The organism is Bordetella holmesii, assembly GCF_020735985.1.
Taxonomy (GTDB): Bacteria; Pseudomonadota; Gammaproteobacteria; order Burkholderiales; family Burkholderiaceae_B; genus Bordetella; species Bordetella holmesii.
The window spans coordinates 2,333,228-2,390,233 of the sequence record NZ_CP085973.1; the positions used below are offsets into that span (position 1 = coordinate 2,333,228).

Below are 57,006 nucleotides of genomic sequence, written 5' to 3' on the forward strand. Positions count from 1 at the left end.
CATGCTGCAACTGCTGCTGCCCTTCGTGCTGGGCCAGGTGTTGCGCCCCTGGATCGGCGCGTGGGTGCACCGCCGCAAGGCCATGCTCAAATGGGTGGATCAGAGCTCCATCTTGCTGGTGGTCTACACGGCGTTCTCGGAAGCCGTCAACGAAGGTCTGTGGCACAACACGCCGGTGCCGGCGCTCATCGGCCTGGTGGCTGCGTGCTGCCTTATTCTCGCCGTCGCGCTGGGCGTGTCGCAGCTGCTGGGCCGAGTCTTCAAATTCGACCTTGAAGACCGTATCACCCTCCTGTTCTGCGGCTCGAAGAAAAGCCTGGCTAGCTGTGAACTGTCAATAGGTTGTATTCGTCCAGGTTGAGTCTGGAGATGGGTACAGCGCGCCCGATGCCGTGGTGGGGTCGATGCCAGTTGTAGTGGTGTAGCCAGGATTTCATGGCATCGGCTCGGTGTTGGGAGTTCTGGTAGGTGTGAGCGTAAGCCCACTCACGCAAGGCCGACTGGATGAAGCGTTCGGCCTTGCCATTGGTCTGTGGGCGGTAAGGTCGGGTAAAGCGGTGCTTGATGCCCAGCTCATGGCACAGCGCGGCGAAGGCGCGGCTGCGAAAGGCCGAGCCATTGTCGGTGAGCAAGCGCTGGATGGTCACGCCCAGGCGCTGGTAGTAGGCCACTGCGTCCTTGAGGAACTGGACGGCGCTGGGGAAGCGCTCGTCGGGGTGGATGTCGGTGAAGGCCACGCGGGCGTGGTCATCGATGGCCACGAAGACGAAGTCCCAGCCGGCCCCCTCAACGGTATCGCGTCGGTTGCCCGTGACCCGGTGGCCAGGGCGCTGGATACGTCCCAGCTTCTTGATGTCGATGTGCAGCAGATCGCCGGGGGCCTGATGCTCGTAGCGCACCACCGGCTCGGCCGGCTCCAGGTCGGCCAGGTGCGACAGACCGGCGCGGGCCAGGACGCGGCTGACGGTGCTGGCTGACACGCCCAGCGCCTGGGCGATGCGCGCTTGGGTCAGCCGCTTGCGGCGCAGCTCCACGATAGCCAGCGCCTTGGCCGGCGCAATCGCTCGGGGCGAGACCGTCGGGCGCGAGGACGCATCGGCCAAGCCCGCCTGGCCCTGAGCCAGGAAGCGGCCCAGCCATTTGCGCACAGTCGGCGCGGTGACCCCATAGGCGCGGGCCGCTTCAGGCACACAAACTTGATGGGCGATCAATTGCTGGACCATTTCGAGTCGACGTAGGAAGGTCAATCGGGCATGCTTATGGGTGTTCATCCGGCCGGGCTCCTTGAGTGAACTGGGGGGTTGGCGATTTCCAGTTTCTCAAATCCGGTTCGGATGAACCATGCATACAACCTATTGAATCTTCACAGCTAGCGGCATTCCCATGGCACAGGTGATTTTTGCTGGTCAGGCAGTCGGTGCCATCGTGCTGCCTTTGATGTTGTTTCACCAGATTCAGCTGATGGTCTGCGCCGTGCTCGCCGCCCGCTACGCCCGGCGCCCGGAGTAAGCGCATCAAGGCAGCAATGTCAAAAAACCCCAGCCCTGGCATGCTGCCAGGGCTGGGGTTTTTTGAGCCTTGACGCTCAGTACTGAGGTGCCGAGGTAAAGTTGAGAAAACGCGTGCTCATACCCTGGAACGTCAGGCGCACGGTGCCGATAGGCCCGTTACGCTGCTTGCCAATGATGATTTCAGCCGTACCTTTGTCCGGCGAGTCAGGGTTGTATACCTCATCGCGGTAGATGAACAGAATCACATCAGCGTCCTGTTCGATAGCGCCAGATTCTCGCAAGTCACTCATCACGGGCCGCTTGTTGGGGCGTTGCTCGAGGCTGCGGTTGAGCTGGGACAGCGCGATCAAAGGGCAGTTCAGCTCCTTGGCCAAACCCTTGAGCGAACGGCTGATCTCCGAGACCTCGGTAGCGCGGTTCTCCCCGGCCGAGCTGGCCGACATCAGCTGAATATAGTCGATGATGATCAGGCCAAGCTGGCCGCACTGCCGGGCAAGCCGCCGGGCGCGTGCGCGGACTTCCATGGCCGACAAAGCAGGCGTCTCATCGATGTAGACCTGGGCCTCCTGCATGAGCTGCACAGCATGGGTGACACGCGGCCAGTCTTCCGCGACGAGTTTGCCGGTACGCATGCGATGCTGGTCAAGCATGCCCACGGAACCGAGCATACGCATGGCCAGCTGCACCGCGCCCATTTCCATGGAAAACACCGCAACCGGCAGACCTTGCTCGATGGCCACGTGCTCACCGATATTCATCGAGAACGAGGTTTTACCCATGGAAGGACGGCCAGCGACAATGACCAGATCTCCTGGCTGCAGCCCCGAAGTCATCTTGTCCAAATCGGTAAAGCCCGTGGGAACACCCGTCACATCCGATTCGCTGTCACGGTGATAAAGCTCGTCGATGCGCTCGACCACTTGAGTCAGCAGCGGCTGGATTTCCTGAAAACCGCCAGAGCCCCGCGCGCCTTCCTGGGCGATCTTGAAAACCTTGGACTCGGCCTCGTCCAACAATTGCCGGGCTTCCTTGCCCTGCGGGCTCATGGCCGCCGCCGAGATTTCGTCGGCGATGCTCACCAACTTGCGCAAGGTCGCGCGCTCGGCCACGATCTCGGCGTAGCGCCGGATGTTGGCTGCTGACGGCGTGTTGTGAGCCAAAGCGTTGAGGTAGGCCAGGCCGCCCACATCTTCGGATTTACCCGCGCTGACCAACGACTCATTGACGGTGATCACGTCCGCCGGACGGGCCAGTGCAATCAGGCGCGCAATATGCTGCCAGATGAGGCGGTGGTCATGCCGGTAAAAGTCATCTTCGGCCAGTACGTCGGCGATACGATCCCAGGCCCCGTTATCCAGCAGCAGGCCGCCCAGCACCGATTGCTCGGCCTCGACGGAGTGCGGCGGTACTCGCAGGTACTCAAGTTGGGAATCGGCAGGAGTGTTCATTGCAATACTGACCTCAGGGTGTCGCTGACCTGGAAAAAGGTGCGCACATCGCGCCACGGCAGTTTGCCGGCCAGGGGTTTGAGGATACCGGCCAGGCCGCAGACCACGCGAGCCAGGCGCTTGAGCGCCGCACGTACGGCGGGATCCGGATTGGCCTCGAAATATGTCTCTAGGATCAGTTTACCTATGATGGGAACTTGCTCGCGCGGTATTTTGCTCAAGGAAACGACCGAGCTCAATGTCTGGAACAGGTCGTAGGCTTGTGCCATGGGCAGCGACAGCGCCGCACCGATGTTCTCTTCGAAATCGATGCGCCAGAGTTGCCCGTCCTCGCGCAGGGTAACGTTGCGCACCTGTGCGCCACCATGCCAGAAGCCGCGCATATGAAAAGCCGCAAGATCGGCGGCTAGCATGCGAACGAGGCCCAGTCGCTCGTCATACTCGGCGCGACGCAAGAAAAATGGCAGATCGTCACCTACGTGCTCGAGCACGACCAAGCCGGGTTGCTGCCACCAGACCGCGGGCACACGGCAGCCGGCCAGCAACAGATGGCGCAGGCGCTCCGCCTCGTAGGCCAGGCCGTTGCGCAACAGCACGCTGGGGCGAGGGAACTCGCCCAATGCGAGTTTGCAGCCTACCGCCAGCAGCAATGCGCGCAGATAGCGCAACACATAGCTGAGACCACGGCCCAGTCCGGCTTCGCGGCGCTTGATGACGCAACGCTCGCCATCAATGACGACCTCTTTCACCGACTTCACTGCGGCCGCCTCCGGCCCGTCGAGCCAGGCCTGCAATCCCGCAGGGGCCTGGTGATGCAACGGCGTCTGTGTCACGCGATTCCTCTGCACGGTTTCATGCACTGACGGCAGCGCGCCATCAGCATATAGCTAAGCGTATCAAGAAAAAAAGCCGGCACCAGGCCGGCTTTTCTTCTTACCGATCGGCGTAAACCGATCAGTTCATCTCGCCTTCGACGAGGATGGTCACGTCGACCAGCACGTCAGCGTGCAGCGCGACTTGAACCGGGTACTCACCGACGGACTTGAGTTGGCCGTTGGGCAGGCGGACCTGCGACTTCTCAACACCTTCGAAACCGCCGGCACGCAGGCCTTCGGCGATATCGGCGTTGGTGACCGAACCGAACAAGCGGCCGTCAACACCGGCCTTCTGCACGATCTTGAGTTGATGACCGCTGAGGCGCTCACCCAGAGCCTGGGCGATGGCCAGCTTCTCGGCCTGGACCTTTTCCAGTTCGGCGCGACGGGCTTCGAACTCTTTCAGGGCGGCTTCGGTGGCGCGGCGGGCCTTCTTCTGGGGAATCAGGAAGTTGCGGGCGTAACCATCACGCACACGCACGACTTCACCAAGGTTGCCCAGATTGACGACTTTTTCGAGCAGGATAACTTGCATGACGTTGCCCCGGATTAGTTGTGGTTGTCGGTGTAGGGCAACAGGGCCAGGAAGCGCGCACGCTTGATGGCGGAGTCCAGCTGACGCTGGTAGATTGCCCGGGTGCCGGTCAAACGAGCCGGAATGATCTTGCCGTTTTCTTGCACGAAGTCGCGCAGGGTGTCGAGATCCTTGTAATCGATCTCTTCAACGCCGGCAGCGGTGAAGCGGCAGAACTTGCGGCGCTTGAACAGCGGGTTCTGCTGAGTGAACTTGCGTTTTTCTTTGCGTTTTCCGAAGAAAGCCATGATATGTGCCTCTTAGTTTGTATGGGACCGATCCATCAATGGATCCTGTCGCCGTAATCTGTACCGGGTCAGCGTCAGGCAACTCAAGCAAGCATGGGATCGACACCGGCGCTGCCACCCGTTTTTCGGGCCCGCTGCAAATGCAGCTTCAGCTTGACCGAATCTTTGCGGGCCGGGGCCAGAAAGCCCTCCACCTGCATTTCGGTCCCCAGTGCAATGCCGGCCAACATTTGCGCCAGATCTCCCAGAGCCACTGCGTGTATCGTCAGTTCAACCCGGCGGGGATGTCCCGCTTCGATGACTTCGGACTCATGCCCCAGAAGCACTTCCAGGGCCGCCACTCCGGCCGGCGTGTGGCGCAGCGGTTCGCATTCGAGAACACGGACGCTGAGTTGCAGTTGATTCATGGGGCTGGGCAATGTTGCCTGCTTGTATCGCGCTGCCGGTTACTGCCTAACCGACCCTGCGATGCTGTACCGACGCTTACTCGGCCTGGACAGCGGCGGCTTCAGCCGACGCCTTGCGGGCTTCTTCACGCTCGACCGACTTCATCATGATCGAGGCGCCAGCAGGGGCCTTCTTGGTCTTGATGACCAGGTGGCGCAGCACGGCGTCGTTGTAGCGGAAAGAATGCTCGAGCTCGTCCAGGGTAGCCTGGTTGCACTCGATGTTCATGCAAACATAGTGTGCCTTGACCAGCTTCTGGATCGGGTAAGCCAATTGGCGACGACCCCAGTCTTCCAGGCGATGCACCGAGCCGCTTTGGCCGGTGACAAGTGCTTGGTAGCGCTCGACCATGGCGGGCACTTGCTCGCTTTGATCGGGGTGAACAATAAACACTACTTCGTAGTGACGCATGTATTACTCCTTGTGGATGTCTTCGCGGGAAACATGTAAACCCGCAGAAGGGTCAGCCCGCCATCGAAATGGTGCGAGCAAGAAAGCCCTCGATTATCACTCATGGGCCGTGCATATGCAAGCAATATGCTCCCGCCACTATGCCAAGCATAGGGGGACGGTTCAAGGTGGCGCTTCAAGCAAACGGCCGCGCCGGGCGTGGCCGTTTCGCTAAACAGACGTGCCGAGTAATCAGCCCTCAACCACGGCGTAGGCCGAATGGTTGTGAATGGACTCGAAATTCTCGGCCTCGACACAGAAACGCGTAACCGCCGGATGGGCCTTGAGACGGGCAGCCACGTCGCGCACGAGGTCTTCGACAAACTTGGGGTTATCGTAGGCGCGCTCGGTCACGTACTTCTCGTCGGGGCGCTTGAGCAAACCCCACAACTCGCAAGAGCCCTCATCTTCGACCAGGCGGATGATGGCATCCATGGCGACCTCGCTGCCCAGGATGGCCGAGACCGTGACGTGCGAGCGCTGATTGTGCGCGCCGTACTCCGAAATGGCCTTCGAACACGGGCATAGGCTGGTGACAGGCACCAGCACGCGCAGCTCGAACTCGACCTGATCACCGGCGGCGCGCGCCGTCCAGGTGACCTCGTAATCCAACAGGCTGCGCACCCCGGAGACTGGCGCGGACTTGTTGATGAAATACGGAAACGACGCCGTCAGGTCACCACGATCGGCGTGCAGCAGCGGCAGCATGTCGCGCGCCATCTGCGAAAACAACGCCGGCGTCATGGGCGTGGCACGGTATTGCTCCAGCAGCGCCACAAAACGGGACATGTGCGTCCCTTTCTCTTCGGCGGGCAACGCAACCGTCAGCGTCCAATTGGCCACCGTGGGCTGGGCGTCGCCGTCGCCGGCCACGACCAACATGGGATGACGCACGCCGCGGATACCCACGCGTTGAATCGGGATATGGCGCGTGTCAGCCGAACTCTGGACGTCGGGCATCACGATGGCGGGATCGATGGGGGAATTCATGTCGCTTACCTATCAGGGCGTGGGATACAGCCAACCCTGGAATTAAGAACCGGAGGGGCATTATCGCCCAAACTCCGGCTGCGGGCCGGGAAAACCCTTTTTGTCGTATGTAAACCGGGCGGAACACTGTGTTCCACCCAGGCGGAAAACAAGGCTTGATTCAGTGCTTGTCGAGCAACGCGCTGAAGCGCTCGCGCACCGACCTCTCTATGCCCGCGGCATCCAGCCCGAGCCCCGCCAACAGCCCCAGCTGGTCACCGTGGTCGATGAATTCATCGGGCAGGCCGAGATGCAGCACCGGCAAGACCAAACCCATGTCGTTTAGCGCTTCGGTGACGGCACTACCCGCCCCACCCATGATTGCCGCGTCTTCGAGCGTGACCAGCGCATCATGACTGGCGGCCAACTCGCGCAGCAGTTCGCGATCCAGCGGTTTGACAAAACGCATGTCCGCCACGGTGGCATCCAGGCCTTCTGCGGCGGCCAGCGCCGCCTGCACCAGTGTGCCGAAACCCAATATGGCGATCTTGCGGCCGCGCCTGCGCACCCTGCCCTTGCCCAGAGCGACGATCTCCAGCCCCGAGGTCACTTCGGCGCCGCAGCCTGCCCCCCGTGGATAGCGAACGGAAGCCGGCCCCGGGTAGGCGTAACAGGTCGACAGCAACAACCGGGTTTCGTTTTCGTCCGATGGGGTGGCGATCACCATGTTGGGCACGCAGCGCAAAAAGGCAATGTCGTAATTGCCTGCATGGGTCGCGCCGTCAGCACCGACCAAACCGGCGCGATCCAGCGCGAACGTGACGTCCAGATTCTGCAGGGCCACGTCGTGAATGAGCTGGTCGTAGCCGCGCTGCAGAAACGTCGAGTAGATGGCCACAACGGGCTTCTGCCCTTCGCAGGCCAGGCCGGCGGCAAAGGTCACCGCATGCTGCTCGGCGATGCCGACGTCGAAATAGCGCATGGGAAAGCGCTTTTCGAACTCCACCAGGCCGCTGCCTTCCCGCATGGCCGGCGTGATGCCGACCAGCCGGACATCGGCTTGCGCCTGATCGCACAACCATTGGCTAAACACCTGCGTGAACGTCTGCTTGCTCGGGGTCTTGGCCTTCTGGATCCCTACAGCCGGATCGAACTTTCCCGGCCCGTGATACAGAACAGGATCCGCCTCGGCCAGTTTGTAGCCCTGGCCCTTGCGCGTGACGACGTGCAAGAACTGCAGGCCCTGCAAGGTCTTGAGATTCTGCAAAGTAGGAATCAGCGCTTCCAGATCATGCCCGTCGATCGGACCGACATAGTTGAAGCCGAATTCTTCGAACAGGGTCGCCGGCGTGATCATGCCCTTGGCATGCTCTTCGAGGCGCCGCGCCAGTTCGAGCACGGGCGGCACGTGCTGCAGCACCGCACGGCCGACGTTTTTCGCCGTGGCGTAAAAACGTCCCGACATCAAGCGCGCCAGATAACGATTCAAGGCCCCGACCGGCGGGGAGATCGACATGTCATTGTCGTTCAGAATCACCAGCAGATTGATGTTCGGTGTGACACCGGCGTTGTTCATGGCCTCGAACGCCATGCCAGCCGACATCGCGCCGTCGCCAATCACGGCAATGTGTTGGCGCGCCACGCCTGCATTGCGCGAAGCCACCGCCATGCCCAGCGCTGCGGAGATCGACGTCGACGAATGCGCAGTACCAAAGGCGTCGTATTCGGATTCGCTGCGCTTGGGAAACCCGGATATGCCTCCCTGCTGACGCAACTGCGCCATGCCATCGCGGCGGCCCGTCAGAATTTTGTGCGGATAGGATTGGTGGCCGACATCCCATACGATCCGGTCGTGAGGGGTGTCAAAGACATAGTGCAAGGCCAGCGTCAGCTCGACCGTGCCCAGATTTGACGACAGGTGCCCGCCGGTTCTTGAGACCGATTCCAGCACGAAAGCCCGCAACTCATCGGCGATGGGTTTGAGATCGCGCCTGTCCAGCTTGCGCAGGTCGGCCGGCGAATGAATGCGGTCCAGGTGTTCTGTCGTCGTCATTTGAAGCTTAAGTAGTTATCCACGCCGCCTGGCGTCGCGGTATTCAACGGTCGCGCAGCACGATGAAGTCTGCGATCTGGGCCAATCTTGCACCCGACTCGCCCAGCGGGCCAAGCGCCAGCAGCGCGGCCTGACGCAATTCCTCGGCCAGCTCGCGCGCCTGATCCAGCCCGAGCAACGAAACATAAGTGGGCTTGTTCTCGACCGCATCCTTGCCTGCCGTCTTGCCTAAGCTGGCGCTGTCGGCCGTCACATCAAGAATATCGTCCACCACCTGGAACGCCAGACCCATGGCCTGTGCATAGTTGTCCAGCGCCTGGCGCGCCGCCGAACTCGCGCCCGCCACGATTCCGCCCAGCGCGACGCTGGCTGCCAGCAGCGCACCCGTTTTCATGCTGTGCATGGTCTGCAACTCATCGCGACTGAGCGTCTTGCCCACGCTGTGCAAGTCTATGGCCTGGCCACCAGCCATGCCCAGACTGCCTGCCGCGCGGCCCAACACCTGAGTGGCCTGCACCACCAGCGCCGGCGCGATAGGCATACCTGCCAGGAGCTCGAAGGCCAGGGGTTGCAGCGCATCGCCGGCCAGCATGGCCGTGGCTTCGTCAAACTGCACATGCGTGGTGGGACGCCCCCGCCGCAAGGTGTCGTCATCCATGCAGGGTAGATCGTCATGCACCAGCGAATACGCATGGATCAGCTCGACAGCGGCCGCAGCGCGGTCCATGGAGGCCTCGATGGCCAGCATGTTGCCGCTGACCGGGCAGGCCTGCCCGGCCGCGTATACCAACGCAGCGCGCACGCGTTTGCCACCGCCCAGCACCGCATAACGCATGGCGTCATGCAAGCGCGCGGGCGCGACATCGGCCGCGGGAATCAATTCTTCGAGAACCTGCTCGATATGGTCGGCGCGGTCGCGCAGCCAATCGGCGCAAGCGAGGTGGGGTTGCTTCATCCGAGGCTCTATTCGTCATCCAGGGCGCCCGGCTGCAAGGGGCGCAACAATTCACCTTCGAGCACCTTGACCTGCTGTTCGGCCTGCGAGAGGCGGTCCTGACAGATACGGGTGAGTTCAACGCCACGGCGATAAGCGGCCAGCGACTGCTCCAGCGGCAGGGAACCGTTCTCCATGGCCTGCACGAGCGCCTCGAGCTCGGCCAGAGCGGTTTCGAAATCTTGCGGCAGAGAAGTTGAAGCCAAACGGGTCTCCGGGGCTCGGGAAGGATTTATCGGGCAATCCTGAATTGTACGAGATAGCGTAAGCGACCGCGTCAGCCGCCCTCAAGGCGTCGAGCAATCTGGTTGAGCACCGGGGCCACACGGTCGCGCAGGGTGGCTTCGGGCAATAGCTGCGCCGGACCGCCGCAACTGATCACGAACACGCCCTCTCCGGTCAGGGCACTGAAGGCAACGGCGGCGGCATTGATGCCGGACTGCCATTGCCCTATGGCAAAACAGCACCCCGAGGCCTGCCGGTCGCGCAAGGCTTCGTCCATGGCGTGCGACGTTATTCCTGCTTGCGATACGAGCTCCTGGCGCGCCGGCTCGGGCAGCGCGGCGAGATAGGCCCGGCCCATGGCGGTATCGAGACTGGCACGATAGCCGACGGGCAGGCGCAGATACAGGGCGGACGATCCATGCATGGCTTCGACATAGACCATGGCGTCGCCATCGAACGCGCCAAGCGCCACAGCCGCGCCGGTCTGCGCAGCCAGGGCGGTCATATCGGCCTTGGCCAGATCGCGGATCGCAAGCCCGGCCAACAGGCCAAAGCCCATGGCCAACGCGGCATGCCCGGGCGAATACTTGCCCGTGTCGGCGTGATAGCGCAGATAGCCCAGTTCGGTAAGAGTAAAGGTGATGCGGCTGATCGTAGGTTTGGGCAGCCCGGTCAAGTGCGCCAGCTCCTGATTGCCCAGGGGCTGCGGCCCCGACCGGAAACAGCGCAACACGTGCAGACCGCGTGCCAGCGCGGTAATGAAATCAGGAGAATCTGCGCCGGCGCTGCCTGCCTGTCGCTTGCGCCGCGCCGGCCCGGAGGGTGTCGAAAGGGGTTGCATTTCGCGCCGTGGATTTCTATATTTGAATTTCGAATTACAAAATTTAATTCCGTATAACGGAATTATCAAGGGAAAACTATGTTCCGCAGCACATTGACTTTCTGCCTCGCCGCCCTGCTGGCCGCGGGCGCCGGCTCCCCAGCGGTGGCCGACACTTATCCGACACGACCGATCAAAGTCATCTCGCCCTTCCCCGCAGGCGGCGCGACCGATGTGCTTACCCGTATCCTGGCCGAGCGCATGGGCAAGGATCTCAAGCAGACCTTGATCGTCGAAAATAAGGCGGGAGCAGGCACGTCGATTGGCGCCTCCTATGTGTCGCGCGAACAACCTGACGGCTACACCATATTGATGGCGACCAACTCCACGCTGGTCACCAACCGCTTTCTCTATAAAGACCTGCCTTATGATCCGGACGGTTTCGCTCCCATCGGCCTGGTCGGCATCGGCCCGCTGGTGCTGCTGTCCAGCCCTAAGCAGCCTTTCAAGAGCACCCGGGAGTTGGTCGCTTATGCCAAAAACCACCCGGGCAAGCTGACCTTCGCCAGCTTCGGGCCTGGCACCTCCTCGCATCTGGCCGGCGAACTGTTCAAAGATCAAGCAGGCATTGACATCCTGCATGTACCCTTCAAGGGTGCCACACAAGCCTTGCCCGCCTTGATCAGCGGCGACGTGGATGTTTTCTTCGACATGGTGGCCACCGGCATGCCGCAGGCCAAGGCCGGCAAGATAAATGTGTTTGGCATTACCAGCAAAGCCCGCCTGCCCTCCGAGCCGGCATTGGCCACGTTGGCCGAACAGGGCTGGCCCACGTTCGATATGAGCGCCTGGTTCAGCTTCGTTGCCCCCAAAGGCACTCCGCCGGACGTCCTGGCGCGCTTGCAGCAGGCATTGCAGACCACGCTCAGTGATGAAACGGTACGCGCCAAAATGCTGGACATGGGCATAGATCCGCGCTCGGGCAGTGCGGCCGACCTGCAGGCACAGATCCGCAACGAACAACCTCTGGTACAGCAACTGATCAAACAGGCGAATATTGCACTGCAATGATCAGAGGCTTTTGCAACAAACTCTTCCGTTTCTGCCGGCGTCCACCCCGGGACAAACTCACGCCGGCATACACTGACTAACGGCTGGATACAGACCAAGCCAGCGGCGCTGATAAGGTCGGGCAAAGGGCTTTGACGCCCGACCCAGCGGAGCGCCATGACGTCAGACCGATATGAACGACTGGATGCGGCGAGCTGGCTGGCCGCGCTTGCCGTGGTCATGCTCCACAGCGCCGCGCAGACGGTATCCGACCCGGCCATCTATGCCAGCGGGGGCTGGCTGGCCGCCAACCTGTACGACTCGGCGGTGCGATGGTGCGTACCCGTCTTCGTCATGATCAGCGGCGCGCTTCTGCTCGATCCGCAGCGCCCCCTCTCACCGCGGGTCTTCTATCGGCGCCGCCTGGCGCGCATTCAGATCCCGTTGGTTTTTTGGACAGTGTTCTATCTGCTGTGGAGCACGACGCTCGCCGGATTCGACCAAGGCCGGCTGGATGTTTCGTTCTGGCCGCGCAAAGTGGCCGAGGGGCGCCCCTACTATCACCTCTGGTACCTCTACATGATTGTGGGCCTGTACCTGTTCGCCCCTGCCGTGCGCCTGCTATATGCACGCAGCACACCGGCAGCCCGGAAACTCTGGGTGATCGGGATATTAGGCGTGGCAATCCTTGACAGCCTGTACCGACAGGCGCTGGGCGCCGACCCCGGCTTCTTCCTGACCTGGTTTCTGCCCTATCTGGGCTATTTCGTTGCCGGGCGGATGATTTTTGAAGGGCAATGGCGCATGCCGCGCCCCGGGTTGGTTCTGCTGACTGGCATCGCATTGACCGCAGCGGGCGTACTGTGGCTGTCGAGCGCCCAAAGTCTGAACCTCTATTTTTATGATTACTTCAGCCTGACGGTGCCGCTGATGTCGCTGGCTGCCTTTCAATGGTTCGTAGACACGCCTGCCCTGCCCCGTCTACCCGCACTGGCACCGCTGACCTTTGGCGTCTACTTGGTTCACCCCGCGTTACTGGATCTGACCCAGCGCGCCGGCCTGGTGCCGCACGATGCGGCAGCCATCTGGCGCCTGCCATTGGTCACCATCCTGGTCTTTGGCCTGTCCGCCGCCGTGGTCTGGGCCTTGCGGCAACACAGGCTGACACGTCCTCTCGTTTGAGCCCCCTTTAACGTAGGCGATCGGGTACAATCGACGGTTTGGATCGGCCAGTCCGATTTTTCTTCGCGCCAGCGGACTGAGGGCTCTACAAGGAATGCCTTCCCCCGTCCTGGCTTTTTCATCCGAGCGGAGGGAATCATGACCGACATAGGTCGGATGGCACATGTGGTGCCAGCTCGCACCCAGCTTCCGGTAAGCGCCTATTTCGACGAAGCCCGCTTTGCGCGCGAGCAAGAACTCATTTTCAAGCAATCCTCCTTGTATGTCGGTCACGAAAAGCTCGTGCCCGAGATTGGAGATTGGCGTAGCCTGGTTCAGGAGAATGGAGGCCGCGTTCTGGTTCGCAACCAGAACGGCGTGGAGCTCATCTCGAATGTATGCCGCCACCGTCAGGCGCTGATGCTCGGCGGCGAGGCTGGCAACGTCACCGGCAATGTCAACACCAGTGGCTCACTGCAGCACACGGGGGGCAACATCGTTTGCCCGCTGCATCGCTGGACCTACAACAACCAGGGTGAGTTGCTGGGTGCGCCTCAATTCGAAGCCACCCCCTGCATGAATCTGCAGCGCTTCCGGCTGCGTGATTGCCACGGGCTGCTGTTCGAAGGCCCACGCGATCCTGCCGCCGACATGGCCCCGCTGTTTGCGCGTCCCGAGTTCGACTTTGGCGACTATGTACTCGACCACGTCGAAGTACATCAGTGCAATTACAACTGGAAGACCTTCATCGAGGTCTATCTGGAGGACTACCACGTCGGGCCTTTCCATCCCGGCCTGGGACGCTTTGTCACCTGCGACGATCTGAGCTGGGAATTCAATGACTGGTATAGCCTGCAGAAAGTCGGCGTGCACCAGGCCCTCGCACAGCCCGGCTCGGATGTCTATCGCAAATGGCATGACCGGCTCTTGGACTTCCGTGCCGGGCAGACCCCTGACTTTGGTGCGGTGTGGGCGACGTACTTCCCCACTCACATGATCGAGCTCTACCCCCACGTCGTCGTCCTGTCGACCCTCTATCCCAAGAGCCCTCAGGAAACCGTCAATGTGGTCGAGTTCTACTATCCCGAGGAGATCGTCGCCTTCGAACGCGAATTCGTAGAAGCGCAACGCGCCGCCTACATGGAAACGGCCGTCGAGGACGATGAAATCGCTGAACGCATGGACGCCGGACGTCGTGCACTGATGCTGCGCGGGGTCAGCGAAGCCGGTCCTTACCAATCCCCCATGGAAGACGGGATGCAGCACTTCCACGAATGGTACCGGCGCATCATGGATGAAAAGGGCGATTGACCCGGCCCCTACCCCGTGACGGAAACCCGGCTGCCTGAGCTGCCCCTGAATACAGGACATGGATCCTGGCTTTGAGGGGCGGTTCAGCCGCCGGCTTCCCCCCGCGCACAGCGTGCCTTATATCTGTCATCAAACGGTCAAGACGCTCTGGTCTACTGAGTCTCCTTTCTGGCGCACGGATCACTCAGGAGACTTCCATGCCCTTGAGTCTGTACGACATCGAACAGATCTTTCTTGAACGGGGCCACCGCAGCTATGACTGCGAGCCGGTCAGCCATCTCAAACATGCGCTGCAAACCGCGACGCTGGCCGAGCAAGCTGGAGCCTCGGCGCACCTGGTGACCGCCTGCCTGTTGCACGACCTGGGCCACCTCATTGCTGACCACCCCGGCACCCCGACGTTACGCGGCGTGGATGACAAGCATCAGTATTTCGTACTGCCTTTTCTGCGTGGTCTGTTCGATACACGCGTGCTCGACCCGATATGCCTGCACGTCGAGGCCAAACGGTATCTCTGCTACGTGGAGGCCGACTATGCCTGCACCCTGTCGGAAGACTCGCGGCGCAGCCTGAATCTGCAAGGCGGCAGCTTCGATGCCGCGCAGGCCATGGATTTTGCCAGCCTTCCGGGGGCTGCGGACGCAATACGTCTGCGCCGCTGGGATGACCAAGCCAAATCGCCTACCATGATCACCGGCTCGCTGGCGCACTTCCTGCAACTGGCCGCCGGCATCTCCGAACGGCACAAACTTCTCGCCGCGTAGGCATCCCTAAAAAAAGGTTCATCGAGGAATACCGGGGAATGCAGACCGGATCTTGAGGAAGAAGTACTCCTGATCGCGGTAGCCGTAGGCGCGGCGCTTGATGACTTTGATGGTGTTGTTGATGCCCTCGACGATGCTGGTGTTGAGCCGGTGGCGACAGCGAGACAGAATCCCGTGCAGATAGGCTTTTAGCTTGAGCGCGAAGTGAGCCAAGGCGGCGATGCCGCTGCCCTGAGCCTGTTGCAGCCAGTGATCCCATGCCTGGCGGGCGTAGCCGGGGTGTTGGTAGAACCACAGCTGTTTGAGCTCATCGCGCATCAGATAAGCGGTGAGCAAGGGCTGGTTGGCCTGGAGCAACTCGTCCAACTTTACCGATTGGCACGGATCGAGGTTTTTGCGATTGCGCAGCAGTAGCCAGCGACTGGACTTGATCACCCGGCGGGCCGGCTTGTCGTGCCGCAACTGGTTCGCTTGGTCTACACGCACCCGGTCTATCACTTCACGGCCGTACTTGGCCACGACGTGGAACAGGTCGTAGACGATCTCGGCGTTGGGGCAGTTGGCCTGGATCTCCAGCTCATAGGCCGTCGTCATGTCGATCGCTACGGCCCGGATCTGCTGGGCAACCTCAGTTGGCAGTTGTTCGAAGAAGGCTCTGGCCGTCTCGCGCGAGCGGCCATCACCGATCCATAGCACCTGACGGCGGATCGGATCGACAACGACCGTGGCATAACGATGGCCCTTGTGTAGAGCGAACTCGTCCATCGCTAGGTAGTGGATCTGGCTCCAGTCCGGCTCTTGGATCGTCCGTCGCAGCAGGGCCTTGTCCAGCGCCTTGACCGTGTGCCAACCCAGTTGGAAGAAGCGCGCCACGGCCAGAATGTTGCTGGACTCAAGCAACTGGCTGACCGCCTCGGCCAGCCGGTCGGTCACTCGCTGGTAACGGCCCAGCCAGCTCAGCCTCTCCAGATGCGGTCCACCGCACTGCTCGCACCAGACCCGCCGACGCGGCACTACCAGCGTCACTCGCAGCGCCATTAGCGGCAGATCCCGCACCCGGCGCGTGGTCGTCTCATGCACCTGCCGACATCGGTTGCCGCAGTGCTCGCAGTGCATCGTTCGCGCTGAAGGCTTCAGGTAAATCGTGACCGTCCGACTCTCACCTTCAGGCCACACGACCCACTCCACCCGATAACCTTCCCACCCACCCAACCTCTCGATCGTCTTGCGGTCCAGCATGATTCCGGCCTTGATCCTTGAAAAATCAAGGATCAAGCGTAACGGCAATCAAGCACGGCTCCACGCTATTCCGCGATGAACCTAAAAAAAGGCGGCCCTGCAGGGCCGCCTCGTTGTTGCGCCAGGCTCAGCCCTTCGCAACAGGCCGTGAGGCGTCGGCACACCATTCGCTCCAGGAACCGGGATACAGGCGCGACCCCGTCAGGCCGGCGATCTCCATGGAAAGCAGGTTGTGGCAGGCGGTGATACCCGAGCCGCACTGATGCACGATTTCATGCGGATCGCGGCCATCCAACAGAAGCGTGAACTCTGACCGTAGCTCAGCGGCATCCTTGAAACGCCCTTCGGGCGTCAAGTTTTCAACATTGGGCCGATTCAAGGCGCCCGGTATGTGGCCGGCAACGGGATCCATGGGCTCGACTTCGCCGCGATAACGATTGCCCGCGCGGGCATCGATCACGGTGAAAGCCTGGGCGGGGATGTTCTGCAGCACGGCCTGCGCATCGACCGTGCCCACCAGGGGCTGAGCCGGCACGATGCCGGACAACGGCGCCACCGTTCTCACCGGCCCGCTCTCGGTAGGCCGGCCTGCGCCATTCCAGGCCTGCCAGCCGCCATCCAGCACGGCAACGCGCTCATGCCCTATCCAGCGCAACATCCACCACAGATGGGCGGCATACATGCCGCCACTGGCATCGTAGGCCACAACCAGAGTGGACGGCTTGATGCCATGAGCGGCCATCAGACCCGCGACCTGGTCGCGCGGCGGCAGGGGATGACGGCCATTCTGCCCCGTACGCTCGGCCGAGAGCTCGGTCTCGTGATTGAGGTAACGTGCGCCCGGAATATGCGCCTGCTCGTAGGCACGCGGCCCGACAGCATGATCCATCAGGTCATGGCGCAGATCAAAAATCCGCAGGTCGGCTTCACCCAGGCGAGCGGCCAGATCATCAACGGAAATCAAAGGCTTGGTCATTGAAGCTCCCTCTACAACAGGCTACGCAGTATCAATTGCGCGCCGAATCTCGCATGGTACGCCAAACCGACAGCAGGCCTGCGGCAATGATCAGAACCATGCCCGCCCAGGCCAGGCCGTCGAGCATATCGCCCCAAAAGCCCACACCGATGAGCGCCGCGAAAATGATGGTGGAGTACTGCAACGCGGCAGTTAGTAACGCCGCTCCATGCCCGAAGGCGCGTGTCATGGCCAACTGACCGAACAAGCCGGCGGTACCGACGCCGACCAGAGCCGCATAGCCAGTCATATCGGCGGTGCCCCAGCCCTGCCAGGCCAACCCGACGACGCTGCTGACGCAGACCGCCACGGAAAAGAACAGCACCGTGCGCCACTCGGGCTCGCCTACGCGGCCCAGCTGCCGGATCTGCATCATGGCGATGGCCGACAGTGCGCCGGCCGACAGGCCCAGCATGGCAGCCAACCATTGATCGTCATTGATGCTGGGGCGCAGCACCGCAATAACCCCCAGAAAACCCAGCGCCACCGCCACGATACGAATCGTATCGCGCTGCGCCCCGCCCCAACCCAGCATCCAGCAGGCGATGAACAGCGGCGCGGTGTAGTTCAGGCTGGTGGCCGTCGCCAACGGCAGATGCGACAGCGCATAGAAGCCCAGCCACATCGACGTCACGCCCGAAAGATTACGCCAGAAATGCAGGCGCCAGGACGTGGGCACTATGGACTGGCGCGCGGCGCGCGCCCATATCAACAGAAGAACTATTGATGGCAGCCCACGAAACAGGACAACCTGGGCCAACGAGGCGCCGTGCTCAGCCGACAGCTTCACGAACGACCCCATGATGGCGAACATGGCAGATGCCAACAACATCCAGAGTGCCTGCATGGGTACCTGAAATAAAGGAAGGGCGAGAGGAGATATAGGGGAAAGCGATACTATACTCCCCATCCCGGCGCGCCTGATTGGCCGCCGGGAGCCCCCGGGGAACCGACCAGCACGGGGCTGGTCAAATCGGGGCTAAAAAATCGTTTTTCCGCTCGCAGAGGAAACTCAACAGAATGAAACGCGTCTTCCTGTTCCTGATCACCAACCTGGCCGTGATGCTGGTGCTGTCAGCCACTTTGCGCATCCTGGGTCTGGATCGCTTCATCACGGCCGAAGGCCTGAACGTCAATGCCCTGCTGGTATTTTCCGTGGTGGTGGGTTTTACGGGCTCCATCATTTCGCTGTTGATCAGCAAGCCCATGGCAAAGTACAGCACCGGCGCTCAAGTCATCGACCCGAACGCGCCGCGCAACCAGCGCGAAGCCTGGCTGCTGGACACCGTCTATCAATTGGCTGACCGGGCGGGTATTGGCCGTCCGGAGGTCGCCGTCTACGAGGGCGCGCCCAACGCCTTTGCGACCGGCGCGTTCAAGAATGACGCGCTGGTGGCCGTCTCCACAGGCCTGCTCGATAGCATGAGCGAAGAAGAAGTCGCCGCCGTGCTCGGCCATGAGGTCGCCCACATTGCCAACGGTGACATGGTGACGCTGACGCTGATCCAGGGCGTGGTGAATACCTTCGTGGTATTTCTGGCACGCGTAGTCGGCTACTTCGTCGATCGCACGGTTTTCCGCACCGAGCGCGGCGTCGGGCCCGGCTTTTACATCACGGTGATCGTCTGTGAGATCGCCTTCGGCGTGCTGGCTACCATCATCGTGGCCTGGTTCTCGCGTCAGCGCGAGTACCGCGCGGATGCCGGCTCGGCCCAATTGCTGGGCGCCCGCGAACCGATGATCCACGCACTGGCCCGCCTGGGTGGAGAGCAGCCCGGTGAACTGCCCAAGTCCTTCCAGGCCTCGGGCATAGCCGGTGGACGCGCCATCTCGGCGCTATTTTCTTCGCACCCGCCGATTCCCTCGCGTATCGCAGCGCTGCAGCAGATGCGGGTCTCCTGATCTCGCCCTACCCGGCGCCCGTCGGTTGTTTGCCGGGCGCCAAGCCGACAAGAACGGATCCGCAAAAGACAGGGCCGGCATATGCCGGCCCTGTCTTCATTCACACTCGATAACCCGGCCTCAATCCAAGGTCAGGATCGTCGCACCCGTAGTTTTGCGGCCAGCCAAGGCCGTCTGGGCGTCACCGGCCTGCTCGAGGCTGTAGCGTTGATCAATGCGGACTTTGATTTTCTTTTTCTGCACCAGACCAAAGAGCTCATCGGCAGCGGCCTTGAGCTTTTCCGGGGTATTGATGTGCAGGCCCAGCGAGGGGCGTGTCACATACAGGCAACCCTTCTGGTTGAGGATGCCAAGGTTCACGCCGGTGACCGGACCGGAGGCATTGCCAAAGCTGACCATCAGTCCGCGCGGTTCCAGACAATCCAGCGAGGTCTCCCAGGTGTCCTTGCCCACGCCGTCATAAACCACCGGCACCTTCTTGCCGCCCGTCAGTTCGAGTAGACGCTCAGCGACGTTTTCGCGCGAATAGTCGATAGTCTCCCAGGCGCCATGGGCGCGGGCCAGCTCGGCCTTTTCGGGGCTGGAGACAGTACCGATCAGCTTGACCCCCAGCGCCTTGGCCCATTGGCAGGCAATCAGGCCCACGCCGCCTGCGGCTGCATGAAACAGAATGGTCTCTCCACCTTGCAGGCGATAGGTCTGGCGGAACAGGTACTGAACGGTCAGGCCTTTGAGCATGAGGGCCGCGGCATCGTCAAAACTCACTCCCTTGGGCAATTTGACGACTTGCGCAGCCGGCACGTTGCGTGCCTGAGCATAAGCGCCCAGCGGGCTTTGCCCGTAGGCAACACGGTCCCCCGCTTTCAGGTGCTTGACCTCGGCGCCGACTGCCTCGATCACGCCGGCGGCTTCAAAGCCCAGACCGTGCGGCAGAGGGTGCGGATAAAGCCCGGTACGGTAGTAGATGTCGATGAAGTTCAGGCCCGCGGCGTGCTGGCGAATGGTGACTTCATTGGCAGCCGGGGGCAGAACCTCAACCTCCACGACCTTCAGGACCTCGGGGCCGCCGTGCTGTTCAATACGGACTGCCTTGACGAGCTTGTTGGCCATTCTGGCCTCCTTTCTGAAATGACATTTAGGCAAAACAACCTGAAGGCCGCGCTATCCCGCTTTGGCGGGGCGCCTGCCTGTCAGAACGAAAACCCCTGCCAACACCAGCGCCGTACCGGCGAGCTGCCAGACGGTGATGGGTTCGGCCAGCAGCCAGGCGGCAAGAAAGAGCACCGAAACCGGCCCCAACATGCCCAGCAACGAGGCCGTGGGCGCGCCCACCAGCGCGACTGCCCACATCATCATGAACACCGGCAACACCGTATTGAGCGTGGCGTGGATAAGGGAATAACCATAGACGCCGGCGGATTGCACCAACACCGAAGGCGGATGCACGACAAAAAACTGAATCACGCAGGCCACACACACGACACCAGCATGGCATAGGCGACCAGGCGCGTGGCTCCGACGCGCTTGACCAGCTCGCCGGAGCAGATCAGGTAAACAGAATAGCTCAGCGCCGAAGCGAAAACGAACAAAGACCCTTTAACGACATCAGACCCGCCACCGGTTTCCGATAAGTCGTGAGCAAAGACCAGAACTACCCCCATATAGGAAAGGATCATGGCCCAGAGCTGGCGCCGCGTAATGGCCCGCTTGAGCCACCAGGCCGATAACAGAACCACCAGCGAGGGCGACAGAAACAGGATCAGGCGCTCGAGGCTGGCGCTGACATACCGCAGCCCGAGAAAATCCAGAAAGCTGGACAAGTAATAACCGATAAGACCCAGCACGCAGATCTGGATGCGCTCACGGGTCGTCAGCGTGGCGATCTGTCCGCGCGCAGCCCGGCGCGACTCCCACCAGGCCACCGCTGCGAAAAAAGGCATGGCGAACAGCATGCGAAAGGCAATTAGCGTCACCGCATCGATGCCATAGCGATAGGTAAATTTGACAACCACGGCTTTGGCAGAAAACAGGATGGCTCCCAGTCCGGCCAAAAAATAGGTTCATCGCGGAATAGCGTGGAGCCGTGCTTGATTGCCGTTACGCTTGATCCTTGATTTTCAAGGATCAAGGCCGGGATCATGCTGGACCGCAAGACGATCGAGAGGTTGGGTGGGTGGGAAGGTTATCGGGTGGAGCGGGTCGTGTGGCCTGAAGGTGAGAGCCGGACGGTCACGATTTACCTGAAGCCTTCAGCGCGAACGATGCACTGCGAGCACTGCGGCAACCGATGTCGGCAGGTGCATGAGACGACCACGCGCCGGGTGCGGGATCTGCCGCTAATGGCGCTGCGAGTGACGCTGGTAGTGCCGCGTCGGCGGGTCTGGTGCGAGCAGTGCGGTGGACCGCATCTGGAGAGGCTGAGCTGGCTGGGCCGTTACCAGCGAGTGACCGACCGGCTGGCCGAGGCGGTCAGCCAGTTGCTTGAGTCCAGCAACATTCTGGCCGTGGCGCGCTTCTTCCAACTGGGTTGGCACACGGTCAAGGCGCTGGACAAGGCCCTGCTGCGACGGGCGATCCAAGAGCCGGACTGGAGCCAGATCCACTACCTAGCGATGGACGAGTTCGCTCTACACAAGGGCCATCGTTATGCCACGGTCGTTGTCGATCCGATCCGCCGTCAGGTGCTATGGATCGGTGATGGCCGCTCGCGCGAGACGGCCAGAGCCTTCTTCGAACAACTGCCAACTGGGGTTGCCCAGCAGATCCGGGCCGTAGCGATCGACATGACGACGGCCTATGAGCTGGAGATCCAGGCCAACTGCCCCAACGCCGAGATCGTCTACGACCTGTTCCACGTCGTGGCCAAGTACGGCCGTGAAGTGATAGACCGGGTGCGTGTAGACCAAGCGAACCAGTTGCGGCACGACAAGCCGGCCCGCCGGGTGATCAAGTCCAGTCGCTGGCTACTGCTGCGCAATCGCAAAAACCTCGATCCGTGCCAATCGGTAAAGTTGGACGAGTTGCTCCAGGCCAACCAGCCCTTGCTCACCGCTTATCTGATGCGCGATGAGCTCAAACAGCTGTGGTTCTACCAACACCCCGGCTACGCCCGCCAGGCATGGGATCACTGGCTGCAACAGGCTCAGGGCAGCGGCATCGCCGCCTTGGCTCACTTCGCGCTCAAGCTAAAAGCCTATCTGCACGGGATTCTGTCTCGCTGTCGCCACCGGCTCAACACCAGCATCGTCGAGGGCATCAACAACACCATCAAAGTCATCAAGCGCCGCGCCTACGGCTACCGCGATCAGGAGTACTTCTTCCTCAAGATCCGGTCTGCATTCCCCGGTATTCCTCGATGAACCAAAAAAAAACCGCCCGTTGTCGGGCGGTTTTACCGGCGAAACCGGTGGACTCTCTTTGCAAGTACAGCAGTCTATCCACACGTCATGCAACCAGGCATGAAGGAACGTAAGCACTCTCGCTCAGTCGTCGCGGAACTGCATGTTGTAGAGGGTGGCGTACAAGCCACCCGCGGCCAGGAGTACGGCATGAGGCCCTTGCTCCACGATACGGCCCGCATCGAGGACGATGATGCGATCGGCATTCTGGACCGTGGACAAACGATGAGCGATCACCAGCGTAGTACGCCCCCGCATCAGGCGCTCCAGCGAGCTTTGCACCTGGCGTTCGGACTCGTTATCAAGCGCGGAAGTGGCCTCGTCAAGGATCAGGATAGGCGCATTCTTGATGAGGGCGCGGGCAATGGCCAAGCGCTGACGCTGGCCACCTGACAGGCGCGCGGCATTTTCACCGACCGGCGTATGCATGCCCTTGGGCAGGCCATCGACGAAGTCCTGCAGATTGGCCGCGGCCAAGGCCTCGCGCACGTGCTGATCATCGGCCTGGCCGAGCGCGCCGTACCCAACGTTGGCAGCGATGGTGTCGTCAAACAGCACGACATCCTGGCTGACCAGCGACAGATGCGAGCGCAGGCTACGCAACTGCACCTCGTTGATGGGCACGTCATCAATGAGAATGCCGCCCTCGGTGGGCAATACGAAACGCGGCAGCATGTTAACCAGCGTGGTCTTGCCACTGCCGGAGCGGCCCACCAATGCCACCGTCTGCCCCGGCTCGACCACGAATGACACATCCGCCACCGTATCACGGTGGGCGTCGGGGAAGCGATGTCCGACCTGACGGAACTCGATCTTGCCGCGAACGGGCTCGGGCAACTGCCGCGGACCGTCGTCGACCTCCGGAATCTGGTCGACCAGAGTGAACACACTCTCGGCCGAGACCAGCATTTTCTGCATCTTGCTGGCCAGGTTGGTCAGTCGCTTGATGGGGTCGAAGATCTGGGCCAACGCGCTCATGAAGGCCGCAAAGGCACCCGCGGTGAGCGCGCCCGCGTTGGCTTGGCCGAGCGCGACGGCAATCACAGCACCGACGGATATCGCAATGCAGACCTGGGTCAATGGCGTCAACGCAGCATCAGCCACAGCGGTACGCATTGCAAAACGGCGCAGCCGGGCATTGACATAGGCAAAACGACCGCGCTCGGCGTCATAACCATCAAACAGTTTGATGACGCGCTGGCCATCGATGCCTTCGCTCACCACGCGGGTGAGTTCAGCGTTCATGTTGACGGTTTCGCGGTTGATGCGGCGCAGCCGGCGCGCGAAGCTTCGCGCGATCCAGACCGAGATCGGCATCACCACCAGGATGATGACCGTCAGCAGCCAAGACATATACAGCAGGACGCAGACCAGCGAGATCACGACCAGGGTTTCACGCACCAGGACGGTGATGACATCCGTGGCATAACCTGTGACATTGCCGGCGTCAATGGTGAAGCGGTTGAGCAGCCGCCCGGTATCGCCGCGCTTGAAATCCGCGTCCGGCAACCCCAGCAGGCGGTCGAACATCTCGCGCCGTATGCCCAGCAACACATTGTTGGCCACCCAGGCCAGCAGGTAGTCACTGAAAAAATTGCAGACACCCCGGATGAAGATCAGGCCCACCACCGCCAGCGGCACGGACCAGATATATTGTGGTTTGTCGCCGGCAAAACCGCCATCGATCAGCGGTTTCATGATGACGGCCAGTGTCGGCTGCGTTGCCGCCGCCCCCGCCATCAGCAAGACGGCCAGCAGCAGCCCCTTCCAGTAAGAGCCCACCCGGCTGTAGATGCGCTGCCACAGCACGGCTTTGACCGGTTCGTTACCGGCGGTTGCGTCACGTACGCCAGAAGTCAAGGAAGCACTCGCTTTAATACAATCATGGCGGGATTGTACCTGCCGACACCGGCTCTCTCGAATGATATCCACCCTGCGGGGTGATCGGTTTTTTATGTCCGCACCATTCACCCTCTATGTCCGCGTGCCCAATTGGGTCGGCGACGTCTGCATGAGCTTGCCCAGCCTGCACCTGTTGCAACAGACCGGCCTGCCCCTGGTCATCTGCGCCCGCCCCTGGGCACGTGACCTGCTCGACGGCCTGCCCAAGGCCGGGTTTCTGCCCATGACGGGCAAATGGCGCAGCGACCGCGCCACGGTGGCACGTCACCGCGACGGCCCAAGCCGCGGCCTGCTGCTGCCGGACTCCCTGTCCAGCGCGGCCGTGTTTCGGCTGGCCGGGGTGCCCAGCGCGGGCTACCGCGATGACGGTCGCAGTTTGTTACTCCGGTGGCCAATGGACAAGCCCGCCCAGGACGTGCATGCCGTTCAATCCTGGTATTACCTTACACGGGCAGCCCTCCAGACCTGGGGGCTGCCCGTTGGTGCCCCCGAGGCGGGCTCCTCGCTTGACCTGCCCGTGACCGAACGGCATCGCAATGAATGCGAGGCCGCGTTGGCCGCAGCCGGCCTGAGCCACCTGCCCTTCGTGCTGATTGCCCCGACGGCAACGGGCCTGCACCGTGGCAAGGTCAAGGTCTGGCCGCAATTCGACGCCTTGACTCGAGTCTTGCAGGGCATGGGGTATACCGTGGTAATGTGCCCACCTGCGTCGGAAGTTGAAGAGGCGCGCCGCAATGCACCCACGGCGACGCTGCTGCCGCCACTGGGACTGGGTGCCTTTGCCTGCCTGACGACCCGCGCCCGCCTGGTGATATGCAATGATTCCGGCGTCTCGCACATCGCCGCGGCTGCCGGCGCCCGCGAACTGGCCTTGTTCGGCGTAACCCGCCGGGAACGAACCGGCCCCTGGTCGGCTCGCGCAGTCTGCCTGGGCGCCGAAGATGTCTGGCCCACCCTGGCCGAAGTCGAGGCCACCGCGCGTGAGCAACTGCAGGGCTGCCTCCCGTAGCAACGTTTGGATATGACGATCAATAGTTACCTGACCAATCTCATCATTCCGTTTAACCTTTGCCTCACCCTGGTGGTGCTGGGCCTGGTGCTCTGTCTGGTGCGCTGGCGCAAAACAGGCTCGACGCTCATCGCGGCCGGGCTGATCTGGGTTTTCGCCTGGTCCTTGCCCGTGACATCCCTCTGGCTGGGAGGCGCGCTGGAGAAGCGTTATCCCCATCTGGCCGCACAGACTGCCCCGACCGCAGACGCCATCGTCGTTCTGGGTGGAAACACGGCCAACGGGCGAGCCAATTGGTTTCTCCCGTACGAGAAAGAAACGGCAGTGGTGCGCGTGGATGTGGCCACCGATCTGTATCTGGCCGGGCGCGCGCCCAAAGTCGTGCTGTCTGGCGGCGCGCTGGAAGGCAACGTGAGCGAGGCTCAGGGCATGGCGCACCGCATGCGCCAACACGGCGTGCCCGACTCGGCACTGGTACTGGAGAACGCCAGCCGCAACACGTATGAAAACGCCGCCCTGACCGAGGATACGCTGCGCGCCAACCACATCGACAAAGTGCTGCTGGTGACCTCGGCCCTGCACATGCCGCGGGCCATGGCCGCGTTCTCCAAGCAAGGGGTCGAAGTCATTGCCGCGCCGGCGCCGCCCCAGATCGTGCTGCCGGCAGGCAGCGGCATCACCCCCTGGATTCCGGATACGCGCGCGCTGGACGCCAGCCGCTCCATTATCAAAGAGTATGCGGGCCTGCTGGTGTATTGGTTGCGCGGCTGGGTGTAGCTATGGAGTGCCGCCCCGGATGTGCTGCCTGCTGTATTGCGCCCTCGATATCCAGTCCCATTCCCGGCATGCCGGATGGCAAGCCAGCCGGTGTGCCCTGTATCCAGCTCGATGAGGCGATGCGGTGTCGGATTTTCGGGCATCCCGACCGTCCACGGGTATGCGGGTCGCTGCCGCCTGAGCGTGAAATGTGCGGGGAAAACCGACAAGAGGCGTTGCACTGGCTCGCTATGGCCGAGCGCCTGACCGCGCCGGGCTAGCGTTTGCCATCGGCCGGTCTTTCGCCGAGTATCCCTGCGTAGAGCGCTTCGTAGCGGGCCGCCACAGCCTGCCAGCTTTGTTGCTCGGCCAGCGCCAACCCATTGAGCACTAGGCGTGCGCGCAAGGCCTCATCCTCACCCAACCGTGCAATGGCGCGTGCCAGGCCGGGCCCATCACGCGGATCGTCCAGGATGAGCGCCTGAATGCCGTCTTCAAGGTAACGGGCAAAACCACAATAGGTAGGCGGGCTGATCACCACGGGTAATCTGTGAGCCATGGCCTCCAACGGCGCCATGCCGAAACTGTCGTTCAGTGTCGGATGGACATAGATGTCAGCCGCCTCGTAATAACGGTCGACCTGCGGCGTTGGCGCCACCAGGTTGACCCGCGCCGCCAGACCGCTTTCAACGACGGCGCTACGCGCGGCCTCATCGGCCCCGACGACCAGCAGTCGATAGCTCTGCGGCAGTTCAGGCAGCGCACACAACAAGGCAGGTAGGCCCTTGCGCATAGGGTTGCGCGCCACCAGCAGGCAGATCGTCTGTTGTGCTCCCAGCCCTAGCTCATGGCGCGTGGCCTGCCGCCGTTGGGCATCCGCCGGGGCCGCAGCGTGAACGCCCGGAAGGATGGTGCTGACGGGCAATCGTGGACCATACGCGGCGTGCAGCTGCTCGACGATGAGCTGCGAGACCGCCACCACGCGGCGGCCGGGAACCTGCGCCACGCGCGCGCGCTCGAGCCAAAGATAAGTGGCCAAACGGGGGCTCAGCCATGACGCCAACCGCCGAATGACAGGCGCACCATGCATGCGGTTGTAGCGCACGGGCGTCACGTGCATGACCTGTACTTGGCCCGCCCAGCCATTCATGTGGGAGTGGACGATGTCGAAACGTCCTCCACGGGTCAACCGCCAGGCACACCAGGCAAAGTAGAGCACCCGCACCCAGCTGGGCAGCCGGGGGCTGGCCCGTACAGGCAGATAAGCCAGTCGCAAATCGCTGTCGTACTCACGGGCGACTACGCTGACGTCATGCCGCTCTGACAGAACACGCATGAGTTCGACGCCATAAGCTTCAGCGCCGCCAAAGCCTTTGCCAAAGCGGTCGACGAGCAACGCGATGCGCAGCCGACGTTCAGCGCCGGCGGCGGTCTTCATAGCGGGTCAGGGTTTTTTGCAGAAAACGCAGCAGGTGGGTCGAGCGCGAGACGGTCACCCGAGGCAGTCCAAAAGGATCATCCGACGCTCGGGCCAGGCCCCGCACGGTCAACGTGGCGTTGTCATAGCCAGCCTCGCGCGCCATGGCCATGTGTTCGGGCCCATGGTCGCCATAGGGATAGCAAAACGCCGTCACCGGCGCCCCGACGAGTTGCTCGAGCTCTTCCTTGGACTGACGGATCTGGCGGCGGGCCTCCTCGGCCCCGAGCTGCGGCAGATGCACGTGATCCAGCGTGTGCGAACCGACCTCGTTGCCGGCGGCATGCCATTGACGCATTTCGTCGACACTCATCAAACCCGAGTAAGGAATGCCTTTTTCGGCGTCCCATACATTGCTGCCGTTCATCTGGTGCGCAACGAAATAGTTGGTGCCAGTAAAACCCAGCGCTTCGAGCACCGGCGCGGCATTTTCAAGCACGTTGCGATAGCCATCGTCGAAGGTCACGCCGAAGACCTTGCCGTTTTTCTCGCCGCGCAGATAGGGCATGAGATCTCGCATGGACAGGCCTCGATAGCCCAACCGATGCATCCATGTCATCTGGCGGCGAAAGCTCGCCGGATGCACCGTCAGGCCGCGATATGGCGTGCCGCTGGGCGCGGGCTGGCCGATCTGGTGGTACATGAGGATGGGAATTGGATTCATGGGCGGATTATAGAGGGGCCTGCCCTGCCTCAGATCGGGAAAATGCGTCAGCGCTCGGCCAGCGTTCGTATGTAGACATCCAGGGTGGCGCGAGCGAAATCCTGCAAATTGAACTCACGTACGGCCTTCTCGCGCGCGGCCAGCCCCATGCGGCGCAAGGTTTCCGGATCGGCAAGCATCCCGCGCAACGCCGCAGCGATTGCCGGCACGTCGCGGGCTGGCACGATCCAGCCATCACGCCCCACCGTGATGTTCTCGGGCAAGCCGCCGGCGTCACTGGCCAGCACCGGACGGCCTATGGCCATCATTTCGCGACAGGCAAAGGACAGCGCTTCGCGGTAAGACAGCACAAAGCCCACATGGCAAGAGGCCAGTGCCGCCCGAACATCGTCTAGCAATCCCGGAAACACCATCTGCTCTTGCATGCCCGCGGCCTGGACGCGGGCCAGTTTGACGTCGTTGGGAGGATCGCCGGCCACCAGGATGCGGACCCTGCCCCGCAGCTCAGGCGGCAGGCTGCCCGCCGCATCGACCAGATCCAGCCAACCTTTGTCGAAGTCGGTTCCGCCCGCGCTGCCCAGAAGCAGTTTGCCATGCCAGTCTTCGCCAAAGAACAATGCCCGCAACTTGTCCTGACTGCCGGGAGCAGGCGGGGCATAGAAATTGGTGTCGACCCCATGGCGGATGGTACTGATCGGCAAGCGGCCATAGGGCGAGGCCTGCACCAGTTTGCGTACATAGTCGCTTACGGCGATGACATGATCGGTGGCCCAGCGCGCCCTCACGGCGTTGCCCAAGCTGGCCAGCGGATGATCGTTGTGCTTGGTGAAAATGATGCGGGGCCGATGACGCATCCCCAACGTGGCCAGCATGACCAGCTTGTGATCGGCGCTGCCATTGCAGTGGATGACGTCGAACTTTTCTTGCCGGATCAACCGCTTCAGGCACTGACGGCCGGCAAACCAAGAGGACAGTCGCGTGGTGAAGTCCATGGGTGCGACCCGCACCCGCTCTATGCTTTGCGCATAGCGATACAGGCGGCTGGTCGGCGGAGTCGCCACCACAATGTCGTGGTCCGCAGCCAGGCCGCGCGCCAGATTGATGATGTAGGTGACGTGCCCGCCCCCGTTGCGCGGATGGAAATTGGTATAGAGGATCTTCACTTGGGTGGCTCTGGCTCGGACTTGAGCATCAGCTTGGCATAACGGAAAAAACTACCGGCGGCCGCAGTGGCTGCCAGCACCAATCCATGCCGGCCGTCGAGAAACCCGCGCCGGATGAGATAAATACGCACGAAGGTCCAGAAGCCATGACCCAAGGCTGTGAAGACGTTGGCGCGGCGGTCCCTGGCATGCATCATCGCAGCCGCATCGGATGAGTAACGGTTGATCTTGCTGATCAACGAATCAAAATCCGGATACGGGTAGTGCAGCAAATGCGGCCCGAGCCGGGCGCTACGCCCGTCTGCCGGGACCGCTCTCTCATGCACGGCAGCATCGGTAAATCGTGCGGCGCCGCGCTTCCAGAGGCGCAATACGTAATCGGGCCACCAGCCGCTGTGCCGGATAAACCGACCGCAGAACCACGACAGGCGCGGCATCTCCCATGCCAGGACCTGCCCGTCCCGCACGGCGGCCTGGATGGCTTGGGCCAGTTCGGGCGTGACGCGCTCATCGGCGTCTATGGACAAGACCCAGTCTCCGGTAGCCAGGTCCAAGGCCCGGTTCTTCTGTGGGCCGAATCCCGGCCAGTCCGCCGTGACGACCACCCGCGCGCCAAAGTCGCGCGCCAACTCGACCGTGTTATCCGTGCTGCCCGAGTCGACGACGATGAACTCATCGGCAAAGACGACGGACTCCAGGCAACCGAGAATGTTGGCCGCCTCGTTTTTGGTGATGATGATGACCGACAGCGTCATGCCCGTCTCCTCAAGCGCTTCTTGAAGCCCTTCCAGGCGTGGAAAAGCGGCCCGATCACGGGCCCCCTGGACTGCCAGATCCGCCGCGTCAGCCATGTGCCGGCGCGATTGCGCACGGCAAAGCGGTAGATATGTGCCGGATTCGAGCCGGGGCGATTCTGCCCGAGAGGGTCGGTCGTATAGAGGTGACGGAAGCCAGCAGCATGCGCGGCCTGCACATAATCGACGTCGAAATACCCTTGCGGCCAACAGAGATGGTCGCTCACGTTACCCAGCCGCTGTATGAGCGTGGCGCGCGAATCGGCCAGTTCCTGAGCGATATGCTGGCGGTTGGCCGACAGATCCGCACCGCAGACTTTGTCCCAGCGCGTATGGGTGTGCGTGTGAGAATGGAACTCGAACGTGCCCGCCTGCCTCATGGCCTGGACCTCGCTCCAGCGCAGCATCACCTCATCGGCCCGTCCCTCGGCGATCAGCCGCTTGGAAGCGTCATGATCCACGTCGGCAGGCAGGGGCAATCCCTGCCCCGAACATGCACGTGCAGGCCCATCGCCAATCAGACCGGTAATGAGGAAGATCACGGCGCGCATGCCGTGCTTCGCCAAAATGGGATGGGCATGCACCCAGTTGTTCAAGTAGCCATCGTCGAAGGTGATCAACACCGATTTCTCGGGCACGGCCGCCCCGGCCAGATACGCCGCGAACTGATCGGCAGACAAAGACTGGTAGCCGGCCCGAGCGAGCGCGGCGATCTGGGCCTCGAAGACCTCGGGCGTGGCGGCGATCATGCCGCCGGCCGGCGTGATGTGGTGATACATCAGCACCGGAACATTGGGCGCGTTTTTCATCGTTTGCGTTCAGTCAGCCATTTGCGGTAGACGGCCTCGGTATTCTCGGCTAGCCGTTCGGGGGAGAAAACGCCTTCTTCACGCACCATACGCCAGCCGGCCTGCCCCATGCGTTGACGCAGGGCCGCGTCGTCGATCAGGCGACGCAGGGCTTCGGTCAGGGCCTGCCCATCCTTGGGCGCGACGAGAATACCGGTTTGGCCGTCACGCATCATTTCGGATACGCCGCCGACGTTCGTTCCCACGACAGGCAGACCACTGGCCTCGGCCTCGACATACACCGTGCCCGAGGCTTCCTGCTCCGTGGCAAGGGCGAAGATATCGAAGCCCGCCAGCAGATTGGGGACGTCTCGCCGCATGCCCATGAGGTGAACCCGCGACGACAGGCTCAATTCGGCGATATACGCCTGCGTCTGTTCGAAGACGGGCGACCCGCCACCGACAAAGACCAGATGCAGGCGTGGGTGATTTACCAATAGCGGTACCATCGCGTCGATCAGGGCCTTGTGGCCCTTGCTGGCGCGCATCACGGCCACGCACCCGACGATCAGATCGTCATCGCCCAGGCCAAGCTCGCCACGCAAGGTCGATCGTTCGACCGGCGGCGGCAAAACAATGGGCGAGTACAGCGTCGCGATGTGGGCCGGTGGCACGCCGCGAGCGATCAGGCCGTCGCGCACGTGGTCGCTGACGGTGGTGACGCGGTGGGGCAAACCCGTGTAACTCCAGAGCGAGCCTACTTTGTTGGACAGGTGGCGCGTGCGCACAATAAGAGGCGTACCCGCCAGGCGCGCGGCGGCAGCGGCAATCACCGTATCGCGCCGGCTGTGGGTATTGAGGACGTCATACCGGCCCCGCTTGAGAAGGGCACGGATGGCCAGCACGCCCTTTACATAGTTGAGCGGGCCGTCCATGTACAGCGTATGGACGGTAAAGCCCGCGTCGCGCAGGCGTTCACCCAACTGCGCATCGGGCTGCACGATGGCCTCCATGTGGTGGCCGCGCGCGCGCATGGCATGCATTTCTTTGAATATCCGGCCTTCCTGGCCGCCGAAGCTGGTGGCGGCCTCGGAATGAACAATGCGCAGAGGCTGCATCAGTAACTGACCTCCACGCCGTCGGGCTGGGCCCAGAGGGCGAGATTCTCCAGCAAGGTGTCTGCCATTCGCACGCGCCACTCTTGGCCCAACCGCACGGTGCACAGGAAATTATCCTTGCGGTAGATAACATCGACGGGCACGCCTGGAATGCCGTTTTCCGGCTCGGCCCGGAAGGGATTGAGCAGTTGCCGCAAGCGTGCCGCATCCGCCTGGCCGTTGAGCGTGATGCGCAGGGCGCGGGCGCGCGCCTCGCGGGCCAACTGCAGATCGAACAGGTTTTCTGCCACGATGCGCATGCCGCCGGAGTACTCGTCGTTGCTGACCTTGCCCTGCACGATGAGCAGTTGGTCCTCTTTGAGGCGATTGCGATGTTTCTCGAAAAGCTCGTTGAAGACCGATATCTCGACCTGTGCCGTACCGTCGTCGAGCACGGCGAACACCATTTTTCCGCGGCGGGTCATCATGACGCGCACGCCCGCGAGCACGCCACACATCCATTGCAGGTCGCGTTGCGGCTCAATACGCGCCAACGGCATGGGCACGATACGGCGCACCTCGTCACGCCAGGCGTCGAACAGGTGGCCGCTGAAGTAATACCCCAGCGCAGCCTTCTCTTCGGTCAAGCGCGTGTGCAGATTCCAGGGCGCCACCTTGGCCAGCTCGCCGGCGACGACATCGCCGCTGTCGTCGCCAAACAGCGAGGCCTGATTGACGCTGCGAGCGGCCTGCTCGGCCGCCTCCATGGCGGTGCCCACCGACGCCAGCATCGCGGCGCGATTGGATTCGATGGTGTCAAAGGCACCGGCCCGGATCAGGGCCTCGATGGTACGGCGGTTGACGGCGTGCTTGCTGACACGGCGGCAGAAATCGAAAAGATTCGCAAAAGGCCCGCCCTCCTGGCGCGCCCGCAGAATTTCTTCGACCGCGCCCTGACCGGTTCCCTTGACCGCCCCGAGGCCGTAGCGCATGGTGCGTGGAGGCCTGCCATGAGCGGTGTGTTCATCCTCGACCGGGGCAAACCGATAGCCCGAGGCATTGACGTCGGGCGGCAGCACCTCGACGCCATTGTCCTGGGCGTCGCGGCAGAAAATCTGCACCTTGTCGGTGTCATCCATGTCGGAGGACAAGGTGGCAGCCAGAAACTCGGCCGGGTGATAAGCCTTGAGCCAAGCCGTCTGATAAGCGATCAAGGCATACGCGGCCGAATGGGACTTGTTAAACCCGTAGCCGGCGAATTTCTCCATCAGGTCAAACAGTTTGACCGCCAGGTCCGGATCGTGGCCTTTTTCTTGAGCGCCTTGCTGGAACAGCTCGCGGTGCTTGGCCATCTCCTCGGGCTTTTTCTTGCCCATGGCACGGCGCAACAGATCCGCGCCACCCAGCGAATAGCCACCGATGATCTGCGAGATCAGCATCACCTGCTCTTGGTAGACGATGACGCCGTAGGTGCTTTTTAGCGTGCCTTCAAGATCCGGGTGAAAATAATCCACCGCCGCACGACCGTGCTTGCGGTTGACGAAATCGTCCACCATGCCGGACTCCAACGGCCCCGGACGGTACAAGGCCAGCATGGCGATGATGTCTTCGAAGGTGTTGGGCCGCAACTTCTTGAGCAACTCCTTCATGCCGCGCGATTCAAGCTGAAACACGGCAGTGGTGTTGGCGTCGCACAGTACCTTGTAGGCGGCGGGGTCATCCAACGCCAACGCCATGATGTCGAAATCGCGTTTGTCGGCATTGAACTGGCGCACATAGCGCACGGCCCAATCCAGAATGGTCAGGTTGCGCAGGCCCAGAAAGTCGAACTTCACCAGACCTGCAGCCTCGACGTCATCCTTGTCGAACTGCGATACCGCGCTGTTTTCCTGACCAGGCTGGCAATAGAGCGGGCAAAAATCCGTGAGCTTTCCCGGTGCGATGAGCACGCCGCCGGCATGCATGCCGATATTGCGAGTCAGACCTTCGAGCGGGCGCGCCAGGTCCACCAGCGCACGGACTTCTTCCTCCTGCTCGTAGCGTTCCTTGAAAGCCGGTTCGTCCTTGAGGGTGCGCTCCAGCGACCAGGGGTCGGCCGGGTTGAAAGGAATGAGCTTGGACAGGCCATCGCAGAACATATAAGGCATGTCCAGCACCCGTCCGGCGTCGCGTACGACCGCCTTGGCGCCAAGGGTACCGAACGTGGCGATCTGGCTGACAGCCGCGCGGCCATACTTGGTCTTGACGTACTCGATGACGCGTTCGCGGTTGTCCTGGCAGAAGTCGATATCGAAGTCGGGCATGGATACCCGCTCCGGATTCAGGAAGCGCTCGAACAGCAAATCGTAGCGAATGGGGTCCAGATCGGTGATCCCCAAGGCATAGGCCACCAGCGAGCCCGCACCCGAACCCCGACCCGGCCCCACAGGCACGCCGTTGTTCTTGCCCCAGTTGATGAAGTCCTGCACGATCAGGAAGTAACCGGGAAAGCCCATCTGGATGATGGTTTTGCACTCCCAGCGCAGGCGCTCGTAATAGGTGTCGCGCTGCCGGTCCCGCTCGGCCTGCTCCGGAAACAGAAAAGCCAGCCGCTTCTCCAGCCCCTCTTCGGACAGCTGCACGAGATAATCGTCCAGGGTCACGCCCTCAGGGGTGGGGAAGATGGGCAGCCGAGGCTTGCCCAGCACCAGCGACAGATTGCAGCGTTTGGCAATCTCTATCGTATTGGCAAGGGCCGAAGGCACGTCCGCAAAACGGGCCTGCATCTCCTGCGAACTTTGCAAATATTGCTGCGGTGTGAAACGCTTGACCCGGCGCGGATCGGCCAGGATTTCACCCTCGGCGATACATACGCGCGCCTCGTGAGCCTGGAACTCTTCGCGGTCCAGGAACTGCACCGGGTGGGTGGCCACCACCGGCAGCCCCGCTTCGGCGGCCAGCCGCATGGCTGCCTGGGTATACGCCTCGTCGCCATCCATACCGGCGCGCTGCAGTTCGATGTAGAAAGCGCCGGGGAACATCTCCCCCCATTGGCGCGCCAGCGCCAGGGCGGCGACCGTATTGCCTGCGTCCAACGCATGGCCGATGTCGCCGGCCCGCCCACCAGACAGCACGATCAACCCTTCCTGTCCCTGCAGCCATTCACGCCGCAACTCGGCCCGGCCTTTGTACTGATTCAGCAGAAACGATTGCGACAGGAGTTCGCAAAGGTTGAGATAGCCTTGGTGATTGCGTACCAGCAGCAACGCGCGAAATGGCTTGTCGCGGTCTTCGTCGTTGCTGAGCCAGACATCACACCCCGCGATGGGCTTGATCCCAGCGCCACGGGCGTTTTTATAGAACTTGATCAGACCGAAAATATTCGAAAGATCGGTCAGGGCGACTGCCGGCTGGCCCATTCTGGCCACACGCTTGATCAAGTCGGAAATACGCACGATACCGTCCACGACCGAAAACTCGGAGTGAACGCGCAGATGTACAAAAGGGGGCGGATTTGTTGCGGCTTCGGACATGCCCGGATTGTACCCGCGCAGGCCGGCGGGACGGTCCGGGCAGCATACCCTTGCGCAGGATGGAGATTTGTCAAAACATCCGGGCGGCGGGATATGGGACAATCCACTACATCACTCCGCTAGGTTATCCGTCCCCAAATGAAATGGCTGATCCCCGGCCTCTGGCTGGCCTCCATACTGTTCGCACACTTTCGTGGCCGTGTGCGCCTGTCGCTCTCGCGCCAGTTTCTGGATCACTCCGTCATCCTGGCACCCATCAATGCCTTCATGGTGTTGTGTTCGCGTGTCCCGACCACGGCCTATCTCACCAGCCGCGAAATCCCCGAGTTGCGGGTTCTGGACGAAAATTGGCAGATCATTCGGGACGAAGCCCTCAAGATGGCGGAGTTACGGCGCATACGCGCGGCCGACAATCATGATGACATCGGGTTTAACTCGTTCTTCAAATATGGTTGGAAACGCTTCTATCTGAAATGGTATGACGCACGCCACCCCTCGGCCGAAGAGCTCTGCCCCAATACGGTAGCCCTGCTCAAGACTCTGCCGAAGGTCAAGGCTGCCATGTTTGCCGAGCTGCCGCCCGGCGGCAAGCTCAACGCCCACCGCGACCCCTTCGCGGGGTCGCTACGCTATCACCTGGGTCTGGCCACGCCCAACGATGATCGTTGCTACATCGTGGTCGACGGGGATTCGTACAGTTGGCGCGATGGCGAAAGCGTGGTCTTCGATGAAACCTACGTGCACGAAGCGCACAACAAAAGCGACGCCAACCGCATCATTCTGTTCTGCGACGTCGAGCGGCCCCTGAAATGGGGCTGGGCCGAAGCCTTCAATCGCTGGTTTGGCCGCAAGGTCATGTCGGCGGCCAGCTCGCCCAACGACGCCGGTGACCAGACCGGCGCCATCAACAAACTGACGCACGCTCACTGGAAGCTCGACCAAAAGCGCAAGCAGTTCAAGGCGTGGAACAAAACCGTCTACAAGCTCACGAAATGGGGCTTGATCATCCTGGTCGTCCTGGCTTTTCTGGCCTGGTGACCGCAATGCCCAACGCCTGGCAATCAGGCGTTGGGCATTGCGCCGTCAGCGCCGCATGCTCTCCCAGGTTTTCAGCAGGCGTTTGACCGACACCGGCATGGGGGTGCGCAGCTCTTGGGCGAACAGCGCCACACGCAACTCTTCCAACAGCCAACGAAACTCGTCCAGCCTGGGGTCCGGCGCGCCTTTCAGCGCGGAGCGGGCTCGCTGATATTGCGTCAGCAACGGCGCCATCTCGGCCAGCAGGCGCGCGTCCCGCTCCGGATCGGCGCGCAGCTTGTCGATGCGTGCGACCGCCGCTTTCAGGTAGCGTGGGTAATGGGCCAGGTGTGCGTAGGGAATGTCGCGCACAAACCACTTCGGCATGAGCGCGCCAAGCTGCTGCATCAGATCGGCATAAGCCGCCGCATGCGGCTTGGCTTGCGCCAGCTTGCGCTGCAACGCGGCATACTCGGTCAGAATGGCCATCGAAAGCCGCGCCACCTCTTGAGCCAGCAGACCAAGCCGCCCCTTGCCATCCTGACGCCGTGCGTCGAACTGCTGCTCGTTGACGGGCCAGGGCTCGCCCAGGCAGGCCTGAGCGAGCGCGCAGTCGATGATCTGGTCACGCAACTCATCCTGAGTGCCCAGCGTCATGTAAAACATGCTCATCTTGGTGAGGTCGGTGAGGTTCTTTTCCAGAAACTTCACTTGCTCACGCAGACCGATGCGAAACAGCCGCAAGAGCCCCGCACGATGGTGGCGTCTGGCCTCTTCAGGATCATCAAAGACATCCAGATCGCAATGCGTGCCACGATCCACCAAGGCCGGATAGCCGACCACTGACTGGCCACCGCGACGGATTTCCATGATGTCAGGCAAGGGCCCGAAGGTCCAGCCAGTCAGATTCTCATGCGCCAGCGCCTGGGCCACGTCGTTGTCACGGGCGGCCAGTTGCTGAAACGTGGCCTGCGCCTGCTTGCCCAGCTCGGCCTTTAACTGCGCCAAATTACGGCCAGCAGCGAGCATGCGGCCATGTTCGTCGACCACCTTGAAGTTCATGAACAAATGCGCGGGCAACGTCTCGAGCTTGAAGTCGCTGGCAAGCGGACGCACCTGCACCTGCTTCCACATATCTTCGCTGAGGGCGTCGATCAACCCCATGCCGGGATCGGCGGCGCGCTCGAACCACCGATCGTAGAAGCCAGCGGCGTAATCTGGCAGCGGCACGCAATGCCGCCACTGCTTCTGCGGCAGGGACTTGAGCAGCAGATGCGCCTTCTCCTTGAGCATGCCGGGCACCAGCCACTCGCAGCGCTGGGCATCGATCTGGTTCAAGGCGAACAACGGCACCGACAGCGTCACGCCATCGCGCGGCGAGCCAGGCTCGAAGTGATAGTCCAGGGCCATACTTACGCCCTGCCACTCGACCTTCTTGGGGAATACTTCGGTGGTCACGCCGGCCGCTTCGTGCCGCATCAACTCTTCGCGCGTCAGCATCAGGCGCGCGGCGGCTTTCTTATCCAGGCCGTGAACCCATTTTTCCAGCGTGGCCGTCTGCGACATGCCGGCCGGAATCTGGCGGTCATAGAAGGCATAGATCAGTTCGTCGTCGACCAGAATGTCCGGACGCCGCGTCTGATGCTCAAGCTTTTCTATACCGGCAATGAGCTTGCGGTTGTGCGCGACAAAGGCCAGCCGCGTGTCGATCTCTCCGGGTACCAGCGCCTGGCGGATGAAGAGCTCGCGCGCATGTTCGGGATGAATGCGGCCATACTGCACCCGCCGCCCGCTGTAGATAACCAGCCCATAAAGCGTGGCGCGCTCATTGGCCACCACCTGCCCGGCCTTTTTTTCCCAGCGAGGATCGGAGAAATTACGGCGCAGCAAGTGCGCGGCGGCGCGTTCTATCCAGACCGGTTCAATGCGGGCCACGCAACGGGCATACAACCGCGTGGTATCGACCAGTTCGGCAGCCACGATCCAGCGGCCGGCTTTCTTGGCCAGCCGTGATCCGGGATGAATGTGGAACCGGATATCGCGAGCGCCCAGGTAGTTGGCGCCCTCTTCGCTCTTGAAACCAATATTGCCCAGCAAGCCGGTCAACAGCGCCAGATGCAGTTGCTCGTAGGTGGCGTCGCTTTGGTTCAGGCGCCAGCCCTGCTCGCCCACCAACGACGCCAATTGACTATGCACGTCATGCCATTCTCGCAAACGGATGGGCGAGAGGAAATTCTGCCGCAGCAGGGCCACCAGCTTGCGCTGCGACACCTTGTGCTGCACTTGCTCGCCATACCAGCGCCAAAGCTTGAGAAAGGAAAGAAACTCCGATTTTTCGTCGGCAAACTTGGCGTGAGCGGCCTCGGAGGCCTCGCGCTCTTGCATGGGACGGTCGCGTGCATCCTGCACCGACAGGGCGGCGGCAATGATGAGCATTTCGGTCAGGCATTGCTGTTCGCGCGCGGCCAGGATCATGCGCCCGATGCGCGGATCGACCGGAAGTCGTGCGAGATCCTGGCCTGTGCGGGTCAGCGTGAACACGCGCTTGCCCTGTCCGTCCTCATCGTCGGACATCTCGATGGCGCCGAGCTCTTGCAACAGGTGGTAGCCATCAGCCACCGCGCGCCCGGGAGGCGCCTCGACAAAAGGAAACTGCTCGATGTCGTCCAGTTTCAGCGCTTTCATGCGCAGGATGACCGACGCCAGCGACGAGCGCAGCACCTCGGGATCGGTAAACGCCGCGCGAGCGTTGTAGTCCGCCTCGTCATAAAGCCGGATGCACAGGCCAGGGCCGATGCGGCCGCAACGGCCGGCGCGCTGATTCGCCGATGCGCGGCTGATGGGTTCGATGCGCAACTGCTCGACCTTGTTGCGCCAGGAGTACCGCTTGATACGGGCCAGGCCGCTATCGACGACGAACCGGATGCCGGGCACGGTCAACGACGTCTCGGCCACGTTGGTGGCCAGCACCACCCGACGACTGTTGCCGCGCGGATGGAAAATCTTCTCTTGCTCGGCTTGCGACAGCCGCGCGTAAAGCGGCAGGATCTCGGTGCCCACGGGATGCCGCTTGCGCAAGGCCTCGGCCGACTCGCGAATCTCGCGCTCGCCCGGCAAAAATACCAGCACGTCGCCTGGCCCGTGGCGTGCGCACTCATCCACTGCGTCAACGATGGCGTCGATGAGATCGCGCTCTTCGTCTCCGGCCAAGCGCTCGCGAGTCCCTTTGGCCGGGGCACTGGCCTGCTCGTCGGTTTGCGGCGCTTGAACCGGGCGATAGCGCACCTCCACCGGGTACAGCCGGCCGGATACCTCGATCACGGGCGCGGGCTGGCCCTGCGCATCCGCGAAGTGCTGGGCGAAACGATCGGCGTCTATCGTGGCCGAGGTGATGACAACTTTCAGATCCGGCCGGCGCGGCAGCAACTGCCGCAGGTACCCCAGCAGAAAATCGATGTTCAGGCTGCGTTCATGCGCCTCGTCGATGATGATGGTGTCATAGCGCCTGAGCAAAGGATCGCGCTGTGACTCCGCCAGCAAGATGCCATCGGTCATCAGCTTGATGGCGGCATTGGGGCCGGTGCGGTCATTGAACCGCACCTGATAGCCCACCACCTCACCCATGGGCGTGTTCAGCTCTTCGGCGATGCGCTTGGCCACGGAGGTCGCCGCCAGCCGCCTGGGCTGGGTATGACCGATCATGGCGCGGCGCCCGCGCCCCAGCTCCAGGCAGATCTTGGGCAACTGAGTCGTCTTGCCCGACCCGGTTTCGCCGCTGACAATGACCACTTGGTGCGCGGCGATTGCTTGCGCGATTTCCTGACGCCGCGCGCTGACGGGCAGGTCTTCGGGGTAAGTGATGACGGGGATGGGGCGCTCCGGGCGCGCGGGACGGGGCGAGGCGGCCGGACGGGGCGTTTCTGGCATGTATCTGGATCCTTTGAGCCCGCATTATAAATTTGCCCAGGCCGGCTTACCTTCACGCACAGATTTTCCGTGCCCGGATGCGGCCGCGGCGGGCCGGTCGCGGCCTATAATTTCGGCAGCCGCCTTGCGGCCTGCCACACCGCCCGGCGGTGCGCCGACACTTTCTCTGATTGAATACCCCCATCATGCCCGACCTGGAAGCCGACACCGTCTCCGCCCTTGAAGCGCCCGAATTCGCCCCCGCGCAGTTCGTGCGATGGTTCCGAGACGTGGCGCCTTATGTGCATGCCTTTCGAGGCAAGACGTTCGTGGTGGCGTTTGGCGGCGAGCTGGTCCAGGCCGGTGCGCTGAACACCTTGGTGCAGGATTTGTCGTTGCTATCGGCGCTGGGTATCCGGCTGGTGCTGGTGCACGGATCGCGGCCCCAGGTCAATGAACAATTGCGGCTCAAGGGATACAGCCAGCAATTCGGCCGTGGCATGGAGCCCACCGATGCCGCCGCACTCGAATGTGCCAAGGAAGCGGCTGGCGAAATCCGCCTGGATATCGAAGCAGCGTTCAGTCAGGGGCTGCCCAATACGCCTATGTCCAATGCCCATGTCCGCGTGATCTCCGGCAATTTCGTCACTGCGCGGCCCGCCGGCGTGCTTGACGGCGTGGATTACAAACACACCGGGCACGTGCGCAAGATCGACGTCGATGCGCTGAAGTTCGCCATCGAACGCGGCTCGATGGTACTGCTCTCGCCTCTGGGCTTCTCGCCCACCGGAGAGGCTTTCAATCTCGCCATGGAGGACCTGGCCACCAGTGTGGCCGTGGGCCTGCGCGCCGAGAAACTCATCTTCCTGTCCAGTTCGCCCGGCGTGCTCAACGAAGACGGCACCGTCGATACAGAACTGGCGCGCGCCGACGCCGACGCGCTTCTGGCCGCTGGCCAGTTGGACGAAGACACCGCCTTCTTCCTGCGCCCGGCTTCGCTGGCCGTCAAACGTGGCGTGGCGCGCGCCCACGTGGTGCCTTACTGCCTGGATGGCAGCGTACTGCTGGAAATTTTTACGCACGACGGCGTGGGCACCATGGTGGTAGAAGACACGCTGGACGATCTGCGAGCGGCCACACTCGACGATGTCGGCGCGATCCTGAGCCTGATCGAACCGCTGGAAGCCGACGGCACGCTGGTGCCCCGGCCGCGCGGCGTGATCGAGCGCGACGTCGAGCATTTCACCGTGCTGGAGCACGACGGCATCATCTACGGATGCGCCGCCATCTACCCCTACCCCAAGGACAACATGGCCGAGATGGCCTGCCTGATTGTCCATCCGGAATGGCAAAGCTCGGGGGAAGGCGAAATATTGCTGCGCCACATGGAGTCCCGCGCCCGCAGCATGGGCATGAAGCGGCTGTTCGTGCTCACGACCCGCACCTCGCACTGGTTCATCAAGCGCGGCTTCGTCCAAGGAGGCATCGCCGACTTGCCGGTGGACAAACAGCAACACTACAACCGGTCGCGCAACAGCCTCATCTTCATCAAAAAGCTCTGAGCGAAGCAATAGACCCTGCCTGAAACAGGGTCTATTGCCGCCGCATCATGCCCCAAGCCCGTTAAAATGGGCCATTCAAAACTATTCGGCAGCAGAAAAATGGCTCGTACCATCCACTGTGTAAAACTCAAGCGCGATACCGAAGGTCTGGACTTTCCGCCCTATCCGGGCGAACTGGGTGCCCGTATCTGGCGCGAAATTTCCAAGGAAGCCTGGGAAGAGTGGAAACAGGTCCAGACGCGCCTGGTCAATGAAAACCGCCTGAATCTGGCCGATGCTCGTGCGCGCAAGTATCTGCAGCAGCAGATGGAACGCTTCCTGTTCGAAGACGGTACGGTCGAAGCCCAGGGATATGTGCCGCCTTCGGCCTGATACCCGCCTCGCGTGCTCCGGGCGCCGCAGGCGCGCGCCGTAAGGCACCCTGTAAAAAACCCCCGAATGCTGGACGAGATCCACCCTTCGGGGGTTTTTTACATGGCCAATGGATACGCGCTCAGGCGGCCTATCACCTCAACAGGCCCACATCAAAAGGCCCCAGGCCGGTACAGAACCGGACTGGGGCCGTTGGGCTTGTGTTGCGTCGCGTGCCGAGTTCGGCCGCGTCAACCACCCGACGCCCGGCGCGCCAGCGCCGGGATCATCCCGCCTGCTGCTCGTCGGTGCCAACCGCAGATTTGGGTTCGGCGTCTTCGCCACGAGCCAGACGTTCGGTGTTTTTGACGCCGGTGTGGCGCACATCGGCGCCTTTGACCATATAAATCACGCGTTCAGCCATGTTTTTGGCATGGTCGCCGATACGTTCGAGCGCGCGGGCGATGAACACCATGTCGATCGCTCGCGAGATCGTGCGCGGGTCTTCCATCATGTAGGTAATCAGGTTACGTAGCGCGGCCTTCCATTCCTTGTCCACTTCCTTGTCGTTGCGCACCACCTGCGCCGCAAGAATGGGATCCAGACGGGCGAACGCATCCAGCGCCTGATGCAGCATGTTGCCAACATTGACCGACATGTGACGCAACTCGATCAGCGGAATCTGCTGCTGCGAAGCGTCATACATGCGGCGTACGGCGGTGGCGATTTTTTCTGCCTCATCACCCGAGCGCTCCATGTCGGTGAGCATCTTGGACACGGCCAGCAGCGTGCGCAGATCGATGGCGGTGGGCTGATGCCGGGCCAGAATCAGGCTGATGCGCTCATCGATCTCCACCTCGTGGCGGTTGACCTCTTTTTCGCGCTCGCGGACTTTTTCGACCAGGCTCATATCCCCGGTCGCCATGGCTTCTATCGCCTCGTGGATCATGGCCTCGACCACTCCACCCATTTGCAGAAACTGCGAACGGACGGCGCCCAGGTCGGCGTCGAACTGTTTATTGGTGTGCTCCGTCATCCGGACTCCCTGCGATTGTGGTCTCATGACTGCGCCCCCCTTTGAGCGCTCGAATGACGCGGGGGACCTGCCGACCCGCAAGGTTATGACCTGAGTGTGACAGGATTATGAATGCCACCGCCCTGCCAGGGCAAGGCGGTGGCATCACGGATCAACGGCCCAGGCGGCGGATACCGTTCTGGGTGGCAAGCAATGCCACATCCGCGCCGGGCAGCGCAAACAGGCCGCAGGTCACGACACCGGGCATATTGTTGACGCGGGCTTCCAGGCCCGGCGCATCGGTGATGCTCAGACCGGCAATATCGAGAATCACGTTACCGTTATCGGTCACGAAGCCCTCGCGCAGACGAGGCTGACCGCCCAATGCAGCCAGACGACGCGCCACGGCTTCACGGGCCATCGGAATGACCTCAATGGGCAACGCAAAGGCTCCCATGCGTTCGACCAGCTTGGACTCATCGGCTATGCAGATGAAACGCTCGGCCACCGAGGCGACGATTTTCTCGCGCGTGAGCGCGCCACCACCGCCTTTGATCATATGCAGATTGGCATCGATCTCGTCGGCGCCATCGATGTACAGCGGCATGGTATCGACGTCGTTCAGATCGAGCACGGCAAGGCCATGACTGGCCAGGCGCTGAGCACTGCGCTCAGAGCTGGCGACCGTGCCGCGGATGCGTCCGGCAAACCGTGCCAGACCGTCGATGAAAAGGTCGGCGGTCGAACCGGTTCCGACACCGATGACCACATCGGGGCCGGCGACCTGCTCGACGAATTCGAGTGCCGCTTCCGCGGCCTGTTGTTTGAGCTGTTGCTGAGTAAGCATGATGAGGCGGGCGCGATGCGCCAGGAAGGAGGATGCAGACGGAAATTTAGCAGATACCTGGCCAGGCACGGGCCAGGATGGCCGCTATGGCAGGTTCTGACAGGTGTTCACCATACAACCCTGGCCTCAGCCGGGTGGCGACAAATGCCTGCCCCAGCGGCTGCGGGGCGTGGCGCAGCATGAGACCTGCCTGCATAAGCCGCGCCAGACCGGCCGCCAAGGCCCGCGCCTGCTCCTGGCCAGGCTGCGCGGCCGATATCAGCCATGATTCGACGGCACGATCGTAGCGCGCGTCCAGGCCAGCGGCCAGTTTCAGATCCTCGCCCAGCCGCGCCAGCGCCTGCGGCTCGCGGCCCAGCGCGCGCAGCACATCGAGCGCCATCACATTGCCCGATCCTTCCCAGATGGCGTTGACCGGAGCCTCCCGATAGAGTCGAGCCAAAGGCCCCTCCTCCACATAACCATTACCGCCCAGTACCTCCATGGATTCGGCCAGCGCTGTGCAGGCGCGCTTGCACACCCATAACTTGGCCGCCGGCGTGACCACCCGCAGCAAGGTGCGCTCGTCCGCATCCATGGCATGCGCCAGGCACATGCCCAGCAACATAGCCGCCTCGCTCTCGAGAGCGAGATCCGCCAGTACCGCCCGCATCACCGGCTGCTCGACCAACCGCTGGCCAAATGCGCGACGATGCTGGGCATGGTGCAACGCCTGTACCAGCCCCTGCCTGAGCAGCGCCGCGCTGCCCAACACACAATCCAGGCGGGTGGTGGCGGCCATTTCGAGCAATACGGCCAACCCCTTGCCAGGCTCACCCAGCATCACCGCCCAGGCCTGCTCGAACTCGGCCTCTGCGCTGGCGTTGCTACGATTGCCAAGCTTGTCCTTCAGGCGCCGCAGTCGGATGGCATTGCGTGGCCCGTTCGGGATCCAGCGTGGCATGAAAAAACAGCCGATGCCGTCGTCCGCGCGGGCCAGCACCAGATGCGCATCGGCCTGGGGCACCGAAAAAAACCATTTATGACCCACCAGCGAGTACGGCTGCCCACGCCCTGGCTGACCCAACGGCCGGGCCTCGGTCGTGATGGCTCTCAAATCGGAGCCGCCCTGCTTTTCCGTCAGGCCCATGCCCAGCATGACGCTTCGCTTGGAGGTCAAGGGCGCATCTGTACCGTCGTAATCGCGGCTCATCAGCCGGGGCAACCAGTCACGGGCATAATCAATCGCCCCGCCGGGTTCACGCAACAGCAAAGGAATCGCTGCGTGGGTCATCGTGATGGGACACAGGGTTCCCGCCTCCACCTTACCCTGCAGGTAGAAACCGGCCGCCCGGCTGATATGCGTGGCAGATCCTGTCTGCACCCAGGGCTGACAATGCAGGCCGCGCGTTCAGGCCCCCCGCATGAGCGCGTCCCATGCCGGATGAAACTCGACGTGATCAATACGATGCCCGGCAGGATCGTAGGTGTGCAGCGCAGGCGGATGAGTGTTGGCGAGTTCTCCCGCCTTCAGGGTGTGCGCACGTCCCAACCAGGCGCCATGCTCGGCGAGTTCGACAGTCGGGATCCCCAGACGCACCAGCCACTGCTTGAGTGCCTGGTCCGTGTCAAACAGCGAGTAGTCCTCGAGCGGAGCGACCTGGTTCGTGACTTGGTGCGTGGCGAAGGGCTGCATGATGTCTCCCGATGGCGCCACGAACGCCGCATCAGCGTTGCGCAGCTGGATCCAGTGTATCGGTTTCGTCGCCCAGCAGGCGTTCGGCCTGCTCGCCCGGCAGCGCCTCGACCGCGTTCAGATTGCGCAGCATGACCCGGGTACGGGTCTCCGTCTGCCCGATCTTGTTGCTGGCCGTATCCAGCGATTTTTTTACGCTGGCCAGCGACTCGCCGAACTTGCCGAACTCGGTTTTGACGGCACGCAGTACTTGCCAGACCTCAGAGGAACGCCGCTCGATGGCCAGAGTACGAAAACCCATCTGCAAACTGTTAAGCAGCGCGGCGAGGTTGGTCGGGCCGGCCACATTCACGCGCAACGCCTGCAGTTTGTCGACCAGGCCAGGCTGTCGCAGCACTTCGGCGTACAAGCCTTCAGTAGGAAGAAACATGATGGCGAAATCGGTGGTATGGGGCGGAGCGACATACTTCTCTGCGATCAGGCGGGCCTGGGCCTCCACCGCGCGCACCAGCGCGGCGCCAGCCACACGCGCCGCTTCGTGATCCGCCGCATCCTGCGCCAACTGCAAGCGTTCGTACTCCTCTTTGGGAAACTTGGCATCGATGGGCAACCAGACCGGACCGGCTTCGCCGCCTGGCAATCGGATGGCAAACTCAACGATGGCGTCGCTGCCTGGCACCGGTTTTATGTTGCGCGCGTATTGGTCGGCCGTCATGCTGTCCTCAATGAGACGAGCCAGTTGCACCTCGCCCCATGTACCGCGGGACTTGACGTTGGTGAGCACGCGCTTGAGATCTCCGACGCCGGCGGCCAGCGTCTGCATTTCGCCCAAACCCTTATGCACGGCCTCCAGACGTTCGGACACCAGGCGGAAGGATTCGCCCAGGCGCTGCTCGAGCGTGGCGTGCAATTTTTCATCCACGGTGCGCCGCATGTCTTCCAAGCGCGCTGCGTTGTCGGCCTGCAGCGTCTGCAGGCGCTGGTCTACCGTGTTGCGGATCTCCAGCATGCGCCGGTCGTTGATCTCCACCAGCCCCTGCAGCCGCTCACCAAACTGGGTGCCAAAGCGCGCCAACGACTCCGCGGCTTCGCGTCGGTTGTCGCTTTGCGTCTGTGCGAGATCGGCCCGCAAGCCGCGCTCCAGACGCTCCACCGCTTCGTACAGGCCATCGAGGTGGGCGCGGCTGGCTGCCGGCCGCAGGCACAGCCACAGTGTCAGCAGCGCCGCCAGCCCGGCAGCGCCCGCTGCCATCCACAAGAGTATTTCTGTCAGAACCACGGCTTCCCCCAGCAAAAAAATATTATAGAAAAATGGGGTCAGCCATCGGCATGACATTCCCGGAAATATATCTGACCAATAAAACAAAAATCATTTACCCAATTCTGAAACACCTAGAAACTTATTAATTAAATTATCAACTCTCATTAAGCGACTTGGCACTAAGATCACACAAAGATACTGATAGGCGCCCTCCATGGCGCCTGGCTGCATGCTTCTCATACCGCAAAACCTCTCCCTGCCTCGGGCCGGAGAGTCTCATTTCCAGGACATCTTCGGCCCCATCGATCTGAGCCACGCCACTCTGCTGGCGCATGGCGGTGACCGTTATGTCTTCGAGCACCCGCATGACGCCTGTCTGCTTGTCAAAGTCATGGACATGCAGGCGCGTGGCGTTTATCTGGCCAAACGTCCCTTGAAGCGCTGGTATAAACAGTTTCAGCGAGAAAGTGCTTATCGCGTTTACCTGAACGAATTCAGCGAATATGTCACCAGCGCGACGCGCCCGTCTGGCGTCTGGCATTTGCCATTGGCGCGTATCCTGGGCGTGTCGCAAACCAATCTAGGGCTGGGACTGCTGGCCGAGAAGATCCGCAACGCGCAGGGCGAGATGGCCCCCACCTTGCGGGACCTGGTCAAGCAAGGGCGCTATACCCGCCAGATAGCCCGGCAATTGGATCAGATGATCGACGATCTGGCGCAGGCGCATGTGATTCTGCATGACCTCTCTTCGGCCAATATTGCCGTGGGTTACAACGCCGATGGCCGGCAGGGCCTTTATCTCGTCGATGGCTTCGGCGTGGTACCGCTCATTCCGGTGTACGCCTGGAACCAGCGCCTGAACCGCCGCCGCATCATGAAGAAGTACGCAGAAATGCGGGCCAAACTGCCTGCGCCGCTTGATGATTGATCAGCCGGCGGGCAGCACGGCACCCTGCCCGTCGATCCACTCATAATCTTTGCCCGCCTGCTGGCCCCGCCTCAAGGGGTTACGCGTGCAGAAGGCTGCGTAAGCCGGGTCAACGAAGCGATAGGGTAAATGTTCGTCACGCCCGGCCGGTATGCCCAGCCGCGTGGTTCGCACGATGGTGGGTACCGCCACGCCGGCATCATGCACAAAGAAAACGTCGGGGTCGAAACCCTGTGCATCCCACTCGGGCACCTTCAGCCCCAACGAACGACACAGCAACGTCTGCCCGGCGCAAAGCTTCTCGGGCGCGCGCATCCTGCCCTGGCTATCGGGATTGAGCGCCTGCATAGCCCGCAGCGATTGGGCCCCCGAGACCGCGTCAAGCCATGGGAAGGCCGATTTGATGAGTACGGCATTGCCCTGCCCGCGCGCGCTGAAATTCAATGAGTCGCTGCCACGAGCGTAGTACATATAAATGGTGCCACCGCCCATGAAAAGCGCGCGCCGCTTGTGCGTATATCCCAGCGAAGCGTGGCTGCCTTTGTCGGTCAGATAATAGGCCTCGGTTTCGATGATGCGCGCAGACAGCCACAGGCTACCCCAGCGCCGCCGCAGGATCTTACCCAACAGATCGCGGGCCAACGTGGCCGCATCGCGATCGAAGAAACTGTCTGGCAGCGGCGCCAGATCGTCGACGCCACCGGCCATGTCAGGCAAAGCGTTCGGTGTAACGCTTTTCGGAAAAACCGACGCTGATCTCACCGTCCGGGGTCACGGTTACCGGCCGACGAACCAACGCCGGGTATTCGGCAATCAGCCGCGTCCATTGAGCAGGCGTCGCGGCCGCCTTCTGCTCCTCGGTCAGGGCACGCCAGGTCATGGAGCTGCGATTGACGAGCTTGTCCCATCCACCGAGTTGCTCAGCCCAGGCCTTGAGCGTGTCAGCAGGCACCGGATGATCCCGATAATCGACGAACTCATGCTTGACGCCATGCGCCTTGAGCCATTCGCGTGCCTTGACGCAGGTGCTGCATTTATTCAGGCCATAAAGTGTAGTCGTCATGTCGTTATCTCCCGACGGGCTTGCATACGATTGGCGATGATGACGCAGGTGCCTACGGCCAGAATGAACAATGTGGCCAGCGCATTGACCTCGGGCTTGAGCCCCAGGCGTACGCGCGAGAAGACTTCCATGGGCAACGTGGAATAGCCTGGCCCCGACAAGAAGGAAGCCAGCACGACGTCATCGAGCGACAACGTGAAAGACAGCAACCATGCCGAGGCCAGCGCCGGCGCGATGAGCGGCAGGGTGATGGCGAAGAAAACCCGGATGGGCGTGGCCCCAAGATCGAGCGCGGCCTCTTCCAGCGAGCGGTCCATGTCACGGATACGCGACTGGATCACCACGGCGACGAAAGCCATGCACAGGGTCACATGGCCGACCCAGATGGTGAATATCCCGTTTTGCGCCGGCCAGCTTAGAGTGCCGCGCATTTCGACAAACATGAGCAGCAGGGAGATCCCCAACACCACCTCAGGAATGACCAATGGCGCGCTGAGCATACCCACATAGAGCCCAAATCCCTTGAAGCGCCCCATGCGCGCGAGCACGTAACCCGCCCACGTACCAATGATCGTGGCAGCCGTCGCAGTCAGCGCCGCGATCTTGAACGACAACCACGCCGCGCGCAACAAAGCCTCATCGTGGAACAGCGACCCATACCAACGGAAGGAGAACGCGGTCCAGGAGGTGACCACGGGCGACTCATTGAAGGAAAACACCATCAGGCTCAGTATGGGTACGTAGAGGAAGAGATAGCCCACGCCCAGCGCCACATTACGCAGCGTTTTATTTGGCCCCTTCATGCTTTGCCCCCGTTGACGGCTTCCTGTTGCTTGACCTGGTTGTACTGGAACAGCGCCAGCGGCACGAGCAGCAAGAGCACCATCACGCAGGTCACGGCCGATGCCATGGGCCAGTCGGTGTTGTTGAAGAACTCGTTCCACATCACGCGGCCCATCATCAGGGTGTCAGCGCCGCCCAGCATCTCGGGAATGACGTACTCGCCCACGGCAGGGATGAAGACCAACATGGCGCCGGCAATGACGCCAGGCCGGGACAGCGGCACCGTGATGCGCCAGAAGGCCTGCCACGGACGCGCGCCGAGGTCGTAGGCGGCCTCCAGCAGCCTGAGGTCCATTTTTACGAGATTGGCATACAACGGCAGAATGAAAAAAGGCAGATAGGCATAGACCATGCCAATGTAGACCGCCAGATCGGTGCGATAAATCTCCAGCGGAGCGGAGGTCAGCCCAAGGCCCATCAATAGCTTGTTCAACAGGCCGTCGTTGCGCAGGATTCCAACCCATGCATAGACGCGCAGCAACAGCGACGTCCAAAAAGGCAGAATCACGCCCAACAAGAGCAGATTGCGGTGACGCGGCGCGCTGCGGGCGATGTAATACGCCATCGGGTAGCCGATCAGGATGCAGCAAAGCGTCGTGATGGCCGCCATCTTGACCGAGTTCAGGTAGGTGGCAACATACAGACTGTCGGTAAAGAGCAGGATGTACCCACGCAGATGCAGACTGAACTGGACCGCTTCGTCCTTGATTTCGGCAAAAGGTGTATAGGGTGGGATACCGAACTGCAATTCGGCGACGCTGATTTTCAAAACCAGCAGAAACGGGACAAGCAGAAAGACCACCAGCCACACAAAGGGAGGCACGATGGCCAGTCTGCGGCCTGAGGGCAGCCGCAGCCGCCTCATGATGACAACACCGTCGCGCTGTCGGCATCCCAACTGACGAAGATTTCTTCGTCTATGCCGGGCGCGTCCATGTTGGACAACAACAGGCTGGCCACGCTGGCTTCGACCGTTTTGCCCGAATCCAGACGAATCTGGTAGAGGCCATAACTGCCCATCCAGGCCATGTGCGTCACCATGCCATGCGCCCAGTTGTACTCGCCTTCGGGTTGCTCGCGCGAGACGACCAGCCGTTCGGGCCGGATCGACACGTGCACTTGCATGCCGAGCGGCTCGCTCACGCCGTGGTTGACGAACAAGGGACGCGTGAGTTCCTCGCTTTCGATGGCAACGTGGTCCGGCTCATCGACGACGATCGTGCCGGTAAACAGATTGGTCGTACCGATGAAACCCGCCACGAACTGGGAGTTCGGGAAGTTGTAGACATCCTGGGGGGTGCCGCATTGCACGATCTGCCCTTCGGTCATGACGGCCAAACGGTGGGCCATCGTCATGGCCTCTTCCTGGTCATGCGTGACCATGATGCACGTCACACCGACCTGCTCCAGGATTTTGACCAGTTCGATCTGCGTCTTCTGACGGATCTGCTTGTCCAGGGCCGACATGGGCTCGTCGAGCAAGAGAAGCTTGGGGCGCTTGACCAGGCTGCGCGCCAGTGCGACGCGCTGCTGCTGACCGCCCGACAACTGATGCGGTTTTCGGCGCGAATAACCCGCCATCTGCACCAGATTCAGGGCTTCGAAGACGCGATCGTGGATTTCAGCGCGATCCACGCCCTCCTGCTTGAGGCCAAACGCGACATTCGCCTCGACCGTCATGTGCGGGAAAAGCGCGTACGACTGAAACATCATGTTCACCGGCCGCCGGTACGGCGGCACGGCGGTGATGTCCTCGCCGTCGAGCAGGATCTGTCCCGACGTGGCATCCTCGAAGCCGGCCAGCATGCGCAACAAGGTGGATTTCCCGCTGCCCGAACTGCCCAGCAACGCAAAAATCTCGTTGCGGCGCACGGCCAGGTTGACCGAGCGCACCGCCACGGTGTCGCCGAAAATCTTGACCACATCGACGACCTTGACGAACTCGTCGGGATCGCCGGAGTACTGTGCCGTGTAACGGGCCTCGCTCATGATGATTTATCGTCCTGACTTCAGTTCAGCCCACATCCGCGTCTGCAAACGCTGAATGGGCAGGGGCTGGGCCTTGATCACATAGAGCGACTTGGACAGCTCGGGCGACGGATAGATCATGGGATTGTCAGCGACTTCCTTGACCACGTACTTGCGCGCCTCTTTGTTGGCGTTCGGGTAGAACATGGTGTTGGTGATGGCCGCATGCACCTGAGGCGTCTCGATGTAATTGATGAATGCATGCGCCTCATCGGGATGCGGCGCATCCTTCGGAATGACCATCAAGTCAAACCACGCCGGCGCGCCACCCTTGGGAATGAAGTAATTGATGTCGTAAGGCTTTTTGGCCTGCTGAGCGCGATTGCGCGCGATCATCACGTCACCGGAAAAACCGTACACCATGCACAGGTCGCCCACGGCGAGTTCGTCGATATAGCCCGACGAGCTGAACTGCCGGATGTAGGGGCGGATTTTTTTCAGAACTTCCAGCGCCGCCTTGTAGTCCTCGGGCTTGTCGCTGTTGGGATCCTTGCCCAGATACTTCAGCACCGCCGGGAATACCTGGGCGGCCTCGTCGAGCATGGAAATGCCGCATTCTTTCAGTTTGGCGGCATTCTCGGGCTTGAACAGCATGTCCCAATTGGCCAGGTCGACGTCCTCACCCATGATCTGCTTGACCTTGGTGACGTTGTAGCCCAGACCGTTGGTGCCATAGCCCCAGGGCACCGCATACTCGTTGCCCGGGTCTACCTGCGCGACCAAGGCCATGACGTCGGGGTCGAGATTCTTGAGATTAGGCAGTTTGGACTTGTCCAGCTTCTGGAACAGGCCCCCTTCGATCTGCCGCGAAGCGTAGTGAGTCGACGGCACGACGATGTCATAGCCGGACTTGCCCGTCAGCAGCTTGGCCTGCAAGGTATCGTTGTTGTCGTAGATGTCATAGCGGACCTTGATACCGGATTCGCGCTCGAATCCGGGAATCGTGTCAGGGGCAGTGTATTCTGCCCAGTTATAGACATTGACGACCTTGTTCTGCGCCAGCGCGGGCGTAGTCGCCGCCGCTGCCAGCGCCAGACCTACTGCCGCACGCACTCCCGCCGAGGTTTTCATCGCAAACCCCTTGCCTATTCGGCAATTGCCAAAAGGCAAAATAATAAAGCCTTTTAACAGGGGCTTGGTAAGCGTCTGGCAGTGGGATCGGCGAATTTGCACGAAATTGCCGCCTGGCCGACTCGCGGCAGACCTGATGCGAGCCGACTCAGCTACCGGAGGCCCGATAGGCCAGGCAGATCGCCTCCCAGGCCTGTTGCCCGGCCGCACCGCACACCTTGAGCAAGGAGCGCTGCAAACGCTGTAGATTCGCCTGCCGCTGCGCGGTCGAGATTCCACCATCGCGGCCGCGATCAAAGTCGATGAGCCAGGCACGCCCGGCCGGATCGAGCAGGATATTGAAAGCATTGAGATCGGCGTGCCAGACCCCGGCGGCGTGCATCGCTGCGATGGCCCGCCCGGCCGCCTCGCATGCCTGTGCGCTCGGGTCCGCGGCGAGCGGCCGCACATTGGGCAGCCGCTCGACCAGAATGGCCGCCCGATAGGTCAGGCCGTCGCGCCAATAGGCGGCAGCCAGCGGCGCAGGCACCGGCAGGCCAGCGGCCTGCATACGCGCCAGCAGACGGAACTCACGAAAGCAACGCGTCTGCTCTTCTCCGGCCCAGATATAGCGCTGCCGCGACACGCGCGCTATCAGCCCGCCACGCCGATAGCCGCGCAAGACGCCCTGCCAGCCCGGACCATGGACGAACCAGGCGGCCTGGCGCCCACCCTCTTGCACGGCGTGGGCATCGTCGCCATAACTGGCCGGGTCAAGTAAGGCGGGGTCGGGCACCAACCGCGCCGCTTCATACAACATGGCGCCGCCCCGGAAAGCCTTGCGCGGATACGCCAACGAATCAGCCGGCACGGTTACGCATCCAGTCGGCCACGCCAAAAAAAGAATGCAGCAGGCGCTCAACCAGCGGAGGCGCGATGCCTTGATCCTGCATGGCCCGGCCCATGCAGGCAACCCATTGATCGCGCTCGGCTTGCCCTATCGAAAACGGCAGATGGCGAGCGCGCAGGCGCGGATGGCCGAAGCGCTGAATGTAGTAGTCCGGGCCGCCGAAATAGCCGCAAAGAAACCAGAACAACTTGTCGCGCGCCTCATCCAAACTGGGGCCGTGCGTGGCGCGCAGGGCCGTGAACTCCGGCTCCAGATCCATCAGATCATAGAAGCGGTCGACCAGGGCGCGCACCGCGGACTCACCGCCCAGCAACTCATAAATAGTCTTGCTTGTATCGAGCGGTTCGAACACCGCCTCCACACGTGTGGTCGTCATCATGCTTCTCGCAAAGTCACTAAAGGCGGCGTGCGCAACACTCCGCGCAACGCCAGCGCACCGCCCCCCCAGGCCGCGGCCATGCCGGCCATCGTTCCGACGAACCAGGGCCACAGACTCAAGGATATGGCGAAATCAAACACCTGGGTGGACAGCACCCAGGCCACTGCCGTGGCGCCGGCGGCTGCCAGCAATCCGGCCAGCCCCCCCACCGCCAGGAGCTCCAGTCGCTGAGCCCGGAGCAGTTGCGCCCGGGTGGCGCCCAACGCCCTGAGCACCGCGGCCTCGCGCACCCGCTCGTCGCGGGTGGCCGACAACGCCGTGGCCAACACCAGCAGGCCTGCGACCAGGCTAAACATAAAGAGCAACTGCACGGCCTTGACCACTTCAGTCAGCACGGTTTGCAACTGAGTCAGGATGGCGCCGACGTCGAATACCGTCAGATTGGGAAATTCGTGCACCAGGTCGCGCAACAGGCCGGCTTTTTCTCGCGGCAGGTAAAAATACGTGATCCAGCTCTGCGGCATGTCAGCCAGTGCAGCCGGCGACAGAATGGCGAAAAAATTGACGCGCATGGTATCCCAATCGACCTGCCGTGTGCCGGCAACCACCACTTTGACGGTCTGACCGGCGATATCAAAGTCCAGTTTGTCGCCGACGGCCAACCCCAACGACTTGGCCAACCCGGCCTCCAGCGACACTTCGTTTTCAGCCGGGTCGATCCACCGCCCTGCTTGCATGCGATTACCCTCTGGCGCCGCCTCGGCATAGGAAAGGTTGAATTCGCGATCCACCAAACGTTTGGCGCGCGGTTCGTCATAGTCATCCGGCCCGACGGGCCTGTCGTTGACGGCGATCAAACGACCTCTGACCATGGGCCAGAGGCGAGCCTGATTCAGACCTTGCCCGAGCAACCGGTCCTGCACCGCCAGACGCTGATCGGGCTGGATGTTGATAAGGAAACGGTTGGGCGCATCTGGCGGGATGGTTCGCCGCCAGCCATCGACAAGATCGGCGCGTGTCATCGCCAACAGCAGCAGAGCCATCAGGCCGATAGCCAACGCGCATATCTGGGTGATGGTGGACACGCGACGGCGGACCACGCCAGCGAGCGCAAAACGCAATGCCGGCAACCCGTTTAGCCGCGAGCGCAGCCCCGCGAGAGCCTGAACGCAAAGTGCGCCCACCGCAGCGAAAACGGCGAACGCCGCCAAGAATCCACCGGCCACCACGGCGGCCAGGCGCAAATCGCCCGCCACCCACCAGATGAGCAGGGCCAGCCCCACCGCGCCCAGCCCGTAAGGCAGCGCGCCGCGAGTTGGCAAGCGGGTCTCTTCGCGCAGCAACACCCTTGCGGGCGGCACGTGGCGCAAGCGCGCCAGCGCAGGCAGCGCAAACCCCAGCAGCAAGAGCACGCCCGTGAGCACGCCCTGCACAGCCGGCAGCGACCGGGCAGCGGGCAATTGCGTCTCGATCAGGCCAGCCAACGCACTGACCAACAGGCCATGCACACCATAGCCCGCCAGACACCCTGCGGCCGAGGCGAGCCCGCCCAGCACCGCGAACTCCACCCAAAGCGTGCGAGTCACCAACGCCTGGCTGGCTCCCAGGCAACGCATCACCGCCACGCCATCGCGGTGCCGCGCCATGAAACGCCCGGCGGCCAGCGCCAGGGCAACCGCCGATATCACGACCGCGAGCAAGGCGACCAGCGACAGAAAGCGTTGCGCGCGGTCCAGCGTGCGCCGCATCTCGGGGCGCCCGGACTCCAGCGTGGCAAGCCGCTGGCCACGCTGCAGATGCTGGCCGATCCAGCTCTGGAACTGCGCAATCGCCTGCGGCGGTCCCGCGGCGAGCAATGCATAGCCAATACGACTGCCGGCGGCGACCAAGCCGGTCGCGGCCAGATCGCCGCGCCCCATCATGACGCGGGGCGCCACGTTGACGAACTGCATGCCGCGATCCGGCTCATACGTCAGTACGCGAGCCACGGTGAAGGAGGCCTCTCCCAGTTTGAGCGAATCGCCGACTTTCAGGTCAAGCAGCGCCAGGAGTTGGGCATCGGCCCACACGGTGCCGGGGGCAGGAACCCCGGAGGCGGGCGCGTCGGCTTCGAAGGGCGCCGGCGCCACGCGCAGACGGCCGCGCAGGGGGTAACCGGGGTCGACCGCTTTTACCGACACCAACTGAGCGCTGTCGCCCGCCATGGCCATGGAGGGAAACTGCAATGTCTGCGCCACGGTCAACCCGAGGCGAGAGGCCTGATCCATCACCTCGGCCTCGAGAGGAGCATCGACCTCGAGCACCAGATCGGCGCCCAGTATCTGGGCGGCATCGCGCTCGAGCGCGCGCGCGACCCGATCGGCAAGAAAACCCACGCTGGTCACCGCTGCCACCGCCACCACGATCGCCAGCGCCAGCAGCCGCAATTCACCGGCGCGCGCATCACGGCGCAACATTGCCCATCCCAGGCGAATTGCATTGCCCCAGCTCGAGGACGATGTCTTTTTATCAGGGAAATCCATCATTATTCCTGGGGGATAGAGCGGCTGAGTCGC

Annotated in this window: 50 protein-coding genes and 4 pseudogenes (1 of these 54 running past the window's edge); 15 read left to right on the top strand and 39 right to left on the bottom strand. The window is 62.2% G+C overall.

All coding sequences use genetic code 11. The features are described 5' to 3' along the window. A pseudogene (locus LK440_RS11195) lies at positions 1 to 325 on the top strand (bile acid:sodium symporter family protein); its annotated part reaches 497 nt to the left of the window's first position; the annotation flags it as partial. On the opposite strand, the gene LK440_RS11200 reads toward LK440_RS11195, so the two are convergent. Further along, complete coding sequence (locus tag LK440_RS11200) at positions 321 to 1,271, bottom strand: IS481-like element IS481 family transposase (protein ID WP_005012650.1); 951 nt, start codon at positions 1,269 to 1,271, stop codon at positions 321 to 323. The pseudogene LK440_RS11195 and the gene LK440_RS11200 overlap by 5 nt on opposite strands. Positions 1,272 to 1,368: 97 nt before the next feature. On the opposite strand from LK440_RS11200, the pseudogene LK440_RS11205 reads away from it, so the two are divergent. Continuing rightward, positions 1,369 to 1,509: pseudogene (locus tag LK440_RS11205) on the top strand (bile acid:sodium symporter); the annotation flags it as partial. 76 nt (positions 1,510 to 1,585) lie between these two features. Here LK440_RS11205 and LK440_RS11210 read toward each other — a convergent pair. From LK440_RS11210 to LK440_RS11260, 11 genes are all read right to left on the bottom strand, one after another. Then, a complete protein-coding gene (locus LK440_RS11210) occupies positions 1,586 to 2,959 on the bottom strand; it encodes a replicative DNA helicase (RefSeq protein ID WP_005012644.1) in 1,374 nt (457 codons plus the stop codon). After that, complete coding sequence (locus LK440_RS11215) at positions 2,956 to 3,792, bottom strand: BUD32 family EKC/KEOPS complex subunit (protein ID WP_005012643.1); 837 nt, start codon at positions 3,790 to 3,792, stop codon at positions 2,956 to 2,958. Before LK440_RS11215 ends, LK440_RS11210 begins: the two co-directional genes overlap by 4 nt. Before the next feature lie 121 nt (positions 3,793 to 3,913). Beyond that, a complete protein-coding gene (gene rplI / locus LK440_RS11220) occupies positions 3,914 to 4,369 on the bottom strand; it encodes a 50S ribosomal protein L9 (RefSeq protein ID WP_005012642.1) in 456 nt (151 codons plus the stop codon). A 14-nt stretch (positions 4,370 to 4,383) separates the two neighbouring features. Next, positions 4,384 to 4,656 carry a 30S ribosomal protein S18 gene (rpsR, locus tag LK440_RS11225; protein WP_005012641.1) on the bottom strand — a complete coding sequence of 91 codons (273 nt, stop codon included), beginning with the start codon at positions 4,654 to 4,656 and terminating at the stop codon, positions 4,384 to 4,386. An 83-nt stretch (positions 4,657 to 4,739) separates the two neighbouring features. After that, positions 4,740 to 5,063 (bottom strand): primosomal replication protein N, encoded by a 324-nt coding sequence (priB, locus tag LK440_RS11230; RefSeq protein ID WP_005012639.1) that lies wholly within the window; start codon positions 5,061 to 5,063, stop codon positions 4,740 to 4,742. A gap of 76 nt (positions 5,064 to 5,139) precedes the next feature. Continuing rightward, positions 5,140 to 5,514: a 30S ribosomal protein S6 gene (gene rpsF / locus LK440_RS11235; RefSeq protein WP_005012637.1), complete on the bottom strand. Its 375-nt coding sequence runs from the start codon at positions 5,512 to 5,514 to the stop codon at positions 5,140 to 5,142. Positions 5,515 to 5,745: 231 nt separating this feature from the next. Then, positions 5,746 to 6,543, bottom strand: a complete 798-nt coding sequence (gene folE2 / locus LK440_RS11240) for a GTP cyclohydrolase FolE2 (RefSeq protein WP_005012636.1) — start codon at positions 6,541 to 6,543, stop codon at positions 5,746 to 5,748. Between the two features lie 160 nt (positions 6,544 to 6,703). Then, positions 6,704 to 8,575, bottom strand: a complete 1,872-nt coding sequence (gene dxs / locus LK440_RS11245) for a 1-deoxy-D-xylulose-5-phosphate synthase (RefSeq protein WP_005012634.1) — start codon at positions 8,573 to 8,575, stop codon at positions 6,704 to 6,706. A gap of 43 nt (positions 8,576 to 8,618) precedes the next feature. Continuing rightward, positions 8,619 to 9,530, bottom strand: coding sequence for a polyprenyl synthetase family protein (locus LK440_RS11250; protein WP_005012631.1), 912 nt, complete (start codon positions 9,528 to 9,530; stop codon positions 8,619 to 8,621). 8 nt (positions 9,531 to 9,538) lie between these two features. Next, the gene (locus LK440_RS11255; RefSeq protein ID WP_005012627.1) at positions 9,539 to 9,775 is read right to left on the bottom strand and encodes an exodeoxyribonuclease VII small subunit; all 237 of its coding nucleotides are present in this window, start codon (positions 9,773 to 9,775) and stop codon (positions 9,539 to 9,541) included. A 71-nt stretch (positions 9,776 to 9,846) separates the two neighbouring features. Continuing rightward, the gene (locus LK440_RS11260; RefSeq protein ID WP_005012626.1) at positions 9,847 to 10,635 is read right to left on the bottom strand and encodes an IclR family transcriptional regulator; all 789 of its coding nucleotides are present in this window, start codon (positions 10,633 to 10,635) and stop codon (positions 9,847 to 9,849) included. Positions 10,636 to 10,713: 78 nt separating this feature from the next. Here LK440_RS11260 and LK440_RS11265 point away from each other — a divergent pair, with 78 nt between their 5' ends. The 4 genes from LK440_RS11265 (at position 10,714) to LK440_RS11280 (ending at position 14,900) form a co-directional block, all read left to right on the top strand. Beyond that, the gene (locus LK440_RS11265; RefSeq protein WP_005012624.1) at positions 10,714 to 11,685 is read left to right on the top strand and encodes a Bug family tripartite tricarboxylate transporter substrate binding protein; all 972 of its coding nucleotides are present in this window, start codon (positions 10,714 to 10,716) and stop codon (positions 11,683 to 11,685) included. A gap of 156 nt (positions 11,686 to 11,841) precedes the next feature. Beyond that, entirely contained in the window at positions 11,842 to 12,846 is a 1,005-nt protein-coding gene (locus LK440_RS11270) for an acyltransferase (protein WP_005012623.1), read from the top strand. A 138-nt stretch (positions 12,847 to 12,984) separates the two neighbouring features. Next, positions 12,985 to 14,136 (top strand): aromatic ring-hydroxylating oxygenase subunit alpha, encoded by a 1,152-nt coding sequence (locus LK440_RS11275; RefSeq protein ID WP_005012620.1) that lies wholly within the window; start codon positions 12,985 to 12,987, stop codon positions 14,134 to 14,136. Positions 14,137 to 14,333: 197 nt separating this feature from the next. Then, positions 14,334 to 14,900, top strand: a complete 567-nt coding sequence (locus LK440_RS11280) for a phosphonate degradation HD-domain oxygenase (protein ID WP_005012619.1) — start codon at positions 14,334 to 14,336, stop codon at positions 14,898 to 14,900. 18 nt (positions 14,901 to 14,918) lie between these two features. On the opposite strand, the gene LK440_RS11285 is transcribed toward LK440_RS11280, so the two are convergent. The 3 genes from LK440_RS11285 to LK440_RS11295 form a co-directional block, all read right to left on the bottom strand. Next, positions 14,919 to 16,139, bottom strand: coding sequence for an ISL3 family transposase (locus tag LK440_RS11285; RefSeq protein ID WP_005012613.1), 1,221 nt, complete (start codon positions 16,137 to 16,139; stop codon positions 14,919 to 14,921). 127 nt (positions 16,140 to 16,266) lie between these two features. Beyond that, positions 16,267 to 17,115, bottom strand: a complete 849-nt coding sequence (locus tag LK440_RS11290; protein ID WP_005012610.1) for a sulfurtransferase — start codon at positions 17,113 to 17,115, stop codon at positions 16,267 to 16,269. A gap of 31 nt (positions 17,116 to 17,146) precedes the next feature. After that, complete coding sequence (locus tag LK440_RS11295) at positions 17,147 to 18,001, bottom strand: DMT family transporter (protein ID WP_005019028.1); 855 nt, start codon at positions 17,999 to 18,001, stop codon at positions 17,147 to 17,149. 173 nt (positions 18,002 to 18,174) lie between these two features. Between LK440_RS11295 and htpX the strand changes: the two genes are divergently transcribed. Then, positions 18,175 to 19,056 (top strand): protease HtpX, encoded by an 882-nt coding sequence (gene htpX / locus LK440_RS11300; protein ID WP_005012607.1) that lies wholly within the window; start codon positions 18,175 to 18,177, stop codon positions 19,054 to 19,056. A gap of 120 nt (positions 19,057 to 19,176) precedes the next feature. Here htpX and LK440_RS11305 read toward each other — a convergent pair whose 3' ends face one another. Both LK440_RS11305 and LK440_RS11310 read right to left on the bottom strand, forming a co-directional pair. Further along, positions 19,177 to 20,166, bottom strand: coding sequence for a quinone oxidoreductase family protein (locus LK440_RS11305; RefSeq protein ID WP_005012606.1), 990 nt, complete (start codon positions 20,164 to 20,166; stop codon positions 19,177 to 19,179). A 51-nt stretch (positions 20,167 to 20,217) separates the two neighbouring features. Continuing rightward, a pseudogene (locus LK440_RS11310) lies at positions 20,218 to 21,107 on the bottom strand (DMT family transporter). Between the two features lie 87 nt (positions 21,108 to 21,194). Between LK440_RS11310 and LK440_RS11315 the strand changes: the two are divergent. Further along, on the top strand, positions 21,195 to 22,415 hold the full coding sequence (locus LK440_RS11315; RefSeq protein ID WP_005011985.1) for an ISL3 family transposase: 1,221 nt from the start codon (positions 21,195 to 21,197) through the stop codon (positions 22,413 to 22,415). A gap of 123 nt (positions 22,416 to 22,538) precedes the next feature. Here the strand turns inward: LK440_RS11315 and msbA are convergent, their stop codons facing one another. After that, the gene (gene msbA / locus LK440_RS11320; RefSeq protein ID WP_017685673.1) at positions 22,539 to 24,314 is read right to left on the bottom strand and encodes a lipid A export permease/ATP-binding protein MsbA; all 1,776 of its coding nucleotides are present in this window, start codon (positions 24,312 to 24,314) and stop codon (positions 22,539 to 22,541) included. A gap of 94 nt (positions 24,315 to 24,408) precedes the next feature. Between msbA and LK440_RS11325 the strand changes: the two genes are divergently transcribed. The 3 genes from LK440_RS11325 to LK440_RS11335 are packed head-to-tail and all read left to right on the top strand — an operon-like array spanning position 24,409 to position 26,402. After that, the gene (locus LK440_RS11325; RefSeq protein WP_025341367.1) at positions 24,409 to 25,365 is read left to right on the top strand and encodes a heptosyltransferase; all 957 of its coding nucleotides are present in this window, start codon (positions 24,409 to 24,411) and stop codon (positions 25,363 to 25,365) included. A 12-nt stretch (positions 25,366 to 25,377) separates the two neighbouring features. Then, a complete protein-coding gene (locus LK440_RS11330) occupies positions 25,378 to 26,142 on the top strand; it encodes a YdcF family protein (protein WP_005012592.1) in 765 nt (254 codons plus the stop codon). Between the two features lie 2 nt (positions 26,143 to 26,144). Next, positions 26,145 to 26,402, top strand: a complete 258-nt coding sequence (locus LK440_RS11335; protein WP_076879486.1) for a YkgJ family cysteine cluster protein — start codon at positions 26,145 to 26,147, stop codon at positions 26,400 to 26,402. Here the strand turns inward: LK440_RS11335 and LK440_RS11340 are convergent. The 7 genes from LK440_RS11340 to dnaE form a co-directional block, all read right to left on the bottom strand. Further along, complete coding sequence (locus LK440_RS11340) at positions 26,399 to 27,559, bottom strand: glycosyltransferase family 4 protein (protein ID WP_005012587.1); 1,161 nt, start codon at positions 27,557 to 27,559, stop codon at positions 26,399 to 26,401. The genes LK440_RS11335 and LK440_RS11340 overlap by 4 nt on opposite strands. Then, positions 27,537 to 28,241: a polysaccharide deacetylase family protein gene (locus LK440_RS11345; protein WP_005012585.1), complete on the bottom strand. Its 705-nt coding sequence runs from the start codon at positions 28,239 to 28,241 to the stop codon at positions 27,537 to 27,539. The genes LK440_RS11340 and LK440_RS11345 overlap by 23 nt, the downstream gene beginning before the upstream one ends. Before the next feature lie 68 nt (positions 28,242 to 28,309). Continuing rightward, entirely contained in the window at positions 28,310 to 29,425 is a 1,116-nt protein-coding gene (locus LK440_RS11350) for a glycosyltransferase family 4 protein (RefSeq protein ID WP_005012582.1), read from the bottom strand. Next, the gene (locus LK440_RS11355; RefSeq protein ID WP_005012580.1) at positions 29,422 to 30,180 is read right to left on the bottom strand and encodes a glycosyltransferase family 2 protein; all 759 of its coding nucleotides are present in this window, start codon (positions 30,178 to 30,180) and stop codon (positions 29,422 to 29,424) included. Before LK440_RS11355 ends, LK440_RS11350 begins: the two co-directional genes overlap by 4 nt. Beyond that, entirely contained in the window at positions 30,177 to 31,028 is an 852-nt protein-coding gene (locus LK440_RS11360) for a polysaccharide deacetylase family protein (protein ID WP_005012577.1), read from the bottom strand. Before LK440_RS11360 ends, LK440_RS11355 begins: the two co-directional genes overlap by 4 nt. Beyond that, positions 31,025 to 32,125: a glycosyltransferase family 4 protein gene (locus LK440_RS11365; RefSeq protein ID WP_005012574.1), complete on the bottom strand. Its 1,101-nt coding sequence runs from the start codon at positions 32,123 to 32,125 to the stop codon at positions 31,025 to 31,027. The genes LK440_RS11360 and LK440_RS11365 overlap by 4 nt, the downstream gene beginning before the upstream one ends. Next, positions 32,125 to 35,616, bottom strand: a complete 3,492-nt coding sequence (gene dnaE / locus LK440_RS11370; protein WP_005012572.1) for a DNA polymerase III subunit alpha — start codon at positions 35,614 to 35,616, stop codon at positions 32,125 to 32,127. The genes LK440_RS11365 and dnaE overlap by 1 nt, the downstream gene beginning before the upstream one ends. Positions 35,617 to 35,754: 138 nt before the next feature. Here dnaE and lpxO point away from each other — a divergent pair, with 138 nt between their 5' ends. Further along, a complete protein-coding gene (lpxO, locus tag LK440_RS11375; RefSeq protein WP_005012570.1) occupies positions 35,755 to 36,654 on the top strand; it encodes a lipid A hydroxylase LpxO in 900 nt (299 codons plus the stop codon). 45 nt (positions 36,655 to 36,699) lie between these two features. Here the strand turns inward: lpxO and hrpA are convergent, their stop codons facing one another. Then, positions 36,700 to 40,560 (bottom strand): ATP-dependent RNA helicase HrpA, encoded by a 3,861-nt coding sequence (gene hrpA, locus LK440_RS11380; protein WP_005012567.1) that lies wholly within the window; start codon positions 40,558 to 40,560, stop codon positions 36,700 to 36,702. Positions 40,561 to 40,745: 185 nt separating this feature from the next. Between hrpA and argA the strand changes: the two genes are divergently transcribed. Further along, positions 40,746 to 42,101: an amino-acid N-acetyltransferase gene (argA, locus tag LK440_RS11385; RefSeq protein WP_005019011.1), complete on the top strand. Its 1,356-nt coding sequence runs from the start codon at positions 40,746 to 40,748 to the stop codon at positions 42,099 to 42,101. A 99-nt stretch (positions 42,102 to 42,200) separates the two neighbouring features. Continuing rightward, positions 42,201 to 42,473, top strand: a complete 273-nt coding sequence (locus tag LK440_RS11390) for an oxidative damage protection protein (protein WP_005012563.1) — start codon at positions 42,201 to 42,203, stop codon at positions 42,471 to 42,473. Positions 42,474 to 42,738: 265 nt separating this feature from the next. On the opposite strand, the gene phoU is transcribed toward LK440_RS11390, so the two are convergent. The 4 genes and pseudogenes from phoU to LK440_RS11410 all read right to left on the bottom strand — a co-directional run bounded on the left by phoU (position 42,739) and on the right by LK440_RS11410 (position 47,241). Beyond that, the gene (gene phoU, locus LK440_RS11395; RefSeq protein WP_005012561.1) at positions 42,739 to 43,488 is read right to left on the bottom strand and encodes a phosphate signaling complex protein PhoU; all 750 of its coding nucleotides are present in this window, start codon (positions 43,486 to 43,488) and stop codon (positions 42,739 to 42,741) included. 151 nt (positions 43,489 to 43,639) lie between these two features. After that, positions 43,640 to 44,314, bottom strand: a complete 675-nt coding sequence (gene rpiA / locus LK440_RS11400) for a ribose-5-phosphate isomerase RpiA (RefSeq protein ID WP_005012560.1) — start codon at positions 44,312 to 44,314, stop codon at positions 43,640 to 43,642. 46 nt (positions 44,315 to 44,360) lie between these two features. After that, positions 44,361 to 45,989, bottom strand: a pseudogene (locus tag LK440_RS11405) (isovaleryl-CoA dehydrogenase). A 31-nt stretch (positions 45,990 to 46,020) separates the two neighbouring features. Further along, complete coding sequence (locus LK440_RS11410; protein WP_370510761.1) at positions 46,021 to 47,241, bottom strand: DNA recombination protein RmuC; 1,221 nt, start codon at positions 47,239 to 47,241, stop codon at positions 46,021 to 46,023. Between the two features lie 223 nt (positions 47,242 to 47,464). On the opposite strand from LK440_RS11410, the gene LK440_RS11415 reads away from it, so the two are divergent. Continuing rightward, complete coding sequence (locus LK440_RS11415; protein ID WP_005012556.1) at positions 47,465 to 48,178, top strand: PhoP regulatory network YrbL family protein; 714 nt, start codon at positions 47,465 to 47,467, stop codon at positions 48,176 to 48,178. On the opposite strand, the gene LK440_RS11420 is transcribed toward LK440_RS11415, so the two are convergent. From LK440_RS11420 to LK440_RS11460, 9 genes are all read right to left on the bottom strand, one after another. Then, a complete protein-coding gene (locus LK440_RS11420) occupies positions 48,179 to 48,886 on the bottom strand; it encodes a DNA-3-methyladenine glycosylase (protein WP_005012554.1) in 708 nt (235 codons plus the stop codon). It lies immediately after the preceding gene. A 1-nt stretch (position 48,887) separates the two neighbouring features. Beyond that, a complete protein-coding gene (locus LK440_RS11425; protein ID WP_005012552.1) occupies positions 48,888 to 49,241 on the bottom strand; it encodes an arsenate reductase in 354 nt (117 codons plus the stop codon). Beyond that, positions 49,238 to 50,044 (bottom strand): ABC transporter permease subunit, encoded by an 807-nt coding sequence (locus LK440_RS11430; RefSeq protein WP_005012551.1) that lies wholly within the window; start codon positions 50,042 to 50,044, stop codon positions 49,238 to 49,240. Before LK440_RS11430 ends, LK440_RS11425 begins: the two co-directional genes overlap by 4 nt. Beyond that, positions 50,041 to 50,949 (bottom strand): ABC transporter permease subunit, encoded by a 909-nt coding sequence (locus tag LK440_RS11435; protein ID WP_017685678.1) that lies wholly within the window; start codon positions 50,947 to 50,949, stop codon positions 50,041 to 50,043. Before LK440_RS11435 ends, LK440_RS11430 begins: the two co-directional genes overlap by 4 nt. Next, the gene (locus LK440_RS11440; protein WP_005012548.1) at positions 50,946 to 52,073 is read right to left on the bottom strand and encodes an ABC transporter ATP-binding protein; all 1,128 of its coding nucleotides are present in this window, start codon (positions 52,071 to 52,073) and stop codon (positions 50,946 to 50,948) included. Before LK440_RS11440 ends, LK440_RS11435 begins: the two co-directional genes overlap by 4 nt. Positions 52,074 to 52,079: 6 nt before the next feature. After that, the gene (locus LK440_RS11445) at positions 52,080 to 53,183 is read right to left on the bottom strand and encodes a polyamine ABC transporter substrate-binding protein (protein ID WP_005012543.1); all 1,104 of its coding nucleotides are present in this window, start codon (positions 53,181 to 53,183) and stop codon (positions 52,080 to 52,082) included. A 148-nt stretch (positions 53,184 to 53,331) separates the two neighbouring features. Continuing rightward, the gene (locus tag LK440_RS11450; RefSeq protein WP_005012541.1) at positions 53,332 to 54,033 is read right to left on the bottom strand and encodes a 3-deoxy-D-manno-octulosonic acid kinase; all 702 of its coding nucleotides are present in this window, start codon (positions 54,031 to 54,033) and stop codon (positions 53,332 to 53,334) included. Next, positions 54,023 to 54,448, bottom strand: coding sequence for a group II truncated hemoglobin (locus LK440_RS11455; RefSeq protein WP_005012536.1), 426 nt, complete (start codon positions 54,446 to 54,448; stop codon positions 54,023 to 54,025). The genes LK440_RS11450 and LK440_RS11455 overlap by 11 nt, the downstream gene beginning before the upstream one ends. Next, entirely contained in the window at positions 54,448 to 56,976 is a 2,529-nt protein-coding gene (locus tag LK440_RS11460; protein WP_026087888.1) for an ABC transporter permease, read from the bottom strand. Before LK440_RS11460 ends, LK440_RS11455 begins: the two co-directional genes overlap by 1 nt. Between the last annotated feature and the right edge of the window lie 30 nt (positions 56,977 to 57,006).

What these genes read in the sequence shown, in the direction of transcription:
- LK440_RS11360 (WP_005012577.1), bottom strand. Translation starts at nt 31,028, where the DNA reads ATGAAAAACGCGCCCAATGTTCCGGTGCTGATGTATCACCACATCACG.
- priB (WP_005012639.1), bottom strand. Translation starts at nt 5,063, where the DNA reads ATGAATCAACTGCAACTCAGCGTCCGTGTTCTCGAATGCGAACCGCTG.
- LK440_RS11270 (WP_005012623.1), top strand. Translation starts at nt 11,842, where the DNA reads ATGACGTCAGACCGATATGAACGACTGGATGCGGCGAGCTGGCTGGCC.
- dxs (WP_005012634.1), bottom strand. Translation starts at nt 8,575, where the DNA reads ATGACGACGACAGAACACCTGGACCGCATTCATTCGCCGGCCGACCTG.
- LK440_RS11410 (WP_370510761.1), bottom strand. Translation starts at nt 47,241, where the DNA reads ATGGCAGCGGGCGCTGCCGGGCTGGCGGCGCTGCTGACACTGTGGCTG.
- LK440_RS11415 (WP_005012556.1), top strand. Translation starts at nt 47,465, where the DNA reads ATGGCGCCTGGCTGCATGCTTCTCATACCGCAAAACCTCTCCCTGCCT.
- hrpA (WP_005012567.1), bottom strand. Translation starts at nt 40,560, where the DNA reads ATGCCAGAAACGCCCCGTCCGGCCGCCTCGCCCCGTCCCGCGCGCCCG.
- LK440_RS11420 (WP_005012554.1), bottom strand. Translation starts at nt 48,886, where the DNA reads ATGGCCGGTGGCGTCGACGATCTGGCGCCGCTGCCAGACAGTTTCTTC.
- rpiA (WP_005012560.1), bottom strand. Translation starts at nt 44,314, where the DNA reads ATGCTTACTCAGCAACAGCTCAAACAACAGGCCGCGGAAGCGGCACTC.
- LK440_RS11210 (WP_005012644.1), bottom strand. Translation starts at nt 2,959, where the DNA reads ATGAACACTCCTGCCGATTCCCAACTTGAGTACCTGCGAGTACCGCCG.
- LK440_RS11425 (WP_005012552.1), bottom strand. Translation starts at nt 49,241, where the DNA reads ATGACGACTACACTTTATGGCCTGAATAAATGCAGCACCTGCGTCAAG.
- LK440_RS11455 (WP_005012536.1), bottom strand. Translation starts at nt 54,448, where the DNA reads ATGACGACCACACGTGTGGAGGCGGTGTTCGAACCGCTCGATACAAGC.
- LK440_RS11430 (WP_005012551.1), bottom strand. Translation starts at nt 50,044, where the DNA reads ATGAAGGGGCCAAATAAAACGCTGCGTAATGTGGCGCTGGGCGTGGGC.
- LK440_RS11445 (WP_005012543.1), bottom strand. Translation starts at nt 53,183, where the DNA reads ATGAAAACCTCGGCGGGAGTGCGTGCGGCAGTAGGTCTGGCGCTGGCA.
- LK440_RS11365 (WP_005012574.1), bottom strand. Translation starts at nt 32,125, where the DNA reads ATGCAGCCTCTGCGCATTGTTCATTCCGAGGCCGCCACCAGCTTCGGC.
- LK440_RS11435 (WP_017685678.1), bottom strand. Translation starts at nt 50,949, where the DNA reads ATGAGGCGGCTGCGGCTGCCCTCAGGCCGCAGACTGGCCATCGTGCCT.
- LK440_RS11330 (WP_005012592.1), top strand. Translation starts at nt 25,378, where the DNA reads ATGACGATCAATAGTTACCTGACCAATCTCATCATTCCGTTTAACCTT.
- dnaE (WP_005012572.1), bottom strand. Translation starts at nt 35,616, where the DNA reads ATGTCCGAAGCCGCAACAAATCCGCCCCCTTTTGTACATCTGCGCGTT.
- lpxO (WP_005012570.1), top strand. Translation starts at nt 35,755, where the DNA reads ATGAAATGGCTGATCCCCGGCCTCTGGCTGGCCTCCATACTGTTCGCA.
- LK440_RS11305 (WP_005012606.1), bottom strand. Translation starts at nt 20,166, where the DNA reads ATGGCCAACAAGCTCGTCAAGGCAGTCCGTATTGAACAGCACGGCGGC.
- LK440_RS11345 (WP_005012585.1), bottom strand. Translation starts at nt 28,241, where the DNA reads ATGTACCACCAGATCGGCCAGCCCGCGCCCAGCGGCACGCCATATCGC.
- LK440_RS11340 (WP_005012587.1), bottom strand. Translation starts at nt 27,559, where the DNA reads ATGAAGACCGCCGCCGGCGCTGAACGTCGGCTGCGCATCGCGTTGCTC.
- LK440_RS11315 (WP_005011985.1), top strand. Translation starts at nt 21,195, where the DNA reads ATGCTGGACCGCAAGACGATCGAGAGGTTGGGTGGGTGGGAAGGTTAT.
- LK440_RS11290 (WP_005012610.1), bottom strand. Translation starts at nt 17,115, where the DNA reads ATGACCAAGCCTTTGATTTCCGTTGATGATCTGGCCGCTCGCCTGGGT.
- LK440_RS11355 (WP_005012580.1), bottom strand. Translation starts at nt 30,180, where the DNA reads ATGACGCTGTCGGTCATCATCATCACCAAAAACGAGGCGGCCAACATT.
- LK440_RS11260 (WP_005012626.1), bottom strand. Translation starts at nt 10,635, where the DNA reads ATGCAACCCCTTTCGACACCCTCCGGGCCGGCGCGGCGCAAGCGACAG.
- rplI (WP_005012642.1), bottom strand. Translation starts at nt 4,369, where the DNA reads ATGCAAGTTATCCTGCTCGAAAAAGTCGTCAATCTGGGCAACCTTGGT.
- argA (WP_005019011.1), top strand. Translation starts at nt 40,746, where the DNA reads ATGCCCGACCTGGAAGCCGACACCGTCTCCGCCCTTGAAGCGCCCGAA.
- rpsR (WP_005012641.1), bottom strand. Translation starts at nt 4,656, where the DNA reads ATGGCTTTCTTCGGAAAACGCAAAGAAAAACGCAAGTTCACTCAGCAG.
- LK440_RS11265 (WP_005012624.1), top strand. Translation starts at nt 10,714, where the DNA reads ATGTTCCGCAGCACATTGACTTTCTGCCTCGCCGCCCTGCTGGCCGCG.
- LK440_RS11325 (WP_025341367.1), top strand. Translation starts at nt 24,409, where the DNA reads ATGTCCGCACCATTCACCCTCTATGTCCGCGTGCCCAATTGGGTCGGC.
- LK440_RS11285 (WP_005012613.1), bottom strand. Translation starts at nt 16,139, where the DNA reads ATGCTGGACCGCAAGACGATCGAGAGGTTGGGTGGGTGGGAAGGTTAT.
- LK440_RS11250 (WP_005012631.1), bottom strand. Translation starts at nt 9,530, where the DNA reads ATGAAGCAACCCCACCTCGCTTGCGCCGATTGGCTGCGCGACCGCGCC.
- LK440_RS11280 (WP_005012619.1), top strand. Translation starts at nt 14,334, where the DNA reads ATGCCCTTGAGTCTGTACGACATCGAACAGATCTTTCTTGAACGGGGC.
- LK440_RS11275 (WP_005012620.1), top strand. Translation starts at nt 12,985, where the DNA reads ATGACCGACATAGGTCGGATGGCACATGTGGTGCCAGCTCGCACCCAG.
- LK440_RS11295 (WP_005019028.1), bottom strand. Translation starts at nt 18,001, where the DNA reads ATGCAGGCACTCTGGATGTTGTTGGCATCTGCCATGTTCGCCATCATG.
- LK440_RS11335 (WP_076879486.1), top strand. Translation starts at nt 26,145, where the DNA reads ATGGAGTGCCGCCCCGGATGTGCTGCCTGCTGTATTGCGCCCTCGATA.
- LK440_RS11460 (WP_026087888.1), bottom strand. Translation starts at nt 56,976, where the DNA reads ATGATGGATTTCCCTGATAAAAAGACATCGTCCTCGAGCTGGGGCAAT.
- LK440_RS11390 (WP_005012563.1), top strand. Translation starts at nt 42,201, where the DNA reads ATGGCTCGTACCATCCACTGTGTAAAACTCAAGCGCGATACCGAAGGT.
- rpsF (WP_005012637.1), bottom strand. Translation starts at nt 5,514, where the DNA reads ATGCGTCACTACGAAGTAGTGTTTATTGTTCACCCCGATCAAAGCGAG.
- LK440_RS11440 (WP_005012548.1), bottom strand. Translation starts at nt 52,073, where the DNA reads ATGAGCGAGGCCCGTTACACGGCACAGTACTCCGGCGATCCCGACGAG.
- LK440_RS11200 (WP_005012650.1), bottom strand. Translation starts at nt 1,271, where the DNA reads ATGAACACCCATAAGCATGCCCGATTGACCTTCCTACGTCGACTCGAA.
- phoU (WP_005012561.1), bottom strand. Translation starts at nt 43,488, where the DNA reads ATGACGGAGCACACCAATAAACAGTTCGACGCCGACCTGGGCGCCGTC.
- folE2 (WP_005012636.1), bottom strand. Translation starts at nt 6,543, where the DNA reads ATGAATTCCCCCATCGATCCCGCCATCGTGATGCCCGACGTCCAGAGT.
- htpX (WP_005012607.1), top strand. Translation starts at nt 18,175, where the DNA reads ATGAAACGCGTCTTCCTGTTCCTGATCACCAACCTGGCCGTGATGCTG.